This window comes from Streptacidiphilus carbonis (assembly GCF_000787775.1).
Classification (GTDB): domain Bacteria; phylum Actinomycetota; class Actinomycetes; order Streptomycetales; family Streptomycetaceae; genus Streptacidiphilus; species Streptacidiphilus carbonis.
The window spans coordinates 73614-128087 of record NZ_BBPM01000018.1 but is presented as its reverse complement, the minus strand read 5'-3'; the positions used below and the strand labels follow the sequence as shown (position 1 = coordinate 128087).

The 54474-nt window shown below is 70.7% G+C and carries 62 protein-coding genes and 1 pseudogene; 56 read left to right on the top strand and 7 right to left on the bottom strand.

The features are described 5' to 3' along the window. Positions 1–77: 77 nt before the first annotated feature. A complete protein-coding gene (locus tag TR46_RS16825; RefSeq protein ID WP_084718581.1) occupies positions 78–1688 on the bottom strand; it encodes a DUF2142 domain-containing protein in 1611 nt (536 codons plus the stop codon). A gap of 596 nt (positions 1689–2284) precedes the next feature. On the opposite strand from TR46_RS16825, the gene rpsJ reads away from it, so the two are divergent. From rpsJ to truA, 31 genes are all read left to right on the top strand, one after another. After that, the gene (gene rpsJ / locus TR46_RS16820; protein WP_020549238.1) at positions 2285–2593 is read left to right on the top strand and encodes a 30S ribosomal protein S10; all 309 of its coding nucleotides are present in this window, start codon (positions 2285–2287) and stop codon (positions 2591–2593) included. A 15-nt stretch (positions 2594–2608) separates the two neighbouring features. Continuing rightward, complete coding sequence (gene rplC, locus TR46_RS16815; protein ID WP_042401231.1) at positions 2609–3253, top strand: 50S ribosomal protein L3; 645 nt, start codon at positions 2609–2611, stop codon at positions 3251–3253. Positions 3254–3257: 4 nt separating this feature from the next. Next, positions 3258–3935 (top strand): 50S ribosomal protein L4, encoded by a 678-nt coding sequence (rplD, locus tag TR46_RS16810; RefSeq protein WP_042401229.1) that lies wholly within the window; start codon positions 3258–3260, stop codon positions 3933–3935. Continuing rightward, positions 3935–4264, top strand: coding sequence for a 50S ribosomal protein L23 (gene rplW / locus TR46_RS16805; protein WP_042401225.1), 330 nt, complete (start codon positions 3935–3937; stop codon positions 4262–4264). Before rplD ends, rplW begins: the two co-directional genes overlap by 1 nt. A gap of 42 nt (positions 4265–4306) precedes the next feature. Next, positions 4307–5143 carry a 50S ribosomal protein L2 gene (rplB, locus tag TR46_RS16800; protein ID WP_030251595.1) on the top strand — a complete coding sequence of 279 codons (837 nt, stop codon included), beginning with the start codon at positions 4307–4309 and terminating at the stop codon, positions 5141–5143. 11 nt (positions 5144–5154) lie between these two features. Then, positions 5155–5436, top strand: a complete 282-nt coding sequence (rpsS, locus tag TR46_RS16795) for a 30S ribosomal protein S19 (RefSeq protein WP_030251592.1) — start codon at positions 5155–5157, stop codon at positions 5434–5436. A gap of 44 nt (positions 5437–5480) precedes the next feature. Beyond that, a complete protein-coding gene (rplV, locus tag TR46_RS16790) occupies positions 5481–5828 on the top strand; it encodes a 50S ribosomal protein L22 (RefSeq protein ID WP_042401222.1) in 348 nt (115 codons plus the stop codon). Then, the gene (gene rpsC / locus TR46_RS16785) at positions 5828–6664 is read left to right on the top strand and encodes a 30S ribosomal protein S3 (protein ID WP_030251589.1); all 837 of its coding nucleotides are present in this window, start codon (positions 5828–5830) and stop codon (positions 6662–6664) included. The genes rplV and rpsC overlap by 1 nt, the downstream gene beginning before the upstream one ends. 4 nt (positions 6665–6668) lie before the next feature. Then, positions 6669–7088 carry a 50S ribosomal protein L16 gene (rplP, locus tag TR46_RS16780; protein WP_030251586.1) on the top strand — a complete coding sequence of 140 codons (420 nt, stop codon included), beginning with the start codon at positions 6669–6671 and terminating at the stop codon, positions 7086–7088. Next, on the top strand, positions 7085–7309 hold the full coding sequence (gene rpmC / locus TR46_RS16775) for a 50S ribosomal protein L29 (protein ID WP_042401218.1): 225 nt from the start codon (positions 7085–7087) through the stop codon (positions 7307–7309). The genes rplP and rpmC overlap by 4 nt, the downstream gene beginning before the upstream one ends. After that, positions 7309–7587: a 30S ribosomal protein S17 gene (rpsQ, locus tag TR46_RS16770; RefSeq protein WP_030251582.1), complete on the top strand. Its 279-nt coding sequence runs from the start codon at positions 7309–7311 to the stop codon at positions 7585–7587. The genes rpmC and rpsQ overlap by 1 nt, the downstream gene beginning before the upstream one ends. Positions 7588–7714: 127 nt before the next feature. Further along, positions 7715–8086 carry a 50S ribosomal protein L14 gene (gene rplN, locus TR46_RS16765; protein WP_030251577.1) on the top strand — a complete coding sequence of 124 codons (372 nt, stop codon included), beginning with the start codon at positions 7715–7717 and terminating at the stop codon, positions 8084–8086. Between the two features lie 14 nt (positions 8087–8100). Further along, the gene (rplX, locus tag TR46_RS16760; protein WP_030251573.1) at positions 8101–8424 is read left to right on the top strand and encodes a 50S ribosomal protein L24; all 324 of its coding nucleotides are present in this window, start codon (positions 8101–8103) and stop codon (positions 8422–8424) included. Continuing rightward, positions 8424–8993: a 50S ribosomal protein L5 gene (rplE, locus tag TR46_RS16755; protein WP_030251571.1), complete on the top strand. Its 570-nt coding sequence runs from the start codon at positions 8424–8426 to the stop codon at positions 8991–8993. The genes rplX and rplE overlap by 1 nt, the downstream gene beginning before the upstream one ends. Before the next feature lie 4 nt (positions 8994–8997). Next, a complete protein-coding gene (locus TR46_RS16750) occupies positions 8998–9183 on the top strand; it encodes a type Z 30S ribosomal protein S14 (RefSeq protein ID WP_030251570.1) in 186 nt (61 codons plus the stop codon). Between the two features lie 203 nt (positions 9184–9386). Further along, the gene (gene rpsH / locus TR46_RS16745; protein WP_030251568.1) at positions 9387–9794 is read left to right on the top strand and encodes a 30S ribosomal protein S8; all 408 of its coding nucleotides are present in this window, start codon (positions 9387–9389) and stop codon (positions 9792–9794) included. Positions 9795–9817: 23 nt separating this feature from the next. After that, a complete protein-coding gene (gene rplF / locus TR46_RS16740) occupies positions 9818–10357 on the top strand; it encodes a 50S ribosomal protein L6 (protein WP_042401213.1) in 540 nt (179 codons plus the stop codon). 3 nt (positions 10358–10360) lie between these two features. Continuing rightward, on the top strand, positions 10361–10744 hold the full coding sequence (gene rplR, locus TR46_RS16735; protein ID WP_042401209.1) for a 50S ribosomal protein L18: 384 nt from the start codon (positions 10361–10363) through the stop codon (positions 10742–10744). Positions 10745–10789: 45 nt separating this feature from the next. Further along, positions 10790–11416 (top strand): 30S ribosomal protein S5, encoded by a 627-nt coding sequence (gene rpsE, locus TR46_RS16730; RefSeq protein WP_042401206.1) that lies wholly within the window; start codon positions 10790–10792, stop codon positions 11414–11416. Beyond that, on the top strand, positions 11416–11598 hold the full coding sequence (rpmD, locus tag TR46_RS16725) for a 50S ribosomal protein L30 (protein ID WP_030251557.1): 183 nt from the start codon (positions 11416–11418) through the stop codon (positions 11596–11598). Before rpsE ends, rpmD begins: the two co-directional genes overlap by 1 nt. Beyond that, positions 11599–12054 carry a 50S ribosomal protein L15 gene (gene rplO, locus TR46_RS16720; RefSeq protein WP_042401203.1) on the top strand — a complete coding sequence of 152 codons (456 nt, stop codon included), beginning with the start codon at positions 11599–11601 and terminating at the stop codon, positions 12052–12054. Between the two features lie 293 nt (positions 12055–12347). Continuing rightward, positions 12348–13655 (top strand): preprotein translocase subunit SecY, encoded by a 1308-nt coding sequence (gene secY / locus TR46_RS16715; protein ID WP_042401202.1) that lies wholly within the window; start codon positions 12348–12350, stop codon positions 13653–13655. After that, on the top strand, positions 13655–14317 hold the full coding sequence (locus TR46_RS16710; protein ID WP_042401199.1) for an adenylate kinase: 663 nt from the start codon (positions 13655–13657) through the stop codon (positions 14315–14317). The genes secY and TR46_RS16710 overlap by 1 nt, the downstream gene beginning before the upstream one ends. A gap of 162 nt (positions 14318–14479) precedes the next feature. Further along, entirely contained in the window at positions 14480–15313 is an 834-nt protein-coding gene (map, locus tag TR46_RS16705) for a type I methionyl aminopeptidase (RefSeq protein ID WP_042401196.1), read from the top strand. A gap of 207 nt (positions 15314–15520) precedes the next feature. Further along, a complete protein-coding gene (infA, locus tag TR46_RS16700) occupies positions 15521–15742 on the top strand; it encodes a translation initiation factor IF-1 (RefSeq protein ID WP_003956442.1) in 222 nt (73 codons plus the stop codon). A gap of 63 nt (positions 15743–15805) precedes the next feature. After that, positions 15806–15919 (top strand): 50S ribosomal protein L36, encoded by a 114-nt coding sequence (rpmJ, locus tag TR46_RS16695; protein ID WP_009740505.1) that lies wholly within the window; start codon positions 15806–15808, stop codon positions 15917–15919. 201 nt (positions 15920–16120) lie between these two features. Continuing rightward, complete coding sequence (gene rpsM / locus TR46_RS16690; RefSeq protein ID WP_030251540.1) at positions 16121–16501, top strand: 30S ribosomal protein S13; 381 nt, start codon at positions 16121–16123, stop codon at positions 16499–16501. A gap of 74 nt (positions 16502–16575) precedes the next feature. After that, positions 16576–16983 (top strand): 30S ribosomal protein S11, encoded by a 408-nt coding sequence (gene rpsK, locus TR46_RS16685; protein ID WP_030251538.1) that lies wholly within the window; start codon positions 16576–16578, stop codon positions 16981–16983. A 128-nt stretch (positions 16984–17111) separates the two neighbouring features. Further along, the gene (locus tag TR46_RS16680) at positions 17112–18131 is read left to right on the top strand and encodes a DNA-directed RNA polymerase subunit alpha (RefSeq protein ID WP_030251536.1); all 1020 of its coding nucleotides are present in this window, start codon (positions 17112–17114) and stop codon (positions 18129–18131) included. A 161-nt stretch (positions 18132–18292) separates the two neighbouring features. After that, complete coding sequence (gene rplQ / locus TR46_RS16675) at positions 18293–18808, top strand: 50S ribosomal protein L17 (RefSeq protein ID WP_042401191.1); 516 nt, start codon at positions 18293–18295, stop codon at positions 18806–18808. A gap of 70 nt (positions 18809–18878) precedes the next feature. Continuing rightward, entirely contained in the window at positions 18879–19781 is a 903-nt protein-coding gene (gene truA, locus TR46_RS16670) for a tRNA pseudouridine(38-40) synthase TruA (protein WP_042401180.1), read from the top strand. An 82-nt stretch (positions 19782–19863) separates the two neighbouring features. Here the strand turns inward: truA and TR46_RS16665 are convergent, their stop codons facing one another. Then, positions 19864–20913, bottom strand: coding sequence for a hypothetical protein (locus TR46_RS16665; protein WP_052432867.1), 1050 nt, complete (start codon positions 20911–20913; stop codon positions 19864–19866). Between the two features lie 188 nt (positions 20914–21101). Here TR46_RS16665 and TR46_RS16660 point away from each other — a divergent pair, with 188 nt between their 5' ends. The 5 genes from TR46_RS16660 (at position 21102) to glmM (ending at position 26525) form a co-directional block, all read left to right on the top strand. Then, a complete protein-coding gene (locus tag TR46_RS16660) occupies positions 21102–22025 on the top strand; it encodes an SGNH/GDSL hydrolase family protein (protein ID WP_042401178.1) in 924 nt (307 codons plus the stop codon). 50 nt (positions 22026–22075) lie between these two features. Next, the gene (locus tag TR46_RS16655; RefSeq protein ID WP_042401176.1) at positions 22076–23749 is read left to right on the top strand and encodes an ABC-F family ATP-binding cassette domain-containing protein; all 1674 of its coding nucleotides are present in this window, start codon (positions 22076–22078) and stop codon (positions 23747–23749) included. A 274-nt stretch (positions 23750–24023) separates the two neighbouring features. After that, positions 24024–24467: a 50S ribosomal protein L13 gene (gene rplM, locus TR46_RS16650; protein ID WP_042401172.1), complete on the top strand. Its 444-nt coding sequence runs from the start codon at positions 24024–24026 to the stop codon at positions 24465–24467. 44 nt (positions 24468–24511) lie between these two features. After that, positions 24512–25012 (top strand): 30S ribosomal protein S9, encoded by a 501-nt coding sequence (rpsI, locus tag TR46_RS16645; RefSeq protein WP_042401170.1) that lies wholly within the window; start codon positions 24512–24514, stop codon positions 25010–25012. A 151-nt stretch (positions 25013–25163) separates the two neighbouring features. After that, positions 25164–26525 (top strand): phosphoglucosamine mutase, encoded by a 1362-nt coding sequence (gene glmM / locus TR46_RS16640; protein WP_042401168.1) that lies wholly within the window; start codon positions 25164–25166, stop codon positions 26523–26525. Between the two features lie 121 nt (positions 26526–26646). Here glmM and coaA read toward each other — a convergent pair whose 3' ends face one another. Both coaA and TR46_RS16630 read right to left on the bottom strand, forming a co-directional pair. After that, complete coding sequence (gene coaA / locus TR46_RS16635) at positions 26647–27627, bottom strand: type I pantothenate kinase (RefSeq protein WP_042401319.1); 981 nt, start codon at positions 27625–27627, stop codon at positions 26647–26649. Between the two features lie 113 nt (positions 27628–27740). Then, positions 27741–31091 carry an AfsR/SARP family transcriptional regulator gene (locus TR46_RS16630; protein ID WP_042401165.1) on the bottom strand — a complete coding sequence of 1117 codons (3351 nt, stop codon included), beginning with the start codon at positions 31089–31091 and terminating at the stop codon, positions 27741–27743. 183 nt (positions 31092–31274) lie between these two features. On the opposite strand from TR46_RS16630, the gene TR46_RS16625 reads away from it, so the two are divergent. The 7 genes and pseudogenes from TR46_RS16625 (at position 31275) to TR46_RS42360 (ending at position 37401) form a co-directional block, all read left to right on the top strand. Further along, complete coding sequence (locus TR46_RS16625) at positions 31275–31643, top strand: holo-ACP synthase (RefSeq protein ID WP_042401164.1); 369 nt, start codon at positions 31275–31277, stop codon at positions 31641–31643. Between the two features lie 35 nt (positions 31644–31678). Then, complete coding sequence (locus TR46_RS16620) at positions 31679–33178, top strand: bifunctional ADP-dependent NAD(P)H-hydrate dehydratase/NAD(P)H-hydrate epimerase (RefSeq protein ID WP_042401161.1); 1500 nt, start codon at positions 31679–31681, stop codon at positions 33176–33178. Positions 33179–33421: 243 nt separating this feature from the next. Next, positions 33422–33814 (top strand): annotated as a pseudogene (locus tag TR46_RS16615) (L,D-transpeptidase); the annotation flags it as partial. 70 nt (positions 33815–33884) lie between these two features. After that, complete coding sequence (gene alr / locus TR46_RS16610) at positions 33885–35075, top strand: alanine racemase (protein ID WP_042401158.1); 1191 nt, start codon at positions 33885–33887, stop codon at positions 35073–35075. Continuing rightward, a complete protein-coding gene (locus TR46_RS16605) occupies positions 35072–36508 on the top strand; it encodes an alpha/beta fold hydrolase (protein WP_084718577.1) in 1437 nt (478 codons plus the stop codon). Before alr ends, TR46_RS16605 begins: the two co-directional genes overlap by 4 nt. A 72-nt stretch (positions 36509–36580) precedes the next feature. After that, complete coding sequence (gene tsaE, locus TR46_RS16600) at positions 36581–37129, top strand: tRNA (adenosine(37)-N6)-threonylcarbamoyltransferase complex ATPase subunit type 1 TsaE (RefSeq protein WP_042401154.1); 549 nt, start codon at positions 36581–36583, stop codon at positions 37127–37129. A 95-nt stretch (positions 37130–37224) separates the two neighbouring features. Next, on the top strand, positions 37225–37401 hold the full coding sequence (locus tag TR46_RS42360) for a hypothetical protein (protein ID WP_161790146.1): 177 nt from the start codon (positions 37225–37227) through the stop codon (positions 37399–37401). Positions 37402–37405: 4 nt separating this feature from the next. Here the strand turns inward: TR46_RS42360 and TR46_RS16595 are convergent, their stop codons facing one another. After that, positions 37406–37975 carry a hypothetical protein gene (locus tag TR46_RS16595; RefSeq protein ID WP_042401151.1) on the bottom strand — a complete coding sequence of 190 codons (570 nt, stop codon included), beginning with the start codon at positions 37973–37975 and terminating at the stop codon, positions 37406–37408. Positions 37976–38069: 94 nt separating this feature from the next. On the opposite strand from TR46_RS16595, the gene tsaB reads away from it, so the two are divergent. The 4 genes from tsaB to TR46_RS16575 all read left to right on the top strand — a co-directional run bounded on the left by tsaB (position 38070) and on the right by TR46_RS16575 (position 41395). Continuing rightward, positions 38070–38744 carry a tRNA (adenosine(37)-N6)-threonylcarbamoyltransferase complex dimerization subunit type 1 TsaB gene (tsaB, locus tag TR46_RS16590; protein WP_042401148.1) on the top strand — a complete coding sequence of 225 codons (675 nt, stop codon included), beginning with the start codon at positions 38070–38072 and terminating at the stop codon, positions 38742–38744. Continuing rightward, entirely contained in the window at positions 38741–39277 is a 537-nt protein-coding gene (rimI, locus tag TR46_RS16585; protein ID WP_042401146.1) for a ribosomal protein S18-alanine N-acetyltransferase, read from the top strand. Before tsaB ends, rimI begins: the two co-directional genes overlap by 4 nt. Continuing rightward, positions 39270–40364 carry a tRNA (adenosine(37)-N6)-threonylcarbamoyltransferase complex transferase subunit TsaD gene (gene tsaD, locus TR46_RS16580; RefSeq protein ID WP_042401144.1) on the top strand — a complete coding sequence of 365 codons (1095 nt, stop codon included), beginning with the start codon at positions 39270–39272 and terminating at the stop codon, positions 40362–40364. The genes rimI and tsaD overlap by 8 nt, the downstream gene beginning before the upstream one ends. Positions 40365–40525: 161 nt before the next feature. Further along, positions 40526–41395 (top strand): polysaccharide deacetylase family protein, encoded by an 870-nt coding sequence (locus TR46_RS16575; protein ID WP_042401143.1) that lies wholly within the window; start codon positions 40526–40528, stop codon positions 41393–41395. A 25-nt stretch (positions 41396–41420) separates the two neighbouring features. Here the strand turns inward: TR46_RS16575 and TR46_RS16570 are convergent, their stop codons facing one another. Continuing rightward, positions 41421–42602 (bottom strand): class I SAM-dependent methyltransferase, encoded by a 1182-nt coding sequence (locus TR46_RS16570; RefSeq protein ID WP_042401141.1) that lies wholly within the window; start codon positions 42600–42602, stop codon positions 41421–41423. 219 nt (positions 42603–42821) lie between these two features. Between TR46_RS16570 and groES the strand changes: the two genes are divergently transcribed. The 3 genes from groES (at position 42822) to TR46_RS16555 (ending at position 46036) form a co-directional block, all read left to right on the top strand. Continuing rightward, positions 42822–43130, top strand: coding sequence for a co-chaperone GroES (groES, locus tag TR46_RS16565; protein WP_030251468.1), 309 nt, complete (start codon positions 42822–42824; stop codon positions 43128–43130). A gap of 130 nt (positions 43131–43260) precedes the next feature. Next, on the top strand, positions 43261–44889 hold the full coding sequence (gene groL / locus TR46_RS16560; RefSeq protein WP_042401139.1) for a chaperonin GroEL: 1629 nt from the start codon (positions 43261–43263) through the stop codon (positions 44887–44889). 148 nt (positions 44890–45037) lie between these two features. Beyond that, on the top strand, positions 45038–46036 hold the full coding sequence (locus TR46_RS16555; RefSeq protein WP_042401137.1) for a LysR family transcriptional regulator: 999 nt from the start codon (positions 45038–45040) through the stop codon (positions 46034–46036). A gap of 62 nt (positions 46037–46098) precedes the next feature. Here TR46_RS16555 and TR46_RS16550 read toward each other — a convergent pair whose 3' ends face one another. Continuing rightward, positions 46099–46455: a WhiB family transcriptional regulator gene (locus TR46_RS16550; RefSeq protein ID WP_042401133.1), complete on the bottom strand. Its 357-nt coding sequence runs from the start codon at positions 46453–46455 to the stop codon at positions 46099–46101. 507 nt (positions 46456–46962) lie between these two features. Here TR46_RS16550 and TR46_RS16545 point away from each other — a divergent pair. The 6 genes from TR46_RS16545 to TR46_RS16520 all read left to right on the top strand — a co-directional run. Further along, entirely contained in the window at positions 46963–47574 is a 612-nt protein-coding gene (locus TR46_RS16545; protein WP_030251459.1) for a response regulator transcription factor, read from the top strand. A gap of 204 nt (positions 47575–47778) precedes the next feature. Beyond that, positions 47779–48417, top strand: a complete 639-nt coding sequence (gene shbA, locus TR46_RS16540; RefSeq protein ID WP_439654365.1) for an RNA polymerase sigma factor ShbA — start codon at positions 47779–47781, stop codon at positions 48415–48417. Between the two features lie 203 nt (positions 48418–48620). Beyond that, a complete protein-coding gene (guaB, locus tag TR46_RS16535) occupies positions 48621–50123 on the top strand; it encodes an IMP dehydrogenase (RefSeq protein ID WP_042401131.1) in 1503 nt (500 codons plus the stop codon). A gap of 106 nt (positions 50124–50229) precedes the next feature. Then, the gene (locus TR46_RS16530; protein WP_042401127.1) at positions 50230–51354 is read left to right on the top strand and encodes a GuaB3 family IMP dehydrogenase-related protein; all 1125 of its coding nucleotides are present in this window, start codon (positions 50230–50232) and stop codon (positions 51352–51354) included. Positions 51355–51498: 144 nt separating this feature from the next. Beyond that, on the top strand, positions 51499–53208 hold the full coding sequence (locus TR46_RS16525; RefSeq protein ID WP_042401124.1) for a glycerol-3-phosphate dehydrogenase/oxidase: 1710 nt from the start codon (positions 51499–51501) through the stop codon (positions 53206–53208). A 47-nt stretch (positions 53209–53255) separates the two neighbouring features. Beyond that, on the top strand, positions 53256–54474 hold a 1219-nt coding region (locus TR46_RS16520), incomplete at its 3' end, for a protein kinase domain-containing protein (protein ID WP_152626532.1).

The following is a 54474-nucleotide window of genomic DNA, read 5'->3' as shown; positions in this document are numbered from 1 at the left end:
GGCGGGTGCTCCTCGGAGCACCCGCCAGTTCTGCGTTCGAAGGGGCGATGGACAGCAGGTCCGGGGGCGGACCCCCGTCACTCGGCCCGGCTGACCCTCAGGAGGCGGTGGTCGTCCCGGTCGGGGCCGGCCGTTTCCGGACCGGTCCGGCTGTCGCCGCGACCGCCGGCCCCGACCGTCGACCGGTTGCGGTCGAAGGCGATGACGATGGCGCCCTGGGCCACGACCGCCAGCAGGTAGACCGCGGTCAGCAGCGGCCAGGTGCCCGGCGGCTGCCAGTGCGCGTGCGTCGGGATCAGCGGGCCGCTGGTGCCGACCGTGTAGCGCCGCAGCGCCCAGAAGAACGCCATGAAGTCGGCGAACGCGAGCGCCGCCACGGTGAGGGCCACCATCCGGCGCCGCACCGTGGGGCCGAGCGGCTCGTACTTGGCGATGGTGAAGGCCGCGAGGATCGGCAGCCCGACCGCGAAGGGCAGCAGGTAGCGGCCCTGCCAGATCGGGCCGAGCTGGGCCTCCAGGGCCTGGGCGGCGATGGGCACCAGGAAGATCCCCAGGGTGACCGCCGCCAGCGCCAGGCCCACCCGCCGGGGCCCGCTGGCCAGGGCCAGCAGCAGCAGGCCGATGATCACCCCGGGCCAGATCAGCAGGGTGACCTCCGGCGACGGGGTGTCCAGCCAGCCGAAGTTGCCGATCATCTCCTCGATGAAGTGCGGGGTGTAGTGGTACGCCCAGTCCGCGACCTCACGCGCCGTCATCAGCTTTCCGGCGGTGGTGGAGTGGTCCGGGTGGGTCATGTTCCAGACCTCGCCGCCGAGGAAGGCCGCGCCGGCGATCCCGGTCCACAGCCAGCTGATCCGCCGCCGTACCACCGCCATGACGGTCGCGCGTTCGGACACCAGAAGCCCGCAGACGACCGCGGCGGCGACCCAGGCCAGCCCCAGCGGGCGGATGCAGAAGAGCGAGCCCGCGGCGACGCCGGCCCGCGCCATCCGGTGTTTCAGCAGCAGCGGGTCGGGGGCCATGAAGATCGACAGCACCGAGGCCCAGGCGAGGATGCCGGCCGCGCACTCGACCGCGTTGGGATTGACCGTCCCGCCCAGGAACAGCATCATCGGCACGGCCGCCGCGACGACGCCCAGCAGCGCCATGCCCGGCCGCCGCCACTCCGAGGCGGTGACCACCGCGCTCGCCAGCAGCACGGCGCAGATCAGCGCGCTGAGCACGCGCATCGCGTACAGCCCGTCGACCCCGTGCAGGAAGAGCGTCGGCCAGCCGACGGCGAGGTAGTACAGCGGGTTGTAGAGCCCTGCCGTCGTGATCATGTCGACGTCCTGGCTGCCGCCCTGGAAGGAGGACTGGCAGCCGGCCGGCGTGCTGGAGTGGTTGGAGTAGCAGCGATGCATCGCGTCGAGCGACAGATACCGCTCCGGGAGGTGGATGCCGGTGACGACCTCCGCGCGGAGTATCCCGGCGATCATGTTGTCGCGCTCCACCGGTGGGCCGTTGATCTCGCCGCGGGCCACGGACGCGGCCCGGGTGATGTGGTCCGGTTCGTCCGGTGCCGCCGTCATCGGCGTGGCGAAGGTCCAACAGGTCATCAGGGCGAAGAAGACGAGGAAACCCGCGAGCCAGATGCGCTTGCGGCCTGCGATCATCCCGGCCCTCGGAGCGCCGAGTAGCGAGGACATACTGGAGTCAACCCTTTGGTCAGTTCAGCGCGTGGGCCGATAGCACACCCGGACGCTGGCTCACGTTACCCCACACATTCCACACAGCAGACGGTGCCTCAGTGTGTGTCAGGTGAGGGATCTTCCGCCCCGCCGCGCCCGGAATTCACGGGTTCCGGGAGGCCGCTCTCCGGGGGATCGGAGTATGATCCGGCCGATTGGCGTGGGTCATGTCCGGTATGGCACACTGTCCAAGTTGCTCGGTTGAGCGCCGATGCTGCGCGCCTCCCATCGGGAGGACCGGAAGCGAGTCCCACAGTACTCGTCGTGCCCGTGATGGCCGTTGCCTAGTTGATGTTCGACGAAGCGCGGCAGCTGCGGCACGGACGTACGGGAATCTTCCGGGAAGTGCGGACAGGCCCTCAACCCGGCGTTCCGCCCCAGGTGTGAACCCCCCGGTTCCGCCGCCTGGGGCCTCTGAGTTCGACCAAGGCTTTCTTATGGCGGGCAGCGCGACACGCCCGACCGCGTGGGTCGAACGGAACGCCACTGGGGGCTCCACCCGGAGCCTTCGGCCGCAGAAGCAGCAATATCGACACGAAGGACTACAAGAAGCCATGGCGGGACAGAAGATCCGCATCCGGCTGAAGGCCTACGACCACGAGGTCATCGACTCCTCGGCGAAGAAGATCGTCGAGACGGTGACGCGTACTGGTGCGCAGGTCGCAGGCCCGGTGCCGCTGCCCACTGAGAAGAACGTGTACTGCGTCATCCGCTCGCCGCACAAGTACAAGGACTCGCGCGAGCACTTCGAGATGCGCACGCACAAGCGTCTGATCGACATCCTCGACCCGACCCCCAAGACCGTTGACTCTCTGATGCGACTCGACCTCCCGGCCGGCGTCGACATCGAGATCAAGCTCTGAAGGGGCTGAACGAAGATGGCTAAGCAGATGAAGGGGATCCTGGGCGAGAAGCTCGGCATGACCCAGGTCTGGGACGAGAACAACCGGATCGTTCCGGTGACCGTCGTCAAGGCCGGGCCCAATGTCGTGACCCAGGTCCACACCGCTGACGGCACCGGCTACGACGCCGTGCAGATCGGCTTCGGCGAGATCGACCCGCGCAAGGTGAACAAGCCCCTCGCGGGCCACTTCGCCAAGGCCGGTGTCACCCCCCGTCGCCACCTCGTCGAGCTGCGCACCAGCGACGCCGGCGAGTACACCCTGGGCCAGGAGATCACCGCTGAGGTGTTCGAGGCCGGTATCAAGGTCGACGTGACCGGTACCAGCAAGGGCAAGGGCTTCGCGGGTGTCATGAAGCGCCACAACTTCCACGGTCTGGGCGCCGGCCACGGCGTGCAGCGCAAGCACCGCTCGCCCGGCTCGATCGGTGGCTGCGCCACCCCGGGTCGTGTGTTCAAGGGCATGCGCATGGCGGGTCGTATGGGTCACGAGCGCGTGACCACCCAGAACCTGACCGTCCACGCCGTTGACGCGGAGAAGGGCCTGCTCCTCATCAAGGGAGCGATCCCCGGTCCGAACGGCGGCCTCATCCTGGTCCGCACTGCGGCAAAGGGGGCCTGAAGCAATGAGCACCATCAATGTTCTCTCCCCCGCGGGTGAGACTGTCGGCACCGTCGAGCTGCCGGCCGAGATCTTCGACGCGAAGGTCAGCATTCCGCTGATCCACCAGGTCGTCGTCGCCCAGCTGGCTGCGGCCCGCCAGGGCACGCACAAGACCAAGACCCGCGCCGAGGTCCGCGGTGGCGGCCGCAAGCCCTACCGCCAGAAGGGCACCGGCCGCGCCCGTCAGGGTTCGACCCGCGCTCCGCAGTTCGCCGGCGGTGGCGTCGTGCACGGCCCCGTACCGCGCGACTACTCGCAGCGGACCCCCAAGAAGATGAAGGCCGCCGCGCTCCGTGGCGCCCTCACCGACCGGGCCCGCAACGCCCGCATCCACGTCGTCACCGGCGTGACCGCGGGCGAGGCGCCGTCCACCAAGGCTGCCCGCACCCTGATCGGCAAGATCAGCGAACGCAAGAACGTCCTCCTCGTCGTCGAGCGCGACGACGAGCTGGCGATCAAGAGCGCCCGCAACCTGCCCGAGGTGCACATCCTGGACGCCGGTCAGCTGAACACCTACGACGTGCTCGTCTCCGACGATGTGGTCTTCACCCAGGCCGCCTTCGAGCGCTTTGTGGCCGGCCCTGCCGCGTCCGCGAAGGCCGTTGCCTCTTCGAGCGAGCTCGAAGGGAGCGACGCCTGATGAGCGACGCGACGATCACCAGCAAGACGTTCACGGACCCCCGTGACGTGCTGCTCAAGCCGGTCATCTCGGAGAAGAGCTACGCGCTCCTCGACGAGGGCAAGTACACGTTCATCGTGGCGCCGGGCTCGAACAAGACCCAGATCAAGCAGGCCGTCGAGACGGTCTTCGCGGTCAAGGTCGCCAATGTCAACACGATCAACCGGGTGGGCAAGCGCAAGCGCTCGCGCACCGGTTTCGGCAAGCGCAAGGACACCAAGCGCGCCATCGTGACGCTGGCAGAGGGCAGCAAGCCCATCGACATCTTCGGGGCTCCGACCTCCGCCTGACGGCGAGTCGGATAACCGAAACGGACGAGGACAGAAGAAGCCATGGGCATCCGCAAGTACAAGCCGACAACGCCGGGCCGTCGTGGCTCCAGCGTTGCCGACTTCGTCGAGATCACGCGGTCCGAGCCGGAAAAGTCGCTGGTCCGCCCGCTGCACAGCAAGGGCGGTCGTAACAACACCGGTCGCGTCACCGTCCGCCACCAGGGTGGCGGTCACAAGCGCGCGTACCGCGTCATCGACTTCCGTCGTCACGACAAGGACGGCGTTCCGGCCAAGGTCGCTCACATCGAGTACGACCCCAACCGCACCGCACGCATCGCGCTGCTGCACTACGCAGACGGCGAGAAGCGCTACATCATCGCCCCGGCCAAGCTGGGCCAGGGCGACCGGGTTGAGAACGGCCCCCAGGCCGACATCAAGCCCGGCAACAACCTGCCGCTGCGCAACATCCCGGTCGGTACGGTCATCCACGCCATCGAGCTCCGGCCCGGTGGCGGCGCGAAGATCGCCCGTTCCGCGGGTTCCTCCGTGCAGCTGCTCGCGAAGGAGGGCGTCTACGCCCACCTCCGCATGCCCTCGGGCGAGGTTCGCCTGGTCGACGCCCGCTGCCGCGCCACCATCGGTGAGGTCGGCAACGCCGAGCAGTCGAACATCAACTGGGGCAAGGCCGGCCGTATGCGCTGGAAGGGCGTTCGCCCGACCGTGCGTGGTGTCGCCATGAACCCGATCGACCACCCGCACGGTGGTGGTGAGGGCAAGACCTCCGGTGGTCGCCACCCGGTTTCGCCGTGGGGTCAGAAGGAGGGTCGTACTCGTTCGCCGAAGAAGGCGTCCAACAAGTACATCGTCCGCCGCCGCAAGACGAACAAGAAGCGCTAGGAGCAGTCTCGATGCCGCGCAGCCTCAAGAAGGGGCCCTTCGTCGACGACCACCTCATGAAGAAGGTGGATGTTCAGAACGAAGCAGGTACCCAGAACGTCATCAAGACCTGGTCCCGCCGCTCCATGATCGTGCCGGCGATGCTGGGCCACACCCTCGCGGTGCATGACGGTCGCAAGCACATCCCGGTGTTCGTCACCGAGTCGATGGTCGGCCACAAGCTCGGCGAGTTCGCGCCGACCCGCACCTTCCGCGGCCACGTCAAGGACGACCGCAAGTCGAAGCGCCGCTAAGGCGGGGTGCGAAGACCATGACAGACACCGACAAGGGGATTCCCATGGAAGCCAGGGCATCGGCGCGGTACATCCGCGTAACGCCCATGAAGGCCCGCCGCGTGGTGGACCTTGTCCGTGGCATGAATGCCACGGAGGCCCAGGCGGTCCTGCGTTTCGCTCCGCAGGCCGCGAGCGTGCCGGTCGGCAAGGTGCTGGACAGCGCCATCGCCAACGCCGTGCACAACTACAACCACAACAACGTGGAGTCGCTGTACGTCGCTGAGGCGTACGTCGACGAGGGCCCGACCCTGAAGCGTTTCCGTCCGCGGGCCCAGGGCCGCGCGTACCGGATTCGCAAGCGGACGAGCCACATCACCGTGGTTCTTGCCTCGAAGGAGGGCACCCGCTAATGGGTCAGAAGATCAACCCGAACGGGTTCCGACTCGGCATCACCACGGACTTCAAGTCCCGCTGGTACGCCGACAAGCTGTACAAGGACTACGTCAAGGAAGACGTCGCCATCCGCAGGATGATGACGTCCGGCATGGAGCGCGCCGGCATCTCGAAGGTTGAGATCGAGCGCACCCGTGACCGCGTGCGGGTGGACATCCACACCGCTCGTCCGGGCATCGTCATCGGCCGCCGCGGCACCGAGGCCGACCGCATCCGCGGCGACCTCGAGAAGCTCACGGGCAAGCAGGTCCAGCTGAACATCCTCGAGGTCAAGAACCCCGAGATGGACGCTCAGCTGGTCGCCCAGGGCGTTGCCGAGCAGCTGTCCTCCCGCGTCTCCTTCCGTCGCGCCATGCGTAAGAGCATGCAGGGCACGATGAAGTCGGGCGCCAAGGGCATCAAGATCCAGTGCTCCGGCCGTCTCGGCGGCGCCGAGATGTCCCGCTCGGAGTTCTACCGCGAGGGCCGCGTGCCCCTGCACACCCTGCGCGCCAACGTGGACTACGGCTTCTTCGAGGCCAAGACCACCTTCGGCCGCATCGGCGTCAAGGTCTGGATCTACAAGGGCGACGTCAAGAACATCGCCGAGGTCCGTGCCGACAACGCCGCCGCCAAGGCCGGCAACCGTCCGCCCCGTGCGGGCGGTCCGGGCGAGCGCCCCCGTCGGGGCGAGCGTCCCGCCGGCGGCGAGCGCGGTGGCCGTGGTCGTCGTCCCGCCACCGAGGCTCCGGCCGCGGTGACCGAGGCTCCGGCCGAGGCTTCCACCTCGAACGACACTGGAACGGAGGCCTGACCCCATGCTGATCCCTCGCAGGGTCAAGCACCGCAAGCAGCACCACCCCAAGCGGCGTGGCATGGCTAAGGGCGGTACCGAGCTGGCGTTCGGTGAGTACGGCCTGCAGGCCGTCTCCCCGGCGTACGTGACGAACCGGCAGATCGAGTCCGCTCGTATCTCCATCACCCGTCACATCAAGCGCGGTGGCAAGGTCTGGATCAACATCTACCCGGACCGTCCCCTCACCAAGAAGCCCGCCGAGACCCGCATGGGTTCCGGCAAGGGCTCGCCGGAGTGGTGGATCGCCAACGTGCACCCCGGACGCGTGATGTTCGAGTTGTCGTACCCGAACGAGAAGATTGCCCGCGAGGCGCTCACCCGCGCCGCGCACAAGCTTCCGATGAAGTGCCGGATTGTCCGGCGCGAGGCAGGTGAGAGCTGATGGCCACCACCACGGCTGCAGAGCTTCGCGAGCTGGACAACGAGGCCCTCGTTGCCAAGCTGCGTGAGGCCAAGGAGGAGCTGTTCAACCTCCGCTTCCAGGCGGCGACCGGGCAGCTCGACAACCACGGACGGCTCAAGCTCGTCCGCAAGGACATCGCGCGGATCTACACCCTGATGCGTGAGCGCGAGCTGGGCATCGAGACGGTGGAGAGCGCCTGATGACTGAGACTGAGAACACGACCGCAGCACGCGGCTTCCGCAAGACCCGTGAGGGTCTGGTCGTCAGCGACAAGATGGACAAGACCGTCGTCGTCGCCGTCGAGGACCGCGTCAAGCACGCGCTGTACGGCAAGGTCATCCGCCGTACGAACAAGCTGAAGGCGCACGACGAGGCCAACGCCGCGGGCGTCGGCGACCGCGTCCTCCTCATGGAGACCCGGCCGCTGTCCGCGACGAAGCGCTGGCGCGTCGTCGAGATCCTCGAGAAGGCCAAGTAGTAACGAACGCGATTGGGCGCGGCTCGTATGTGCCCGAGGTTCCCCCCGCTGCGAGAGCAGTGCGGGAGAGCGCTCGGGTGAGCAGCGGGCCGGCCCGGTCCCGATCGTTGACGATCAGGAGAAAGCTGTGATCCAGCAGGAGTCGCGACTGCGTGTCGCCGACAACACTGGTGCGAAGGAGATCCTTTGCATCCGTGTTCTCGGTGGCTCCGGCCGACGCTACGCGGGTATCGGTGACGTCATCGTCGCCACCGTCAAGGACGCGATCCCCGGTGGCAACGTGAAGAAGGGCGATGTGGTCAAGGCCGTCATCGTCCGCACCGTGAAGGAGCGCCGTCGTCCGGACGGTTCCTACATCCGTTTCGACGAGAACGCCGCCGTCATCCTCAAGAACACCGATGGTGACCCGCGCGGCACGCGCATCTTCGGCCCGGTGGGCCGCGAGCTGCGCGACAAGAAGTTCATGAAGATCATCTCGCTTGCGCCGGAGGTGCTCTGATCATGGCGAACAGCATGAAGATCAAGAAGGGTGACCTGGTCCAGGTCATCACCGGCAAGGACAAGGGCAAGCAGGGCAAGGTCATCCAGGCCATCCCCACTGAGAACCGCGTCCTGGTCGAGGGTGTCAACCGGGTCAAGAAGCACACCAAGGTCGGCCAGACCGCCCGTGGTGCCCAGACCGGCGGCATCGTGACCACTGAGGCCCCGATCCACGTGAGCAACGTTCAGCTCGTCGTGGAGAAGGACGGCAAGAAGGTCGTCACCCGCGTCGGTTACCGCTTCGATGACGAGGGCAACAAGATCCGCGTTGCCAAGCGAACCGGTGAGGACATCTGATGACCGACACCTCTGTTGAGAAGGTGACCCCCCGTCTCAAGGAGCGCTACCGCTCCGAGATCAAGGGTCAGCTGCAGGAGCAGTTCTCCTACGAGAACGTCATGCTGATCCCCGGCCTGGTCAAGGTCGTGGTCAACATGGGTGTGGGCGACGCCGCCCGCGACTCCAAGCTGATCGACGGCGCGGTCAAGGACCTCACCGCGATCACCGGCCAGAAGCCGACCGTGACCAAGGCCCGCAAGTCCATCGCGCAGTTCAAGCTGCGTGAGGGCCAGCCGATCGGTACCCACGTCACCCTTCGCGGGGACCGCATGTGGGAGTTCCTGGACCGCCTGGTGTCGCTCGCGCTCCCGCGCATCCGCGACTTCCGCGGTCTGTCGCCGAAGCAGTTCGACGGCAAGGGCAACTACACCTTCGGTCTGACCGAGCAGGTCATGTTCCACGAGATCGACCAGGACAAGGTCGACCGGCAGCGGGGCATGGACATCACGGTGGTCACCACTGCCCAGACCGACGACGAGGGCCGGGCGCTGCTGCGTGCCCTTGGCTTCCCGTTCAAGGAGAACTGAGCACATGGCGAAGAAGTCCCTCATCGCGAAGGCGGAGCGCAAGCCGAAGTTCGGCGTCCGGGGTTACACCCGGTGCCAGCGCTGCGGTCGCCCGCACTCCGTGTACCGCAAGTTCGGCCTCTGCCGCGTCTGCCTTCGTGAGATGGCTCACCGCGGCGAGCTGCCGGGCGTCACCAAGAGCTCCTGGTAATCCAGTAGTTCTGGGCATACAGAGGTCTCCGGCCTGGCCGCCGTTTTTGGAACTCCTCCGGGAGTCCCGTAGGGTGGCTAGGTCGGGGCCCTGTTGCCCCGAAAAAGTCTTACTACACCGTAGGTCCCCGCGCCGCGCCCGCTCTGGTTGAACCCCGGGCTGCGCGCTTCGGGAAACCGCGGTGAGAGAGGCCACAGGCCATCATGACCATGACCGACCCGATCGCAGACATGCTGACGCGTCTGCGAAACGCGAACTCGGCCTACCACGACACTGTCGTGATGCCCCACAGCAAGATCAAGACTCACATCGCCGAGATCCTCCAGCAGGAGGGCTACATCACGGGATGGAAGGTTGAGGAGCCCAAGGAGGGCGAGGTCGGCAAGAAGCTGACCGTCGACCTCAAGTTCGGCCCCAACCGCGAGCGCTCGATCGCGGGCATCAAGCGGATCTCCAAGCCGGGTCTGCGGGTCTACACCAAGTCCACCGCTATGCCGAAGGTGCTCGGCGGCCTGGGAGTGGCGATCATCTCCACTTCCGCGGGTCTGCTCACCGGACAGCAGGCAGCCAAGAAGGGCGTGGGTGGGGAAGTCCTCGCCTACGTCTGGTAACTCAGGGAAACGGAGGTACAGCAATGTCTCGCATTGGACGGCTGCCCATCCCGGTTCCCGCCGGCGTGGACGTCACCATCGATGGCCGCACGGTCTCGGTCAAGGGCCCGAAGGGTTCCCTTGCCCACACCGTTGCCGCGCCGATCGACATCGCCAAGGGTGAGGACGGCACTCTGCTCGTCACCCGCCCCAACGACGAGCGTCAGTCCAAGGCCCTGCACGGCCTGACTCGCACGCTGGTGGCGAACATGATCACCGGCGTGACCGCGGGCTACCGCAAGTCGCTCGAGATCAGCGGCGTCGGCTACCGAGTCGCAGCGAAGGGCTCCTCCATGGAGTTCGCGCTCGGCTACAGCCACCCCATCCTGATCGAGGCCCCCGAAGGCATCGCCTTCGTCGTCGAGTCGCCCACCAAGTTCCACGTGGACGGCATCGACAAGCAGCAGGTCGGTGAGGTCGCGGCCAAGATCCGCAAGCTGCGCAAGCCCGACCCGTACAAGGCCAAGGGTGTCAAGTACGCCGGCGAGGTCATCCGCCGCAAGGTCGGAAAGAGTGGTAAGTAACTCATGAGCCTCAGTGTGAAGATCGGCAAGGGCAACGCCTACAAGGCTGCCGCCCGCAAGCGCCGCGCCATCCGCGTCCGCAAGCGCGTCTCCGGTACGCCGGTGCGTCCGCGCCTGGTCGTGTCCCGGTCCAACCGCCACATTCTGGCGCAGGTGATCGACGACCTCGCGGGCCACACGCTGGCTTCGGCGTCCACCCTCGACGTGTCCATCAAGGGCGTCGACGGTGACAAGACCGAGCAGGCCAAGAAGGTCGGAGCCCTGGTCGCCGAGCGCGCCAAGGCCGCCGGCATCGAGTCGGTCGTCTTTGACCGCGCGGGCAACCAGTACGCCGGGCGCATCGCCGCCCTGGCGGACGCCGCCCGTGAGTCCGGGCTCGACTTCTGACCCGCTCGCCCAAGCTGGCGGACGTAAACGAGAGAGGTAAATCCAATGGCTGGACCCCAGCGCCGCGGTAGCGGCGCCGGCGGCGGCACCGGCGGTGGCGAGCGGCGTGACCGTAAGCGGGATGGTCGTGACGGCGCTCCCGTCGTCGAGAAGACCGCGTACGTCGAGCGTGTTGTCGCGATCAACCGTGTCGCCAAGGTTGTCAAGGGTGGTCGTCGCTTCAGCTTCACCGCGCTGGTCGTGGTTGGCGATGGCGACGGCACCGTAGGTGTCGGTTACGGCAAGGCCAAGGAAGTTCCCGCGGCCATTGCCAAGGGTGTCGAGGAAGCGAAGAAGAACTTCTTCAAGGTTCCCCGCATCCAGGGCACCATCCCCCACCCGATCCAGGGTGAGAAGGCCGCGGGCGTCGTCCTGCTCAAGCCGGCTTCGCCGGGTACCGGTGTCATCGCCGGTGGTCCCGTGCGCGCCGTGCTCGAGTGCGCGGGCGTCCACGACATCCTGTCGAAGTCCCTGGGCTCCGACAACGCCATCAACATCGTGCACGCCACGGTCGCCGCTCTGAAGGGCCTTCAGCGCCCGGAGGAGATCGCGGCCCGCCGTGGCCTGCCGCTCGAGGACGTCGCTCCCGCAGCCCTGCTGCGTGCGCGTGCGGCTGGGCAGGGGGCTGCGTAATGGCTCGCCTCAAGATCACCCAGACCAAGTCCTACATCGGCAGCAAGCAGAACCACCGTGACACCCTGCGTTCGCTTGGTCTCAAGCGCATGCATGACGTGGTCGTGAAGGAGGACCGTCCCGAGATCCGCGGGATGGCCCAGACCGTCCGCCACCTCGTCACGGTCGAGGAGGTGGACTAAATGGCGGAGCAGAACCCGCTGAAGATCCACAACCTGCGTCCCGCCCCGGGTGCCAAGACCAACAAGACCCGTGTGGGTCGTGGTGAGGCATCCAAGGGTAAGACCGCTGGTCGTGGTACCAAGGGCACCAAGGCCCGCTATCAGGTGCCGGCGCGTTTCGAGGGTGGCCAGATGCCCCTTCACATGCGCCTGCCGAAGCTCAAGGGCTTCAAGAACCCGTTCCGGGTGGAGTTCCAGGTCGTGAACCTGGACAAGCTCGGTGCGCTCTACCCCGAGGGTGGCGAGGTCACCGTCGAGGACCTGGTCGCCAAGGGCGCGGTTCGCAAGAACTCGCTCGTCAAGGTGCTCGGCACCGGTGAGATCACCGTCGCGCTGCAGGTTTCGGTTGACGCCGTCTCCGGCTCCGCCGCGGAGAAGATCACCGCTGCGGGCGGTTCGGTGACCGAGCTCATCTGAGCTCTCACCTGACAAGCCTTCAAGGCCCGGTTCCCCCCTGTTCGCAGGGGGGAACCGGGCCTTCTGGCGTGCCGGCCGCCGGGTGGGGCCAAGCTGTGCGGGCCACGCGCTTCATTCGAGTGGCCACGGACTGTTAGAGTCCGTGGAGTCCACTTGTAGGTTGGCCGCAGATTCTGTCCGCGTGCCGTCGCCGAACGGTGGCACACCCACCGTCTTCCGGCCCTGTTGCACTCGTAGCGGGCCCAGATCACCCGTCCCTCCCGCCGGCTCGGCAGGGAGCTGCAGGAGGCACCGTGCTCACCGCGTTCGCCCGGGCGTTCAAGACGCCCGACCTGCGCAAGAAGCTGCTGTTCACGCTGGGCATCATGGTCGTCTTCCGGATGGGTGCGCACATCCCCGTCCCGGGAGTGAACTTCAAGGCCGTCCAGGCGTGTGTGAACGCTTCCGCGAAGAGTGGGAACGGGCTGCTCGGCCTGGTCAACCTCTTCAGTGGCGGCGCTCTGCTGCAGATCACCGTCTTCGCGCTGGGCATCATGCCCTACATCACCTCCAGCATCATCCTTCAGCTGCTGACGGTGGTGATCCCGCGTCTGGACGCCCTGAAGAAGGAGGGCCAGGCCGGGCAGACCAAGATCACGCAGTACACCCGCTACCTGACCATCGCGCTGGCCATCCTGCAGGCGACCGGCATCGTGGCGACCGCCTCCAGCGGCGCCCTGTTCGGCAGCGTCAACTGCGACACCAGTCAGATCGTCCCGGACCAGAGCATCTTCCGGATCGCCACCATGGTGATCACGATGTCCGCGGGCACCGTGGTCATCATGTGGCTGGGTGAGCTGATCACCGACCGGGGCATCGGCAACGGCATGTCGATCCTGATCTTCACCTCGGTCGCGGCCGGCTTCCCGTCCTCGCTCTGGGCGATCAAGGTCCAGAAGGGCTGGGCCACCTTCGCCTTCGTGATCATCATGGGCCTGGCCATGGTCGCCCTGGTGGTCTTCGTGGAGCAGGCGCAGCGCCGGATCCCGGTGCAGTACGCGAAGCGCATGATCGGCCGGCGGGCCTACGGCGGGACCTCGACCTACATTCCGCTGAAGGTGAACCAGGCCGGTGTGATCCCGGTCATCTTCGCCAGCTCGCTGCTCTACATCCCGGGCCTGATCGTCCAGCTGAGCGGATCAACCGCCGGATGGGCCCAGTGGGTTGACTCAAACCTGGTCAAGAGCGACAAACCGCTCTACGGCGGGCTGTACTTCCTGTTGATCGTCTTCTTCGCCTTCTTCTACGTCGCCATCTCCTTCAACCCCGAAGAAGTTGCCGACAATATGAAGAAGTATGGTGGCTTCATCCCGGGCATCCGGGCGGGCCGCCCGACGGCCGAATACCTGAACTACGTGCTTACCAGGATCACCTGGCCCGGCTCGCTGTACCTGGGCCTGATCGCGATGGTGCCACTGGTGGCGCTCGGGTTGTTCGGAGCGTCTCAGAACTTCCCGTTCGGCGGTACGAGCATCCTCATCATTGTTGGTGTCGGCCTTGAAACTGTGAAGCAGATCGAGAGCCAGCTCCAGCAGCGCAACTACGAAGGGTTCCTCCGCTGATGCGTATTGTCCTCGTCGGGCCGCCTGGGGCCGGGAAGGGTACTCAGGCCGCGCTGCTGGCCAAGACCCTGTCCATTCCCCATGTGTCCACCGGTGACCTCTTCCGCGCCAACATCAGCCAGGGCACCGAGCTCGGTCTCGCTGCCAAGAGCATCATGGACTCGGGCAAGCTGGTGCCGGACGAGGTGACGATCGCCATGGCCAAGGACCGCCTTGCCCAGGCTGACGCCGCCGACGGCTTCCTGCTCGACGGGTTCCCGCGCAATGTGGCCCAGGCCGAGGCACTGGACGCGATCCTGGTCGAGTGGGGCATCGCGCTGGACGGCGTGCTGGACCTGGAGGTCCCGGAGGACGAGGTCGTCCGCCGGATCGCCGGTCGGCGGATCTGCCGTAACGAGGGCAACCACGTGTTCCACGTGGAGTACAACCCGCCGAAGGTCGACGGGGTCTGTGACGAGTGCGGTGGTGAGCTGTACCAGCGCTCGGACGACACCGAGGCGAGCGTCCGCGTCCGCCTGGACGTCTACCACACGCAGACCGAGCCGATCATCGAGTACTACCGGAAGCAGGGGCTGGTCACCACCATCTCTGCGCTGGGCAAGGTCGACGAGGTGACCCAGCGCGCGATCGAGGCGCTGCGGAAGAACGACGGCGAGGGCTGACCCCCTCGCACCAGCACGCCGGCCGTGACGCCCTGACGGGTGTCACGGCCGACGCGCGTTGAGCGACCGGGCCGTACCGTGGATGGCGGCGGCACCGGCTGCGACTTTCCGGGGGTGCCCCGGACCCCCCGATTACCCCGCGGTACTGGAAGGCGAGAGCGCATGGTTGAGATCAAGACCCCCGAGCAGATCAAGAAGATGCGGGAGGCGGGCCTGGTCGTCGCCGAGGCGCTGAAGGCCTGCCGGGAGGCGGTGGCACCGGGGATCAGCACCGGGGAGCTGAACTCCATCGCCGCCAAGGTGATCGCCGACCACGGCGCCACCTCCAACTTCCTCGGCTACCACGGCTTCACGGGTGTGATCTGCGCCTCCGTCAACGACGAGGTGGTTCACGGCATCCCGGGCGAGCGGGTGCTGGCCGACGGCGACATGATCTCCATCGACTGCGGCGCCATCGTCGACGGCTGGCACGGCGACGCGGCGATCACCTGCTTCGTTGGCGGCGGCCACGCCGAGGAACTGCTGCGGCTCAGCCAGGTCACCGAGGACTCGATGTGGGCCGGCATCGCCCAGGTGAAGAAGGGCAACCGGCTCTCGGATATCAGCCGGGCCATCGAGTCCTACATCCGCCGGCAGCCGCTGCCGCCCAAAGGCAAGTACGGCATCATCGAGGACTTCGGCGGCCACGGCATCGGCTCGGCCATGCACATGGACCCGCACCTGCTGAACTACGTGGACCGCAAGCGCGGGCGCGGTATGAAGCTGGTCCCCGGCTTCGCCATCGCCATCGAGCCGATGGTCAGCCTCGGCACCCCCAAGACGCACACCCTCGCCGACGAGTGGACCGTCAAGACCAACGACGGCACCTGGTCCTCGCACTGGGAGCACTCCATCGCCGTCACCGAGGAGGGGCCGCTGGTGCTCACCGCCTTCGACGGCGGCCGGGCCAAGCTGGCCGAGCTGGGCATCACCGCGGCGCCGGACCCGCTGGCCTGAGGCACGGGCTGAGGCGCGGACCGCGGCACGAGCCGACGCGGACAGAACGGATTTCGCGATCGCTTGTCCGCTGACGTAGACTGCTGTGTCGGCTCACTCGTAGCTTGCTCCCGCATGCCTTCGTCCGTTGCGGCGAGGTGGACTTAGCGGTCCCTGCGTGAGTGCCGACTACGGTAGTCGAACCCCGGAAGGCGATACCCGCAGGACATGGCCAAAAAGCAAGGCGCCATCGAGATCGAGGGCACCGTCATCGAGTCTCTGCCGAACGCCATGTTCAAGGTAGAGCTGCAGAACGGGCACAAAGTCCTCGCCCACATCAGCGGCAAGATGCGTATGCACTACATCCGCATCCTCCCGGACGACCGGGTCGTCGTCGAGCTCAGCCCGTACGACCTGACCCGTGGTCGAATTGTCTACCGGTACAAGTAAGCAAGAAGCAGATCTCGCGCCGCGTGCACTCGCGGCGCGCTCGACCCGGAGAACCTGAATCCCATGAAGGTCAAGCCGAGCGTCAAGAAGATCTGCGACAAGTGCAAGGTGATCCGCCGTCACGGCCGGGTCATGGTGATCTGCGAGAACCTGCGCCACAAGCAGCGTCAGGGCTGATCACTTCCCTTCACGGGTCGTAACTCTTCGCGCGACGCGAAAAACAACATGAAGCGGGATGCCCGATCCACTCGTTCCTGAGGCAGCACAGTCTCGGAATGAGCGGACTGCCACCCTCGGTCCGGAGGCCGGGGCTCCATCGACGAGAGTCGAAGGAGAGGCATCGCGTCAGACCTCCGAAGGAACACAGGAGCCACATTCATGGCACGCCTCGCCGGCGTTGATCTCCCCCGCGAAAAGCGGATCGAGATCGCCCTCACCTACGTGTACGGCATCGGCCGTACCCGCTCGAAGCTCGCCCTCGCCGAGACCGGTGTCAACCCGAACATCCGTGTTCGCGACATCACCGAGGACGACCTGGTCAAGCTGCGCGACTTCGTCGACGCCAACTTCAAGGTCGAGGGTGACCTCCGCCGTGAGGTCGCCGCTGACATCCGCCGCAAGGTCGAGATCGGCTGCTACCAGGGTCTGCGCCACCGTCGCGGCCTGCCGGTCCACGGTCAGCGCACCCACACCAACGCCCGTACCCGCAAGGGTCCGCGTCGCGCGATTGCCGGCAAGAAGAAGCCCGGCAAGAAGTAGTCCGCCCCAACACCGGACTTGAATCCGGCCCGCTGGGCTAGCGGACCGACCACCTCAGTAGGAGAAACAGACTTATGCCCCCCAAGGGTCGTCAGGCTGCCGGCGCGAAGAAGATCCGCCGCAAGGAAAAGAAGAACGTCGCTCACGGCCACGCGCACATCAAGAGCACGTTCAACAACACCATCGTCTCCATCACGGACCCCTCGGGCAACGTGATCGCGTGGGCGTCCTCGGGCCACGTCGGCTTCAAGGGCTCCCGCAAGTCGACTCCGTTCGCCGCGCAGATGGCCGCCGAGGCCGCCGCGCGTCGCGCCCAGGAGCACGGCATGCGCAAGGTGGACGTCTTCGTGAAGGGTCCGGGCTCCGGCCGCGAGACCGCGATCCGCTCCATCCAGGCCACCGGCCTGGAGGTCGGCTCGATCCAGGACGTCACCCCCACCCCGCACAACGGCTGCCGTCCCCCCAAGCGCCGTCGCGTCTGACGCACCGCGCTTGCTCTTCGGCAGGTATGTAGTACCGGGATACGGCCCCTGTTCGCTCAGGGGCCGTATCCTTGCTTTCGTCGGCATCAAATAGTGGGTGCCGAAGATCTATCTGGAGGAATCACCTCATGCTGATCGCTCAGCGTCCGTCGCTGACCGAAGAGGTCGTCGACGAGTTCCGCTCCCGGTTCGTGATCGAGCCGCTGGAGCCGGGCTTCGGCTACACCCTCGGCAACTCGCTCCGCCGCACGCTCCTCTCCTCGATCCCCGGCGCTGCTGTCACCAGCATCCGGATCGACGGTGTCCTGCACGAGTTCACCACCGTGCCGGGCGTCAAGGAGGACGTCACCGACCTCATCCTGAACATCAAGCAGCTGGTCGTCTCCTCGGAGCACGACGAGCCGGTCGTGATGTACCTGCGCAAGCAGGGCCCGGGTCTGGTCACCGCCGCCGACATCGCGCCCCCGGCCGGTGTCGAGGTGCACAACCCCGAGCTGGTCCTGGCCACGCTCAACGGCAAGGGCAAGCTGGAGATGGAGCTGACCGTCGAGCGCGGTCGCGGCTACGTCTCCGCCGTCCAGAACAAGCAGTCGGGCCAGGAGATCGGCCGGATCCCGGTCGACTCCATCTACAGCCCGGTGCTCAAGGTCACCTACAAGGTCGAGGCGACCCGAGTCGAGCAGCGTACCGACTTCGACAAGCTCATCGTCGACGTCGAGACCAAGCCCGCCATGCGTCCCCGTGACGCCATGGCCTCGGCCGGCAAGACCCTGGTGGAGCTGTTCGGTCTCGCCCGCGAGCTGAACATCGACGCCGAGGGCATCGACATGGGCCCGTCCCCCACGGACGCCGCCCTGGCCGCCGATCTCGCCCTGCCGATCGAGGAGCTCGAGCTCACCGTTCGGTCGTACAACTGCCTCAAGCGCGAGGGCATCCACACCGTGGGTGAGCTCGTCGCCCGCTCGGAGGCCGACCTGCTCGACATCCGCAACTTCGGTGCGAAGTCGATCGACGAGGTCAAGGCGAAGCTGGCCGGCATGGGCCTGGCCCTCAAGGACAGCCCGCCCGGATTCGACCCGACCGCCGCCGCCGACGCCTTCGGCGCCGACGACGACGACCCGGGTTTCGCCGAGACCGAGCAGTACTGATCCAGTTCTGATCCAGCACTGATCACCGTTCAGGTGGTACGGGACCGCTCCGGCGGTCCCGTACTCTTGATGGCTGTATGACCAAGCCGTAGCGGCAACAGTGCCGCTGCGCCCGCCCCGGTACCTGGTACGGCCGGGGGTCGGAGATCCAAGGAGACACCATGCCTCGCCCCGCGAAGGGTGCCCGCCTCGGTGGCGGTCCCTCCCACGAGCGTCTGCTGCTGGCCGGTCTGGCCCGCGAGCTGTTCCAGTACGGCCGGATCACCACCACCGAGGCCAAGGCTCGCCGCCTGCGCCCGGTGGCGGAGAAGCTGATCACCAAGGCCAAGAAGGGTGACATCCACAACCGCCGTGAGGTCCGCAAGACCATCACCGACGTGGCCGTGCTGCACACCCTCTTCACCGAGATCGCTCCTCGCTACGAGAACCGTCCCGGTGGCTACACCCGGATCACCAAGGTCGGCCCGCGTCGTGGCGACAACGCCCCGATGGCCGTCATCGAGCTGGTCGAGGCCCTGACCGTGGCGCAGACCGCGGTCGGCGAGGCCGAGGCCGCGACCAAGCGCTCCGTCAAGGAGACCGAGGCTGCCGCTCCGGTCGACGCCGCTCCGGCTGACGCTGCCCCGGTCGAGGACGCCGCTCCTGCGGACGCCGTCGAGGAGACCAAGGAGGGCTGACCGCCTTCCGCAGCGGGCCCGCTCTCCCCTCGGGGAGGGCGGGCCCGTTCTTGTACCTTCGGGAGAGTTCGTGACTGACTGTGTGGAAGAGCAGGAGCCCCGGCGGGACGGTCCGGCCGACGGGCTGGTCCGGGTGCGGCTGGACCTGTCGTACGACGGGACGGAGTTCTCCGGCTGGGCCAAGCAGAAGGGCGGCCGCCGGACGGTCCAGGGCGAGCTGGAGGACGCGATCCGGGTGGTGCTGCGGCAGCCCGAGGTCTTCCCGTTGACGGTGGCCGGCCGGACCGACGCGGGGGTGCACGCGCGGGGCCAGGTGGCCCATGTGGACCTGCCGGGGGACGTCTGGGTCGCGGAGGGCGAGAAGCTGCGCCGCAGGCTCGCCGGGCGGCTGCCCGGGGACATCCGGGTCTGGCGGGTGGCCGGGGCCCCGGCCGGCTTCGACGCCCGGTTCTCCGCGGTGTGGCGCCGCTACGCCTACCGGATCTGCGACCACCCGGCCGGGGTGGACCCGCTGCGGCGCGGGCATGTGCTCTGGCACGACCGGCCGCTGGACGTGGACGCGATGAACGAGGCGGCCCGGCTGCTGGTGGGGGAGCACGACTTCGCCGCGTACTGCAAGAAGCGCGAGGGTGCGACGACGATCAGGGAGCTGCTGGAGTTCTCCTGGGAGCGGCTGCCGGGGGACGCGCTGCTCGGTCCCGAGCTGCCCGGGCTGGTGGTCGGCACGGTGCGGGCCGACGCCTTCTGCCACAACATGGTGCGGGCCCTGGTCGGCTCGATGCTGCTGGTCGGAGGGGGGCAGCGGCCGGTCTCGTTCCCCGGCGAGGTGCTGGCCGCGGGGGCGCGGAACTCGGCGGTGAGTGTGGTGCGGCCGTACGGGCTGACGCTTGAGGAGGTCGGGTATCCGGCGGACGAGGACCTCGCGGCGCGGAGCCGTGCGGCGCGGAACCTGCGGGTGCTGGCGCCTCGGTAGGTGCTGCTGTTGGCTGCGGCGTGTGCGTGGCTTGTCGCGCCCCCCCGCGCCCCTGGGCGGGTGCAACTTGCTCTCGGAGGTTCTACTTCCTGGGGGCGGCCTCGGACTGGGCGCGGGACAGGAGGTTCTCGTAGACCATGCGGCCCATGTCGGCGCCTGCGGCGAGGGCCGCGGTGTCGGCTGCCGGGACGGGTTTGCCGGTGGTGTAGCCGGCGACGGTGAAGTACGCGTAGCGGCCGTAGGCGTTGATGCTCAGCCGGCAGGCCACGGCGTGGCAGAACGCCGGGAGGGTCCCGCCGGACAGCGGCTCCAGGTTGCCCGCGGTGTACTGCGCCTTGACCGCCGTCGCCTGGGCCGCGCTGTCGAAGACGCCGACGCCGACGGTCACCGCGGTCGTCCCGACGGCGTAGCTGGCCCGGAACATCTTCAGGCAGCCGTTCTTGGTGAGCACCGCGGCGAGGTTGGGGGTGACCGCCGGGGCGCACACGGAGGTCGTTGTCAGTGCCTGCGTGTAGGAATGGCTGTTGACGGTGACGCTCTTGCCGGGGAAGAGCGTCACCGCACTGAGCGGTGCGGTGTCGGTCGCCGCCGCCCCGAGCAGGGAGATCGGGTTCACTGCGGACGGGCTCGGCGCGAGGGTCGGCGGTGCGCTGGAGACCGCGGTCGACGGGGCGTCAGTCGGCGTCTGCTGCACCGGGACCGCCGGAGCGGAGGTTTTCGGCGCCGCGGCCCGGTGCTTGTCCGGGTGCGCCGCCAGCAGCGTGCCGCCGGCGCCGGCCAGGCCCAGCAGGGCCACCGTCGCCACGGCCAGCCGGAGCCGGCGGCGCCGCTTGGCCCCGGCTGCCTCCTGCTGGTCCAGCATGGCCTGGAAGGTGTCGTGGGCGGTCTCGTCGGGGGTGCCGGGACGGACCGCGTAGGACATCGGCCCGGCCTCGCCGTCGGGCTCCCCGACCCGTTGCGGCTCGGGGATGGGCAGGTTGGGGGCCCCGGGGCGGACCCGGAACTGGCCCTCCGACAGGGTCTCGGCGACGGGGTTCCCCGGTCCGTACTGCGTTGGGATGCGCCCAGGGGTGTCCGCTCCCCGGCGAGGGAGCGGCTTGGTGGCATTGTCCGGTGCGGGCCCATTGCTCATGGGCCGCGAGCATAACGGGATTCCCTGATTCCGGGACATCCCGCAGGTCGGGACGGTTCATCCAGCAGGGTGAAATCGGCCGCCGAGCGCCCCTTTCGCTGCGCTGTGCGCCGCCTGTGGGTCTATTCTCGCGCGGGTCGCGGGCGCGACAGGGTCACCGGAACTGATGGGGCAACACCTTGCTGAGCATGCTCTGCCGCAAAGCCCGGGCCGCGGCCCTCCTCGGCTGCCTGCTGCCGGCGCTGGTCGCGACGACGGCCGCGGCGGCGGCCTCGGCGGCCGTCCGGGCACCGGCCGACGGAGCGGTGCCGAGGTACCGCGAGTACGTGGCGCTGGGCGACTCCTACCAGGCCGACAGCGCGATCCTGCCGGGCGTCACCACCGACTCCGTCCCGGCCGGCTGCGCCCAGGTGTCCTACGACTACCCGCACCAGGTCGCGGCGGCGCTCGGGGTGGCCGACTTCAAGGACGCCACCTGCGGCGGCGCGGTGAGCGGCGACATGACCGGGCCGCAGCCGGTGCCGCTGGGCGCCAACCCTCCGCAGTTCTCCCGGCTGAGCCGGGACACCGACCTGGTGACGGTCGGCATCGGCGGCAACGACCTCGACCTGATCGGCCTGATCGGACGCTGCCTGGCACTGCTGCCGCTGCCCACCACCACCTGCCCGCACGACCCGTTCACGGCACGGATCGCCGCCGAGCAGCAGGTGGTCGGCGGTGTGCTGGCAGGAATCCACCAGCGGGCCCCGCACGCCAGGGTGCTGCTGGTGAACTACCTCGCCGTCTTCCCGGAGCGCGGCGGCTGCTGGCCGTACGTCCCGATCGGCGACCAGGACATGCCCTATCTGCACCGCACCCTGGTCGCGGTGGACGCGATGCTGGGCCGGGCCGCCGCGGCGGACCCGAGGGGGACCGAGCTGGTCGACACCTACACCCCGTCGATCGGGCACGACGTCTGCCAGGGCCCGAGGGTGCGCTGGGTCGAGGGCCTGCTGCCGCTGTCGCTGAACACCCCGGGCGTCGCCGTCCCCTTCCACCCCAACCGAGCGGGCGCCGACGCCCAGGCGCGGGCGGTGCTGGCACGGGTCGGCGCGGGTGCGCCGGTGCGCTGAAACCGAAACCCATTTGGGCCCGGCGTCCGCTCGGCAGAGAATTACCGACCATGGGACATGTCGAGATTTCACACCTTGAGTACTACCTGCCGGACGGGCGGGTGCTGTTCGACGACGTGTCCTTCCGGGTGGGGGAGGGCGCGGCGGTCGCCCTGGTCGGCGCCAACGGCGCCGGCAAGACCACCCTGCTGAAGATGATCGCCGGCGACCTGCAGCCGCACGGCGGCTCGGTCACCATCAGCGGCGGACTGGGCGTGATGCGCCAGTTCGTCGGCACCACCGGACGGGGCGGGCACGCCCCTGCCCGTGACGACGAGCACGAGACCAGCACCCTGCCGCCGGACGCCTCGGTCCGCGACCTGCTGGTGTCGGTGGCCCCGGCGCGGATCCGGGACGGGGCCAGGGCCGTGGACGCGGCCGAGCTGGCGATGATGGCGCAGGACGACGAGAAGGCCCAGCTCGCCTACGCCCAGGCGCTCTCCGACTGGGCCGACGTGGGCGGCTACGAGTACGAGACGGTCTGGGACGTCTGCACCACGGCCGCCCTGGGGATGCCGTACGACCGGGCCCAGTGGCGGGGCCTGAACACCCTCTCCGGCGGGGAGCAGAAGCGGCTGGTGCTGGAGGCGCTGCTGCGCGGCCCGGACGAGGTGCTGCTGCTGGACGAGCCGGACAACTACCTGGACGTGCCGGGCAAGCGCTGGCTGGAGGAGCAGATCCGGGCCACGTCCAAGACGGTGCTGTTCATCTCGCACGACCGGGAGCTGCTCGCGGCCAGCGCCGAGAAGATCGTCAGCGTGGAGGCCGGGGCGGGCGGCAGCGAGGTCTGGGTGCACGGCAGCGGCTTCGCCACCTTCCACGAGGCCAGGGAGGAGCGCTTCGCCCGCTTCGACGAGCTGCGCCGCCGCTGGGACGAGAAGCACGCCCAGCTGAAGCGGCTGGTGCTGGACATGCGGGACTACGCGGCCCGGAGCCATGAGATGGCCTCGCGGTACGCGGCGGCCGTCACCAGGCTGCGCAAGTTCGAGGAGATCGGCCCGCCGCCGGAGCCGCCGCGCAAGCAGAACATCGCGATGCGGCTGCGCGGCGGCCGCACCGGCGTGCGCGCGCTGACCTGTGAACGGCTGGAGCTCACCGGCCTCATGCAGCCGTTCGACCTGGAGGTCTTCTACGGCGAGCGGGTCGCGGTGCTGGGCTCCAACGGCTCCGGAAAGTCGCACTTCCTGCGGCTGCTGGCGGGTGAGGAGGTGGCCCACACCGGCAGTTGGAAGCTGGGCGCCAGAGTGGTCCCGGGCCACTTCGCGCAGACCCACGCCCACCCCGAGCTCTTCGGGCGGACCACCAGGGAGATCCTGGAGTCCGAGCACGCGATGGACCGCAAGGCGGCGATGAGCGTGCTGCGCCGCTATGAGTTGCATCACCAGGAGGAGATCCGTTTCCAGGACCTCTCCGGCGGCCAGCAGGCCAGGTTGATGATCCTTCGGCTGGAGCTCTCCGGAGCGACCGCGCTGCTGCTGGACGAGCCCACCGACAACCTGGACCTGGACAGCGCGGAGGCGCTGCAGGAGGGGCTGGAGAGCTTCGACGGGACGGTGGTCTCGGTGACCCACGACCGCTGGTTCGCCCGGAGCTTCGACCGCTATGTGGTCTTCGGCTCGGACGGCCGGGTCTACGAGGCCCCGGAGCCGGTCTGGGACGAGTCCCGCGTGACAAGGGACCGATGACCTTGGTAGAGGACGTAGACTGAACGACGGCTTGCGGGGTACCGCGGGTCCGAACGGGCTATTTTGACCCGTACGGCTCCGTCCCGGTATCCTGCGAGTTCGTTGTGCGTATTGGCTCGCTCCATCTCACGTGAGAGGTCGGTACGCCGGTCCACCGGGCCGATAAGCAGCGACGCGCCCATCCGATTGCGTCCGGGGAAGTGCGTCTCGGCTGCTTCCGATCGTCCGGGTGGTCCTGTCAGGACACACTCACTGAAAAGCGAAGGCTACGACCGTGCGTACGTACAGCCCCAAGCCCGGCGACGTCCAGCGTCAGTGGCTCGTTATCGACGCTCAAGACGTCGTTCTCGGCCGTCTGGCCTCTCAGGCCGCGAACCTCCTCCGGGGTAAGCACAAGCCGGTGTACGCGCCGCACGTTGACATGGGTGACTTCGTCATCATCATCAACGCGGACAAGGTGCACCTGTCCGGGAACAAGAAGACCCAGAAGCTGGCCTACCGCCACTCCGGTTACCCGGGCGGCCTGCGCGCCGTGCGCTACGACGACCTCCTGGAGAAGAACCCGGAGAAGGCCGTCGAGAAGGCCATCAAGGGCATGATCCCCAAGAACTCCCTGGGTCGCCAGATGCTCTCCAAGCTGAAGGTCTACTCGGGCGACCAGCACCCGCACGCTGCCCAGCGTCCGGTGCCGTTCGAGATCACCCAGGTCGCGCAGTAACACCGGCCACACCCCCGAAAACAGAAACGCAGCTGAGGAGAACCGTGGCCGAGACCACTGCCGAGACCCCGCTCGAGGTCGACGAGACCTTCGAGGTTGAGGTCGAGGAGCCCGCCGAGTACACCACCGAGTCCCTTGTGGGCCGCTTCGCCGAGGCCGTTCCGGCCGCCGGCCTGGGCCGTCGCAAGGAGGCGATCGCCCGCGTGCGCATCGTCCCCGGCACCGGTGTCTGGAAGATCAACGGTCGCACCCTGGAGGAGTACCTCCCCAACAAGGTGCACCAGCAGATCGTGAACGAGCCCTTCAAGCTCCTTGAGCTGGACGGCCGTTACGACATCATCGCCCGCATCAACGGCGGCGGCATCTCGGGTCAGGCCTACGCCCTGCGCCTGGGTGTCGCCCGTGCGCTGAACGAGGTCGACGTCGACGCGAACCGCCCGGCCCTGAAGAAGGCCGGCTTCCTGACCCGTGACCCGCGCGCCGTCGAGCGCAAGAAGGCCGGTCTGAAGAAGGCTCGCAAGGCGCCGCAGTACAGCAAGCGCTAAGCCTCCCCGCCTCGCGCCGCACACTCCTCCGGAAGTGGGGGCCTGCGGCCGAAGCTGGACTGTCACGCCCCGGGAGCACACCATGTGCTCCCGGGGCGTGCTGCGTTGATGGACCTCGAAACTGGTTGACCGAACGGCGGAGGATTGAGCAGTGGGACGACTGTTTGGCACGGACGGTGTGCGCGGGCTCGCGAACGTGGATCTCACCGCCGAGCTGGCGCTTGGCCTTTCGGTGGCAGCGGCGCACGTACTGGGGGACGCGGGCGCGTTCGAGGGGCACCGCCCGGTCGCCGTGGTCGGCCGCGACCCGCGGGCCTCGGGGGAGTTCCTGGAGGCCGCGGTCATCGCCGGCCTGGCCAGCTGCGGGGTGGACGTACTGAAGGTCGGCGTGCTGCCGACGCCGGCGGTGGCCTACCTCACCGATGTACTGGACGCGGACCTGGGCGTGATGCTCTCCGCGAGCCACAACCCGATGCCGGACAACGGCATCAAGTTCCTCGCCCGCGGCGGGCAGAAGATCGACGACGCGGTCGAGGACGCCATAGAGGCCGAGTACGAGCGCTTCGAGGGGCACGCCTGGACCCGCCCCACCGGCGAGGCCGTGGGCCGGGTCCGCAGCCATGAGGAGGGGTTCGAGCAGTACCTGCAGCATCTGCTGTCGGTGCTGCCGAACCGCCTGGACGGCCTGAAGGTCGTCATCGACGGTGCGCACGGCGCGGCCGCCCGGGTCTCCCCGGAGGTGTTCCGGCGGGCCGGGGCCGAGGTGGTGCACACCATCGGCGACGATCCGACCGGCCTCAACATCAACGACGGCATCGGCTCCACCCACCTCGCCCCCCTGCGGGCGGCGGTGGTCGAGCACGGGGCCGATCTGGGGATCGCCCACGACGGCGACGCGGACCGCTGTCTGGCGGTGGACGCCGAGGGCAACGAGATCGACGGCGACCAGATCCTGGCGGTGCTGGCCTGCGCGATGCGGGAGGCCGGGACGCTGACCAAGAACACGGTCGTGGCCACGGTGATGTCCAACCTCGGCTTCAAGCTGGCCATGGAGCGGGAGGGGATCGACCTGGTGCAGACCGCGGTCGGGGACCGCTATGTGCTGGAGTCGATGAAGCAGCACGGGTTCAACCTGGGCGGTGAGCAGTCCGGGCACGTGATCTTCCTGGACCACGCGACCACCGGCGACGGGACGCTGACCGGGCTGATGCTGGCGGCGAGGGTCGCCGCGACCAAGCAGCCGCTGAAGGACCTGGCGGGGGTGATGACCTGTCTGCCGCAGGTGCTGATCAACGTCAAGGGCGTGGACAAGGGGCGGGCCTCGACGGACGAGACGCTGCGTCGCGCTGTCGCGCAGGCCGAGGCCGAACTTGGCTCCACCGGCCGGGTGTTGCTGCGGCCTTCGGGGACTGAGCCGTTGGTTCGGGTGATGGTCGAGGCTGCGGACATCGAGCAGGTTCATGCCGTTGCGGAGCGGCTGGCTGAGGTCGTGCGGACTGCTCTGCCGTTGTAGACGGTTTCTGTTCGCGCACGCTGTCAATCGAGCACAGCCCCGCGCCCCCTAGCTAGTGCAACTGGCCCGCTCGCAGCCAGATGGGGGCGCGGGGAACTGCGCGACAAGCCACGGCAGACGGTCACAGTTTCCGCAGGCGGACCCTCTGCACCTTGTGGTCGGCGCCCTTGCGGAGGATGAGGCTGGCGCGGCCGCGGGTGGGGGCCACGTTCTCGACGAGGTTGGGGCGGTTGATGGTGCGCCAGAGTTGCCGGGCGTAGTCCATGGCCTCGTCCTCGGGGACCTCGGCGTAGCGGCGGAAATAGGAGGTGGGGTCCTGGAAGGCCGTCTCGCGGAGCTTGCGGAACCGTTCCAGGTACCACCGCTCGATGTCGTCCACGCGGGCGTCCACGTAGATCGAGAAGTCGAAGAAGTCGGCGAGCGCCACCCGGGTCCGGCCGTCCAGGCCGGGGAGGGCCGGCTGGAGCACGTTGAGGCCCTCGACGATGAGGATGTCGGGGCGGTGCACCGTCATCCGCTCGCCCTCGACGATGTCGTAGACCAGGTGCGAGTAGACCGGTGCGGTGACCTCCTCCTTGCCCGACTTCACGTCGGCCACGAAGCGGGTCAGCGCACGGCGGTCGTAGGACTCGGGGAACCCCTTGCGGGCCATCAGCCCGCGACTGCGCAGTTCGGCGTTGGGGAGCAGGAAGCCGTCGGTGGTGACCAGCTCGACCCTGGGGTGCTCGGGCCAGCGGGCCAGCATCGCCTGGAGCAGCCGGGCCGTCGTGGACTTGCCGACGGCCACGCTGCCGGCCACGCCGATCACGAACGGGGTGCCCGGCTGGGTGTGGGTGTGCTCGTTGCTGTCGAGGAAGTCGTTGAGCGACCCGCGCAGCCGCCCGGTCGCGGTGACGTACAGGTTGAGCAGGCGCGACAGCGGGAGGTAGACGTCCTGCACCTCCTGGAGGTCGATGACGTCGCCGAGGCCCCGGACCCGTTCCACCTCGTCGGCGGAGAGCGGGAGGGGCGTGCGCTCGTGCAGCGCGCTCCACTCCGATCGGACGAGGTCGACGAAGGGGGACGCGTCAGCGCGGCGTTGGGCTTCCAGCGTGGTCGGCACCTGTCCATTGTCGGTGCGGGTGGGGTTCACGTGCGTGTCAGCGGCCGGTCAGCGGCGAGACATTCGTCTCAGCGGATGGCGCCGCAGCTGAGGCCGCCGTCCGTCGGCCGCGGTCAGGCACCGGGCTGCGGGGCGGACGTCGAACCTTCCACGGCCACCCCGAACGAGGCGAACATGTCCTCCCTCGGGGTGGCGCGTCCGCGTTCGTAGGCCCGCGCGAAGGCCTCCTCGCCGAGCTGGGCCGAGGCCTCGCGGGTGATCCGGGCGACGTCGGGGGAGGAGTGGTCCGGCATGCCCCGCAGGGTGTGCGCGGCGCCCATCAGCTCCGCGGCGCGGGCCGCGTCGCCGCGCCGCAGGGCCAGCTCGGCCCAGCCCTGCACGGCCAGCGCCATGATCGGGCCGTCGTAGAAGCCGACGGTGGCGGCGACGGCGGTGCGCAGCTGTTCCTCGGCCAGGTCCAGGCTGCCGTCGGCGAGCTCGATCTGGGCCAGCGCCGTGCGGAGGATCGTGGTCATCTGCGGGACGGCATGGGGCCTGGCGCCGACCGCGTCCACCACCTGCGCCATCGTGTCCCGGGCCCGCTCGGCCCGGCCCAGCCTGCGGTAGGCGTCGGCCAGGGCCATCCGCGTGGTCAGCACCACCTGCCAGGAGCTGTCCCGCATGGCGGCCTCCGCCTCGCTCTCCATGGCGGCCAGGGTCCGGTCGTCCAGCGGCTGCCCCACCCGGCGGGCCGAGAGCAGCCGGGCCCGGTAGTCGGCGGAGTCGGCGCTGACGCCCATCTCCTCCTCCATGCTGATGGCCAGTTCCCAGAGCCGCACGGCCTCTGCGCCGTCGCCGCGCCACTGGGCCAGCTCGGCCCGGCCGGCGCTGGCGAAGGACTGCCCCCACAGGTCGCCGACCGCCTCGAAGCGCTCGGTGGCGTTCCGGAGGTGCTCGTCGGCCTCTTCCGGGCGGCCCTCGTTCTGCAGGGCGTAGCCCATGAAGAGGTGCGCGGTCGCCCGGACCCAGGGGTCCGGCGCCTCGAACAGCGCTTCGGTGAGGCCGATGATGCGCCAGTCCCGCTGGCTGAACATGGCGTCCATGATGTCCAGCAGCGGCAGCAGCGGATGGGCGAAGGGGTCGTCGAGCTCGGTGCGCAGGGCCATGGCCTGGCGCATCAGCGCGAGGGCCGGCTCCGGGTCCCAGTTGGTGTCCAGGCTGTAGAGGGCGGTGATGCCGTGGGCCACGGTGCGCGGCAGCAACGGCACTCCGTCCGCGGGCAGCGCGAGCGCGGCGTGCACCAGCGGCAGGTTCTCGCCGCGCTCGCCGCGCCGCCACAGGTACCAGCCCATCGCCGCGACCAGCCGCACCGCGGTCTCCGCGTCGCCCTGCTCCACCGACCAGCGCAGCGCCGAGACCAGGTTCTCGTGCTCCGCCAGGAAACGGGCCAGCCAGTCGACCTGCCCGGGGCCGTAGAGCCTGGGCTCGCCGGTCTCGGCGAGCTCGGTGAAGTGCGCGGCGTGCGCGGTCCGGGTCGCGGCGACCGCACCGTCCTCCTGGGCGAGCTTCTCCGCAGCGTAGGCCTTGATGGTCTCCAGCAGCCGGTAGCGGCCCGAGGAGGTGTGCACCACCAGCGACTTGTCGACCAGGGAGGCGAGTCCGTCCAGGACCTGATCCGCGGTCAGCTCGGCGGAGCTGCAGACCTGTTCGACGGTCTCCAGTTCGGCGCCGCCGGAGAAGACGGACATCCGGGCCAGCAGCGAGCGCTCGGGCTTCTCCAGCAGGTCCCAGCTCCAGTCCACCACCGCGCGCAGGGTGCGGTGGCGCGGCAGCGCGGTCCTGCTGCCGCCGGTGAGCAGTTGGAAGCGTCCGGCCAGCCGGTCGGAGATCTGGGTGGGGGAGAGGCTGCTGATCCGGGCGGCGGCCAGTTCCAGGGCCAGCGGCTGCCCGTCCAGGGCCTGGCAGACCGCGATGACCGGCGGCAGGTCGGCCGCGGTCAGCCGGAACCCGGCGCGGACGGCCGCGGCGCGCTCCTGGAACAGCCGCACGGCGGGGAAGGCCAATGCCTGTTCCACCGTCAGCACCGGTTCCGGCTGCGGGCCGGTGTGCAGAGGGCCGGTGTGCAGAGGGCCGGTGCGCTGCGGGCCGGTGTACTGCGGGCCGGTGTGCTGCGGCGCGGTGGGGAACGCCAGCGGCAGCACCGGGTACTGCTGCTCGCCGGTGATACCCAGCGGCTCCCGGCTGGTGGCGAGGATGCGCAGGCCCGGACAGCCGGCCAGCAGCCGGGCGGAGAGGTCGGCGGCGGCGTCGACCAGGTGCTCGCAGTTGTCCAGGACGATGAGCAGCTCCCGGGCCCCCAGCGAGTCGACGATCCGGTCGACCGCCTCGCCCAGCGGATGCGGGGCGTGCGGACCGGGCCGCTGGGCGCCCAGGGACTCGCGCAGCTGCAGCGCGGTGAGCAGGGTGGACGGCAGGTCGCCGGGGTGGGCGACGGGAGCGAGCTCCACCAGCCGGACCGGGGCGTGGTGCCGGGCGGCGGCTTCCAGCGAGAGCCGGGTCTTGCCGGCTCCGCCGGGGCCGGTGAGGGTGACCAGCCGGGTGTTCCGCAGCGCCTCCGCGACGGCGGCGAGATCGTCGTCGCGGCCGAGGAAGCTGGTGAGCTGGGCGGGCAGCCGCGGGGCGGCCGGTGGCGCGGCGGCGGCGTGGGACGGGTCCGGTGCCGGTGCAGGTGCCGGTGCCGCACTCACGGTCGGCTGCGGGTTCCGGCCGGAGGACGGCGGCGTCGGGTCCGGCTGCCCGGCGGTGAGCACGGCCTGATGGGCCTGCCTGAGCAGCGGGGAGGGGTCGGCGCCCAGTTCGTCGGCGAGCAGCGCGCGGCCCTGCTCGTAGACGGTGAGGGCTTCGGCGCTGCGGCCGGCCTGGTGCAGGGCGCGCATCAGCAGGGCCCGGGGGCGGTCCCGGAGCGGGGCCGCTGCGCTGAGGGCGGCCAGCTCGGCGCAGACCTCCGCACCCCGGCCTGCGGCGATGCGGGCCTCGAAGAGGTCCTCGCGGGCACTGTCGCGCAGCGACTCCAGCCGGGCGGCGGTGTCCTCGAAGCCCGGGACGTCGGCGAGCGCCGGGCCTCGCCAGAGGTCGAGGGCCGCGCTGAGCCGTTCGGCGGACGGACCGCCCCTGAGCAACTGCTGGAAGCGCAGCGCGTCGACCTGGCCGGGGTCCAGCGCCAGCCGGTAGCCCTGCGGGGCCGCGGCCACCAGGTCGCGGCCGAGGGTCGAGCGCAGCCGGGAGACCAGGGCCTGCAGTGCGTTGGCCGGGTTGGCCGGGGACGCGCCCGGCCAGAGCACCCCGGTCAGGGCCGCCGCCGACACGGCCCGTCCGGCCTCCAGCGCCAGCGCGGTGAGCAGGACCCGCGTCCGGGCGCCGACGAGCTCGACAGGGTCACCGGCCGGGCCGGTGACCTGGAAGGGTCCGAGCAGCTGTATCCGCACCCGCCCATTGTCCAGGCAACCGGACGGCGCCGCCCCCACCTTCCGGGGGGCGACCCCCTTGCCTCCCGCACCCCGCACCCCCGCACCCCGGCGTGACGCCGTGGCCGGCGGCGGGGACCTGCGCCGGGGCCGGGTGGTGCACCATGGGTTGACCCTGCCGCCGGCGGGGACGAGGAGCTGAGAATGATCATCGGGGTCGGCATCGACGTGGCGGAGATCGCCCGCTTCGAGGCGTCGCTGCTGCGGACGCCGAGCCTGGCCGAGCGGCTGTTCACCGAGGCCGAACTGCTGCTGCCGAGCGGGGAGCGGCGCGGCGGCGCCTCGCTGGCGGCGCGGTTCGCGGCCAAGGAGGCGCTGGCCAAGGCGCTCGGTGCGCCGGGCGGGATGTCCTGGACGGACGCGGAGGTGAGCACCGAGCCCTCCGGCCGTCCGACGCTGGCCGTGCGCGGCACGGTGGCGGCGCGGGCCGACGCACTGGGCGTGCGTTCGTGGCATCTCTCGCTGAGCCACGACGCGGGCGTAGCGTCGGCGGTGGTGATCGCCGAGGGCTAGGGCGGACGTGCCCCAGGGCTGCTGAGGAGTGGGTCATGCGTTGTGCGCACACGGTGGAGCGGGTACGGGCGGCGGAGGGCGCGCTGATGCGGCGGCTGCCCGAGGGCGCGCTGATGCAGCGGGCGGCGGCCGGACTGGCGGCCACCTGCGTGGAACTGCTGGTGGGGGGCTCGGACCGGGGGATGTCAGTGGGCCGTGCCAAGGTGTACGGCAGTCGGGTGGCGCTGCTGGTCGGCAGTGGTGACAACGGTGGTGACGCCCTGTTCGCCGGGGCGCGGCTGGCGGCGCGCGGAGCCCGGGTGACTGCGGTGCTGCTGGCGCCGGAGAAGGCCCACGGCGCCGGGCTGGCGGCCTTCCACTCGGCCGGGGGCGTGGTGACGGAGGATCAGGACGAGGGGTCGGCCGAGATCGGCCGGGCCGCCCTGGTGGTCGACGGAATCGTGGGGATCGGCGGCCGCGGCGGTCTGCGCGATGCCGCACTGCCGTATCTGCGGGCGGTGCGGCTGGCCGGGGTCCCGGTGGTGGCCGTGGACCTGCCCAGCGGGGTGGACGCGGACACCGGCGAGGTCGCGGGAGCGGCCGTGCGCGCCACGGTGACGGTGACCTTCGGCACGCACAAGCCGGGACTGCTGGTGGACCCGGGGGCGCAGTACGCGGGCGTGGTGCGGCTGGTGGAGATCGGGATCGAGCCGGGCCCGGCCGCGGTGCAGGCGCTGCAGCACGCGGATGTCGCCGCGCTGCTGCCGCGGCCCTCGGCCGAGAGCGACAAGTACCGGCGCGGTGTGGTCGGCGTCGCGGCCGGCTCGGAGCGCTACCCGGGCGCGGCCGTGCTCGCGGTCTCGTCCGCGTTGCACGGCGGCGCCGGGGCGGTGCGCTTCGCCGGCCCGGCGGCGGTGGCCGAGGAGGTGGTCCGGGCCCATCCGGAGACGCTGGTGAGCAGGGGCGGACCGAAGGACGCGGGCCGGGTGCAGGCCTGGGTGGTCGGCCCCGGTCTGTCGGACGGCGAGGAGGCGCAGCGGACCCTGGACGAGGCGCTGGAAGCGGGCGTGCCGGTGCTGGTGGACGCGGACGGGCTGCGGCTGCTGGCGCGCAGCGGCGCCGCGCCGCGCGCCGATCTGCTGCTGACCCCGCACGCGGGGGAGGCGGTGGCGCTGCTGGCCGGGGCCGGGGTCGAGGCGACCCGGGAACAGGTCGAGGCGGCGCGGATCGGCCATGCCCGCAGGATCGCGGAGCTGTACGGCTGCACGGTGCTGCTCAAGGGCTCGACCACGGTGGTGGCGGGACCGGACCCGGCGGCGCCGGTGCGGGTCAATCCGACCGGTACGCCCTGGCTGGCCACCGCGGGCAGCGGCGACGTCCTCTCCGGGCTGGCCGGGTCGCTGCTGGCGGCCGGACTGACGCCGCTCGACGCCGGCTCGGTGGCGGCCTATCTGCACGGCCTGGCGGCGCGCACCGTCGGCGCGGGGCCGGTCACCGCGACGGAGGTGGCCGCGGCGCTTACTGCGGCGTGGCGCGGGGTGTTCGAGACGGTTTGATCCGTACTGTCCGGAAGAGCTGTCCGGATCAGAACATCAGTGCCTCCGGCGGAGCATGACGGTTTGTCGGCTCCGGCGGACGGCGGGCCAGGGAAGGGTGAGGGCTTGCTGCAGCTGACCAGGGTGCTGCGGGCGGGAGTGCCGCGGGTTGGAGTGCTGCGGGCGGGAGTGCTGCTCGCGGCGGCGGCGGTGACCGCGGCCGGGATCGTGGCGACCGGCGGGGCGCCGGCGCAGGCCGCCGCTCCCGGTGCGTCCGGCCGGTGTCCCACCGCCATGGGCCGGATCGCCTGCGTGGACCTCACCCACCAGCGGATGTGGGTGCAGGACGGCAGGAAGCTGCTCTTCGGCCCGGTCCCGGTCAGGACCGGCCGCAGGGGCTATGCGACCCGTACCGGGTTGTGGCACGTGTACTGGCGCGACCGGCACCATCTGTCGTCGCTCTACGGCGGCGTGGCCATGCCGTACAGCCAGTTCTTCTCCGGCGGCGAGGCCTTCCACGCCGTCCAGGAGCCGATGTCCGCCCCGCCCGGCTCGCACGGCTGCGTCAATCTGAGCAGCTGGGACGCGCGCAGGCTGTGGGGCGTGCTCAGGCTGCACGACCCGGTCGAGGTCTTCGGCCGCAAGCCGGGCACCTGAGCCCGGCCGCGGCGGCCTCCCCGGGAACGGGAGTCCGGCCGCGCGCCCGGGTCTGGGACAATGTCCGGCAATGGACTCCAACCTTCCCGGGAGCGACGCCCCGGACCGCCGAGCCGCGACGCGTGCCGAGGCCCTGATCGACCTGGCCGCGCTGCGGGGGAACCTCGCTGCCCTCCGGGCCCGTACCGGGTCGGCCGCGGTCATGTCCGTGGTCAAGGCCGACGCCTACGGCCACGGGCTGGTGCCGTGCGCCCTGGCGGCGCTGGACGCCGGGGTGACCTGGCTGGGCACGGCCACCCCCGAGGAGGCCCTGGCGCTGCGCGCGGCCGGGATCACCGCCGACCGGGCCAGGGTGCTCTGCTGGCTGTGGACCCCCGACGGGCCCTGGGAGCAGGCCGTCGCCGCCGACGTCGACATCTCGGTCAGCGGCGAGTGGGCCCTGCGCGAGGTCGTGGCCGCGGTGCGGGCCGCCGGGCGGCCGGCCAGGATCCACCTCAAGGCCGACACCGGCCTGGGCCGCAACGGCGCCCAGCCGCACGACTGGCCGGCCCTGGTGGCCGCGGCCCGCGCCGCGGAGGCCGAGGGGCTGCTCACCGTCGCCGGGGTCTGGTCCCACTTCGCCTGCGCCGACGAGCCGGGCAACCCCGCCAACGAGGCCCAACTCGCGGCCTTCCGCGAGGCCCTGACGGTCGCCGAGGCCGCCGGGCTGCGCCCCGAGGTACGCCATCTCGCCAACTCCCCGGCCACCCTGCTGATGCCGGAGGCCCACTTCGACCTGGTCCGGGCCGGGCTGGCGCAGTACGGCCTGTCCCCGGTGCCCGAGGTGGGCGGGCCGGCCGACTTCGGGCTGCGTCCGGTGATGACCCTTCAGGCCCGGCTGGCGCAGGTGAAGACGGTCCCGGCCGGACACGGCGTCAGCTACGGCCACACCTACACCACCCCCGGCGAGACCACGCTCGCGCTGGTCCCGGTCGGCTACGCGGACGGCGTCCCCCGGCACGGCAGCGGAACCGGGCCGGTCTGGCTCGGCGGCAAGTGGCGCACCGTCGCCGGACGGGTCGCGATGGACCAGTTCGTGCTGGACCTGGGCGGCGACCGCGCCGAGGTCGGCGACCTGGCGGTGCTCTTCGGCCCCGGCGACCGGGGCGAGCCCACCGCCGAGGACTGGGCCGCGGCCTGCGGGACGATCTCCTACGAGATCGTCACCCGGATCGGGGCGCGGGTCCCGCGGCGGTACACCGGGGCGACGGAGGGCGGATGAGCACCGAGGAGACCGGGCTGTCCTCCGTCACCGGCGCGGCCGCCGGCGCCGCCGTCGAGGCCGTCCAGCAGGTGCGGGCGGCGGCGGGCTCGGTGGCGAGCGATGTCGCGGCCGGCCGCTGGCGCCGGGCCGGACTGGTCGGGCTCTCCCTGGGCGTGGTCGCCGCGGGCGCGGCCGCCGGCGTCGCGGTCGAGCGGCTCACCATAGGCCGGGACGTGCGCCGACGGGCCGGCGCCGAGCTGGAGGCCGCCGCACCGTTCGGCTCGCTGCGCGGCCGTCCGCGCACCGTCGCCGCCCCCGACGGCACCGAGCTGTACGTGGAGCTGGACGGCAGCGGCTGGCTGGACAGCCCGCAGCCCCCGCCCGACGCGGTGACCGCCGCGGCGGATACGGCGCCGGCCGCCGCGCCGGCGCGCAAGGGCTGGCTCGGCCGCTTCCGTCCGGGCGGCGGCGGCCCGCTCGGCGGGGTGCTGTCGGGTGTCGGCAGCATGCTCGGCATGGTGCCCACCCCGCCGCTGACCGTGGTCTTCTGCCACGGCTACTGCCTCAACCAGGACGTCTGGCACTTCCAGCGGGCCGCTCTCCGCGAGGGCCTGCGGCTGGTCTTCTGGGACCAGCGCAGCCACGGCCGCTCCGAGCGCAGCCGCAGCCATCTGGCCGGTGAGCCCGCCTCCATCGACCAGCTCGGCGGCGACCTCAAGGCCGTGATCGACGCGGTCGCCCCGACCGGGCCGCTGGTGCTGGTCGGCCACTCGATGGGCGGCATGACCGTGATGGCGCTGGCCGACCAGCACCCTCAGCTGTTCCGCGACCGGGTCGCCGCCGTCGCCCTGCTCGGCACCACGGCCGGCAGCTGGTCCGGAGTCACCCTGGGCCTGCCCGCGTACGGGGCGAAGATGCTGCACCGGGTCGCCCCCGGGGTGCTCAGGGCCCTCGGCCGGCAGCGCGACCTGGTGGAGCGGAGCCGCAGGCTGGGCAGCGACCTGACCTCGGCGGTCTACCGCAAGTTCTCCTTCGGCCGGGAGGACGTGGACCCGGCCGTGGAGCGCTTCGCGCAGCGGCTGCTGGAGGCCACCCCGATCGATGTCGTCGCCGAGTTCTTCCCCGCCTTCGACCTGCACGAGAAGACCGCCGCGCTGGCCGCCTTCCGGGACGTCCCCACGCTGGTCATGTGCGGCACCAAGGACCTGCTCACCCCGCCCCGGCACAGCCAGGCCATCGCCGCCGAACTCCCCGACGCCGAACTGGTGGTGGTCCCGGACGCCGGGCACCTGCTGATGCTGGAACTGCCCGACCTGGTCGACACCCAGCTGGCGCTGCTGCTGGAGCAGGCCGCCCGCGGCTCCGGCGCGCCGCTGCCGCAGCCGGTGCGCGACCTGGCACTGGGCACCGCCCCGGCCGCCCCGGCCGCCGTGGAGGAGTCCCCGGCCTGACCGCGTCCCGACCCGCGTTCCCGAACCGCGTTCCCAACCCGCCCCCTCACCACCGGAAGGATCCGACCGCAGATGGGCAGCACCGGCAGCACCCCGACCGTCACCGCCGTCACCGTGCCCGACGCCGCGGCCATGCAGGACCTCGGCCGCGGGCTGGCCCCGCTGCTGCGCCCGGGCGACCTGGTGCTGCTCTCCGGCGAGCTGGGCGCGGGCAAGACCACGCTCGCCCGCGGCCTCGGCGCCGGCCTGGGCGTGCGCGGCGCGGTCACCTCGCCGACCTTCGTGATCGCCCGGGTGCACCCCTCGCTGACCGGCGGCCCGGCCCTGGTCCATGTCGACGCCTACCGGCTGGGCGGCGGCCTGGACCAGATGGAGGACCTGGACCTGGACGTCTCGCTGCAGGACTCGGTGGTGGTCGTGGAGTGGGGCGAGGGCCGGGTCGAGGAGTTGTCCGACTCCCGGCTGGAGGTCCGCATCGAGCGTGCCCTCGGCGACGAGGCGCCGGGCGAGGGCGACGACGAGCGACGGGTCACCCTCACGGGTCTGGGCGACCGCTGGGCGGGTACCGACTGGGCGGTGCTGCTGCCCGCCGGGGCCGGCGAACCCGTCGACAGCGTCTGAACGCCGACAAGATCCCCGTCCTTGGTTGTTATTCCGACGCGCTGTCGGGAAGATGGTGGTTGTCAGCGCCTGGGAAGCCAGTCACGGGAGGCGACATGTCCGGTACGACGCCCCGCTGCGGGGACGCGCAGCCCGTCAGCATGGCCGTCCTGCTGGCCGCGACGCGAGCGGCCGCCGTTGTGAGCACCCCGCCCGCGGAGGCGGAGCCGGAGCGGGCGGCGGCCGGCGACGATCCCGAGCTGACCGGGCTGGAGCCGCGGGCAGCCGCCTGACCGGTCAGGCGACCACGACGACCTTGCTGCCGTCCACCGTGAAGTCGTAGAGCGCCTGCCCGTCGCCCAGGGTCTCCCGGATGCCGCCGGTCTTCTTGGCCGGATTCGGGGCCGCGGTGGTGCCGTCCGTCGCCGAGCTGAAACCGAAGACCGTCGAGCCGCGCTCGGCGAAGATCACCACGTTCTTGATCTGGACGCCGTCCGAGCCGGTCGTGGTCCCGGAGCTGTGCGAGTACACGTTGTAGGTGCCGGTGCTGGGGCTGACCGTGCTGGGCTGCACCGTGAAGGTCCGGCTCGCCGTGCCGGCCGCCTCCACCAGCCACACCCGCTTGGCGCCCAGCGAGTAGACCACCCGCTTGCCCGTCCCCGAGTGCGCCGGGACGGCGGCAGGCTTGGGGGAGGCGCCGGCCTTGGCCGAGCCCCCCGCCGCGGCGGAGGCCGAGGCCCCCGGCTTGCCGGAGGCCGCCGAGGTGACGTTGGCCGAGCTCTTGGCCTGCAGCGCCAGCACCGTGACAAGCGCGAGCGCCGAGGCCGTCAGCGTGGTGACGACAGCGCCCGTACCGAACCTTGCCACTCTCTCCTCCAGCGGTGGACTCCCTGTGCCCTCCCAGCTTCTCATCCCGGATCCTCTGAACGTCCAACCCGGCCTGAACGTCTAACCTGGTGCCGTGCTTCTGCTTGCGTTCGACACCGCGACCCCCGCCGTCACCGCCGCCCTCCTGGACACGGAGGACGGGGCGGTGCTGGCCTCCGCCGACCAGGTGGACGCCAGGCGCCACGGGGAGCTGCTGCTTCCCGTCGTCGACCGGGTGCTGCGCACCGCCGGCGTCGGCAAGGAGCAGCTCGGCGCGCTGGCGGTCGGGGTCGGCCCCGGCCCGTACACCGGGCTGCGGGTGGGACTGGCGACGGCGGCCGCGCTGGGCCACGCGCTGGGCATCCCGGTGCACGGCGTCTGCACCCTGGACGGGATCGCCCACGCGGCCCGCCAGGCGGGCCTGAGCGGCCCCTTCACCGTCGCCACGGACGCACGCCGCAAGGAGGTCTACTGGGCCCGCTACGACGCCGCCGCGGGCCGTGCGGAGGGCCCGCAGGTGGACCGCCCGGGCGAGCTGGCCGAGCGGCTCGGCGGGCTGCCCGCGGTGGGCGCGGGCGCGCTGCTCTACCCGGAGGTGTTCCGCAACGTCCCTGAAGGCATGCCGGAGCACCAGTCGGCCGCGGCGCTCGCGGCGTACGCGGCCGGGGAGCTCGCAGCCGGGCGCCCGCTGCTCCCGCCGACGCCGCTCTACCTGCGCCGTCCGGACGCCGAGGTGCCCAAGAACTACAAGACGGTGCTCCCGGCATGAAGGCCCGGTCCGCGAACGGCGGCCTGACGCTGCGGGAGATGCGCTGGTGGGACATCGCCCCGGTGCTGGAGCTGGAGCGCGAGCTGTTCCCCGAGGACGCCTGGTCGGCCGGGATGTTCTGGTCCGAGCTCGCCGACACCAGGCACCCGGGGGCAACCCGCTGGTACACCGTCGCCGAGGACGCCCGGGGATCGGTCGTCGGCTACGCGGGGCTGATGGCGGTGGCGGGCAGCGGGGACGTGCAGACCATCGCCTCGGCCCGGCCGCAGTGGGGCAGCGGCCTGGGCAGCCGGCTGCTGGGCCGGCTGGTCGACCAGGCCGCCGCGGCGGGCTGCGAGGAGTTGCTGCTGGAGGTCAGGGTGGACAACCCGCGCGCCCAGCGGCTCTACGAGCGCTTCGGATTCCAGCCCATCGGCATCCGCCCGAAGTACTACCAGCCCTCCGGGGTCGACGCCCTGGTGATGCGGCTGGACGACCCCGCCGGGAACCCGAAGAACCTTCACGACGTAGGAGCACTGAGCCACGATGGCTGACGAACCGCTGGTCCTCGGCATCGAGACCTCCTGCGACGAGACCGGCGTCGGCATCGTCCGGGGCACCACCCTGCTCGCCGACGCGGTCGCCACCAGCGTCGAGGAGCACGGCCGCTTCGGCGGGGTGGTCCCGGAGATCGCCAGCCGGGCGCATCTGGAGGCGATGGTCCCCACCGTCCAGCGCGCCCTGGACCAGGCCGGGATCAAGGCGAGCGACCTGGACGGCATCGCCGTCACCGCCGGGCCCGGCCTTGCCGGCGCGCTGCTGGTCGGCGTCTCGGCGGCGAAGGCCTACGCCTACGCCCTGGACAAGCCGCTGTACGGGGTGAACCACCTGGCCTCGCACATCTGCGTGGACCAGCTGGAGCACGGCCGGCTGCCCGAGCCGACGATGGCGCTGCTGGTCTCCGGCGGGCACTCCTCGCTGCTGCTCACCTCCGACATCACCAGCGACGTCCGCTCGCTGGGCGCGACCGTCGACGACGCGGCCGGCGAGGCCTTCGACAAGGTCGCCCGGGTACTGGGCCTGGGTTTCCCCGGCGGTCCGGTGATCGACCGCTACGCCGCTGAGGGCGACCCGGCCGCGATCGCCTTCCCGCGCGGGCTGAGCGGTCCGCGGGACCCCGCCTACGACTTCTCCTTCTCCGGCCTGAAGACCGCGGTGGCCCGCTGGATCGAGGCCAGGCGGCGGGCCGGCGAGGAGGTGCCGGTGCGGGACGTGGCGGCGTCCTTCCAGGAGGCGGTCACCGATGTGCTGACCCGCAAGGCGGTCCGGGCCTGCCTGGACCACGGGGTGGACCATCTGATGATCGGCGGCGGGGTGGCCGCCAACTCCCGGCTGCGGGCCATGGCGCAGGAGCGCTGCGAGCGGGCCGGCATCGAGCTCCGGGTCCCGCGGATGAAGCTCTGCACGGACAACGGCGCGATGGTGGCCGCACTGGGCTCGGAGATGGTCTGGCGCGACCGCGCCCCCTCCGCCTTCGACCTGTCCGCGGACTCCTCGCTGCCGGTGACCGAGACCCATGTGCCGGCCGCCGGCCCGGTCCTCCCGCTCTCCCACGACGAGCTGCACCGGATGTCCGAGTAATCCTTACCTGATTGATCACTGGGAACTGACAGGGAGTCGCTAACGTCCTGTTCGTGCGTATGCACATGCGTACGAACAGGCACGTGGAGCGGGAGCGGCAGACGGTGGAGCACGTACGGGGAAGCTGGAGCCCGGGAAGCCGGAGCGGACGGGCCCTTGGCATGGCGGCGGCGGCCGTGTCCCTGGCGGCGCTCGCGACGGGGTGCAGCGGGGGCGGCACCGCTCCGGCGGGCGGTCCCACGGCAGGGGCGGCGTCCGCGGGCGCCTCCTCCACGGCCGCTTCGGCGGCCGCGAGCGGATCCGCCGCGGCCGACCCGCTGGCGATGTCCACCGACGCCGCGCTCTGGGGCAAGTGGGGCCTCAAGCCGATGCGGCCCTCGCCGGTGCCGCCCGCCGACAAGCCGATCAAGCTGACGAGGACCGGCAAGGTCCCGGTGTTCCGCAGTGTGCCGACCGACCAGAAGGTCGTCTTCGTCACCCTGGACGACGGCGCCGAGAAGGACCCCCGCTTCGTCGCGATGATGCGGGACCTCAAGGTGCCTTTCACGATGTTCCTGATGAACGACACCATCAAGGACGACTACGGCTACTTCAAGCCGCTGCAGGCGCTCGGCAACAGCATCCAGAACCACACCCTGCACCACCCGCCGATGAGCACGGTGTCCGCGGCCCGGCAGCGCGAGGAGGTCTGCGGCGACCAGAAGATCCTCACCACCCAGTACGGCGTCGCGCCCTTCCTGTTCCGCCCGCCCTACGGTGACGGCGCCTACTCGTCCACCCTGAACGCCTCGGTCCAGGCCTGCGGCCCGCGCGCCATCGTCTACTGGAAGGAGACGATGCAGATCACCGGCATGCAGTACCAGACCGGTGACAAGAAGCTCCAGGACGGCGACATCATCCTGGCCCACTTCCGCGGCCCCTCGGAGCTCAAGGGCGAGACCATGACCGCGATGTTCACCAACCTGCTGAAGCGGATCCAGGAGCAGGGCTTCACCGTGGCGCGGCTGGACGACTACATCCAGAAGCCCTGATACACCACCCAGAAGCCCCGAGCGGTCACCTGTCGGCGGGCTGCCCCAGCAGCATGGCCGGGGCGCCGTCCACCCGGGTCAGGAACACCGTGCAGGAGTTCGGCCCCTCCGGCTTGACCTTGCGGCGCAGCTCCTCCGGCTCGACCGCGGAGCCGCGCTTCTTCACGACCAGGGTGCCGACCCGCCGCTCCCGCAGCAGCGCCTTGAGCTTCTTCAGGCCGAAGGGGAGCACATCGGTGATCTCGTAGCCGGTGGCGAAGGGCGTGGGGCGCAGCTCATCGGCCGTCAGATAGGCGATGGTGGGGTCGATCAGGCCCGCGCCCAGCTGTTCGGCGACCTCGGCGACCAGGTGAGCCCGGATGACCGCGCCGTCCGGCTCGTAGAGGTAGCGGCGGACCGGTCCCGGCTCCGGGTCCGGCAGCAGGCCACCCGTGAGGGTGACGCCGGCCGGCAGCAGGGTCGCCCGATGGGGTTGTCCGGGCGCGGGGTGGGTGCCGAACCACAGCACCGCCTCCTTGACGTCCCCGCCGTCCGACACCCACTCCGCCTCGGCGCCCTCGGGCACCGCCTCGTGGGGGATGCCGGGGGCCACCTTGAGCGCGGCGAAGGGGGCCTGCCGCGCGGCGGCGACGGCCCAGCTGAGCGGAGGTGAGTAGGCCTCAGGATCGAAGATCCTGCCCCGGCCCCCGCGTCGCGCCGGATCGACGAACACGGCGTCAAATCCCGTCAGCGGCACGTCGGCGACGTCACCGCAGCGCTGCTCGATCAGCCCGTCCAGGCCCAGCGCCGCGGCATTCGCCTCGGCCACCGCGCAGGTCAGCGGGGAGCGGTCGACGGCCAGCACCTCGATACCGGCCCGGGCCAGGGCGATCGCGTCGCCGCCGACGCCGGAGCAGAGGTCGGCGAGGCGGCGCACCCCCAGCGCCTCGAAGCGCTGCGCGCGCCGTTCGGCGACGCTGGTGCGGGTGGCCTGTTCGACCCCGTCCGGGGTGAAGTACATCCGGGCCGCGTCCGCGGCGCCGAACTTCGCCGCGGCCCGCCGCCGCAGCGCGGCCTGGCCGATCGCCGCAGAGACCAGTGCCGCGTCGTGGTCGCGCCGCAGCCGGGTCGCCACCGCGAGCTCCTGCCCCGGGGCGAAGTCCGCCAGCTCGGCCAGCAGGGACTGGCCCTCGTCGGTCAGCAGGGCACGGAACGCTTCGATCTCCACGCCACCATCATCCACGCACCGTCATCCATCGAATAAGCGCGTCGTTGGCACTCTGGTTGACTGAGTGCTAACCGCGGCCTAGTGTCGTCGTTGGCACTCTCCCCCGGAGAGCGCTAAACGCGAGAGGGCAGGTCCGGCACCGCGACGACGGGCTTGCGCCACACCTCTGGCACCCAAGACATGTATCACCCCGTGATCTCCGAAGGGGGAGGTCGGAACGTGACGACCACCAGCTCCAAGGTTGCCATCAAGCCGCTCGAGGACCGCATCGTGGTCCAGCCGCTCGAGGCCGAGCAGACCACGGCCTCTGGCCTGGTCATCCCGGACACTGCCAAGGAGAAGCCCCAGGAGGGCGTTGTCCTGGCCGTGGGCCCGGGTCGCTTCGAGGACGGCCAGCGTCTGCCGCTCGACGTCGCTGTCGGCGACATCGTGCTGTACAGCAAGTACGGCGGCACCGAGGTCAAGTACAACGGCCAGGAGTACCTGGTCCTCTCGGCCCGCGACGTGCTCGCGATCGTCGAGAAGTAAGCAGCAAGCACCGCACTACTGCTCCACCAGCTGACGCTGACCGCAGAGTCGTGACCCCGCCCGGGCCCCCAGTCTTCACTGTGTGAGACCGGGTGTCCGGGCTCGGTTGTTTGAGAGGGAAACCCTAAGCATGGCGAAGATCCTGAAGTTCGACGAGGACGCCCGCCGCTCGCTCGAGCGTGGCGTCAACAAGCTGGCCGACACCGTGAAGGTGACGCTCGGCCCCAAGGGCCGCAACGTCGTCATCGACAAGAAGTTCGGCGCCCCGACCATCACCAACGACGGTGTCACCATCGCCCGTGAGGTCGAGCTCGACGACCCGTACGAGAACCTTGGCGCGCAGCTCGTCAAGGAGGTCGCCACCAAGACCAACGACATCGCGGGTGACGGCACCACCACCGCGACCGTCCTGGCCCAGGCCCTGGTCAACGAGGGTCTGCGCAACGTCGCCGCCGGCGCGGGCCCCTCGGGCCTGAAGAAGGGCATCGACGCCGCCGTCAAGGCCGTGTCGGACCACCTGCTCTCGGTCGCCCGTGAGATCGACGGCAAGGAGGACATCGCCGCCGTCGCCGCGCTCTCCGCGCAGGACCAGCAGGTCGGCGACCTGATCGCCGAGGCGATGGACAAGGTCGGCAAGGACGGTGTGATCACCGTCGAGGAGTCGAACACCTTCGGCCTGGAGCTCGAGTTCACCGAGGGCATGCAGTTCGACAAGGGCTACCTGTCGCCCTACATGGTCACCGACCAGGAGCGGATGGAGGCCGTCCTGGAGGACCCGTACATCCTGATCCACCAGGGCAAGATCTCCTCGATCCAGGACCTGCTCCCGCTGCTTGAGAAGATCCTGCAGGGCGGCTCCAGCAAGCCGCTGCTGATCATCGCCGAGGACGTCGACGGTGAGGCGCTGTCCACCCTCGTGGTGAACAAGATCCGCGGCACCTTCAACGCCGTCGCGGTGAAGGCCCCCGGCTTCGGCGACCGCCGCAAGGCCATGCTCGGTGACCTGGCCACTCTGACCGGTGCCACCGTCATCGCCGAGGAGGTCGGCCTCAAGCTCGACCAGGCCGGTCTGGAGTCCCTGGGCTCCGCCCGCCGGGTCACCGTCTCCAAGGACAACACCACCGTCGTCGACGGCGCCGGTGACTCGTCCGAGGTGGCCGGCCGCGTTGCGCAGATCAAGGCCGAGATCGAGAACACCGACTCGGACTGGGACCGCGAGAAGCTGCAGGAGCGCCTGGCCAAGCTGGCCGGCGGGGTCTGCGTGATCAAGGTCGGCGCTGCCACCGAGGTCGAGCTCAAGGAGAAGAAGCACCGCCTCGAGGACGCCATCTCGGCGACCCGCGCGGCGGTCGAGGAGGGCATCGTCGCCGGTGGCGGTGCCTCGCTCGTCCACTCGCAGAAGGTGCTCGACGGCGGGCTGGGCCTGTCCGGCGACGAGGCCGTCGGTGTCGCGGTGGTCCGCCGCGCACTGGTCGAGCCGCTGCGCTGGATCTCCCAGAACGCGGGCCTCGAGGGCTACGTCATCACCACGAAGGTGGCGGAGCTGGACGAGGGCCAGGGCTACAACGCCGCGACCGGCGAGTACGGCGACCTCATCAAGGCGGGCGTCATCGACCCCGTCAAGGTGACGCGCTCCGCGCTGCAGAACGCGGCGTCGATCGCCTCGCTGCTGCTCACGACCGAGACCCTGGTCGTAGAGAAGCCGGCCGAGGACGAGGGCGACGCCGGGCACGGCCACGGCCACGGGCACAGCCACTAGGTAGGACCCACTCGGGGCGCGGGGAGCTGTCTGCGGCGAGTTCATCCTTCTGGGGTGGCTGGTCGCGCAGTTCCTCGCGCCCCTTGCTGTTGCATAAGTCCGTGCACATGTTTCGGTCTGATGTCATAGACGCGCTTATGCTGGGGGGATGATCGAGGCCCGTCATCTTCGTGTGCTGCGCGCTGTCGCGCGGACCGGTTCGTTCTCCGCTGCCGCGCGGGAGCTCGGGTACACCCAGCCTGCGGTGAGCCAGCAGATGAAGGCGCTGGAGAAGTCGGTGGGGACGCCGCTGGTGGTGCGGGTCGGCCGGGGGGTGCGGCTCAGCGAAGCCGGCGAGGTGCTGGTGCGGCACGCCGCCGGGATCCTGGCCGGGCTCACCGCGGCCGAGGAGGAGTTGGCGGCGATCGCCGGGCTGCGGGCCGGCCGGGTGCGGCTGGTGTCCTTCCCGACGGCGAGTTCGACGCTGGTGCCGGCGGCCGTGGCCGGGGTGCGCGAGGCGCAGCCGGGCATCAGGGTGTCGCTGACCGAGGCTGAGCCGCCCGAGTCGCTGGCGATGCTGCGCGGCGGGGACTGCGAGGTGGCGTTGGCCTTCCGCTATCCGGGACGCGTCACCGAGCTCCATCTGCCGTTGGACGACGGGGGCGGGTCGCGGCGGCAGGCGCGGGCCGAGGCCGTGGTGGAGGCCTCCGTCTCGGCGGCCGCCTGCGACTGGTCCGACCTGGTGGTCCGGCCGCTGCTGGAGGACCGGCTGGTGGGCGTGGTCGCCGCCGGGCACCGGCTGGCCGGGCGCGGCGAGGACGACCCGGTGTTCCTGGCCGAGCTGGCCGACGAGCAGTGGATCGCGGGCTGCCCGCAGTGCCGGGGCCATCTCGTGGACATGTGCGCCGAGGAGGGGTTCGCGCCCCGGATCGACTTCGCAACCGATGACTACCCGGCGGTGCTTGGCCTGGTCGGCGCGGGTCTGGGCGTCGCGGTGCTGCCGGAGCTGGCGCTGGCGTCGGTGCGGTCGGCCGGGGTGGCCGTGGTGCCGCTGGCCTCGGGGGTGTTCCGCGAGGTCGTCGCGCTGACGCTGCCGGACCTGGCGCAGGTGCCGGCGGTGGAGCTGATGCTGGCCCGGCTGGCCCGGGTGCCCGTCCCGGCCCGCTGAGTTGCCCCGGCGCGCTGTGCGCACCGGGGGTGAAGAAACGATTCTTCTGACGTTTCCCCTGGTCAGTGACGGCTGGGCGCCAGGTCTGCCTCTGCCTCTGTCTCTGTCTCTGTGTCGAGGTCGCTGCTCGCGCCTGGACGGTGCCGGGTGCGGCCCAGCAGTTCCTCGCGGTCGTCCTCGGTCAGCCCGCCCCAGACGCCGTACGGCTCGCGTACGGCCAGAGCGTGCGTGGCGCACTCGGTGCGCACCGGGCAACGGGAGCAGACCTCCTTGGCGGACTGCTCGCGGGAGCTGCGTGCTGCCCCTCGCTCGCCCTCGGGGTGGAAGAAGAGGGAGCTGTCGACACCGCGGCAGGCGGCGGAGAGCTGCCAGTCCCAGAGATCGGCGTTGGGGCCGGGGAGGCGGGAGAAGTCTGCCATTGCTGCTCATTCCCTCAGGTCGTGGTGCGGTCCGGTCCTAGTAGATGAAAATATGACTCACATAGATTTAATCGGACAAGAGGCCATCAGCGTTGCATATGTGTCCTACGTTCTGAAAATCTCATAAACCAGACGAAAGGAGCGGTGGCGTGTCCTGCGACTGGGGGTACTCGTTGGGGCTGGAGGTAGGCCGAATGCGGTCGCCACGCCGGGTTCGGCCGTCGGCTGCGGAGCCCTGTGCGACGTGTGCGCGCTGTGTGCGCGGCGCCTGTGCGCCGGAGTGCACTGCGCGGTGGATGATCCGTAACGGGTCGACCACATAGAGTGGTGGAGGCGATCGTCGGGCCCGTAACTCATTCGGGTGACGGTCGTTGGTTGTGCGGAGGCGGTCAGCGGCTCGGACGTCGGGGAAGACGTCTGTCGCCACGGCCGTGCCGGTGACGCTTTGTACCAGCTCGTACCAGCCAGGAGGCTCAACGTGACGCGGATCAGCTGCGGAGGACGGTCATGACTTCCGTTCTCGTCTGTGACGATTCACCGCTTGCCCGGGAGGCGCTCCGCCGTGCGGTCGCGACCGTGCCCGGCGTCGACCGGGTGACCACCGCTACCAACGGTGAGGAGGTGCTCCGCCGCTGGGTGGCCGACCGGTCCGACCTGGTCCTGATGGATGTGCGGATGCCCGGCCTCGGCGGTGTCGAGACCGTGCGGCGGCTGCTCTCCGCCGACCCCGGCGCCCGCATCATCATGCTCACCGTCGCCGAGGACCTCGACGGTGTGGCACTCGCGGTGGCCGCCGGCGCGCGGGGCTACCTGCACAAGGACGCCTCACGGGCGGAGCTGCGCGCCACGGTCACCCAGGCGCTCGCCGACCCGACCTGGCGGCTCGCGCCCAGGCGGCTGCGGTGCGCCGAGATGGGTGCCGCGCCGACGCTGACGGCGCGTGAGATCCAGGTGCTGGAGGGGATGAGCCACGGGCGCAGCAACGCCGAGATCGGCCGCGAGCTGTTCCTGTCCGAGGACACCGTCAAGACCCACGCCCGGCGACTGTTCAAGAAGCTCGGCGCCTCCGACCGGGCCCACGCCGTGGCCCTCGGTTTCCGTTGGGGCCTGGTGCGCTGACGGTGCTGTGCTGCCCCCGCCCGATGGGCGGGGGAGGGGAGGGTTGCGGGGAATCCCGGCCGAGGGCGCACCATGGAGTACATGGACCGAATGCGGAGTCCGGCGGCCGGTGGGCGGGAGGGGTCAGTGGTGGCGCATAACGTTCCGATGCACAAGTCGGGGTGCGGTGCCGCGTTTTCCTCTGCGACCAGGCACCATGGACCGGTGCATGACGACGAAGTGACCACCGCGGCGGGCGGCGGCCGGAGCAGCGGTGGGGCCCCTGTGCCCATCGGTGCGCTCGTGGTCCGTGCGGTCGGCGGCGACGCCGAGGCCACCGACGAACTGCTGGCCCGGGTCCATCCGCTGGTGCTCCGCTACTGCAGGGCCCGGCTGGTCCGGCTGCCCGGGGGCGCCCGGCACCATGTGGACGACGTGGCGCAGGAGGTGTGCCTCGCGGTGCTGTGCGCGTTGCCGCGCTACCGCGACCAGGGGCGTCCGTTCGAGGCCTTCGTGTACGGGATCGCCGCGCACAAGGTGGCCGATCTGCAGCGGGCGGCGATGAAGGGGCCGGGGCAGTCCGTCTTCCTGGCCGAGGACCTGCCGGAGACCCCTGACGACGCGCTCGGTCCGGAGGAGCGGGCCTTGCTGAGCAGCGAGGCCGCGTGGGCGCGGGAGCTGCTCGCCTGCCTGCCGGCTCGGCAGCGGGAGCTGGTGCTGTTGCGGGTGGCCGCGGGGCTCACTGCCGAGGAGACGGGCGAGGTTCTGGGGATGTCGGCGGGGGCGGTGCGGGTCGCCCAGCACCGGGCGTTGAGTCGGCTTCGTGCGTTGGCTCTGGGTGGGCCTGAGGGGCTGTCCGCGTAACGGTTCGCGTGGGTGCGCGGCTGGGCGCGCAGTTCCCCGCGCCCCTGGTGGGTGTGGCGCTAAGCACATGGGGTGGTTGTGGCGCAAGAGGGCTTTCTGTGTACCGGTAGACTCAAGTATCGGTGCCTAAGCTGCCTTGCTGGAAGGCCCCCGGTGGCGCCGACGTCGAGTGGTTGATCGGGTCGGTACGGGAAGGTGCCCCAATGTCTTTGAATGCCGCAGGTGTCCCCGAGAAGTTTGCGATGCTCGGGCTCACCTACGACGACGTCCTGCTGCTCCCCGGAGCCTCCGAGGTGCTGCCGAACATGGTGGACACCTCGTCACGGGTGTCGCGCAACGTGCGGGTGAACATCCCTCTGCTGTCCGCCGCGATGGACAAGGTCACCGAGGCGCGGATGGCGATCGCGATGGCCCGCCAGGGCGGCGTCGGCGTGCTGCACCGCAACCTCTCCATCGAGGACCAGGTCAACCAGGTCGACCTGGTGAAGCGGTCCGAGTCCGGCATGGTCACCGATCCGATCACGGTCAGCCCCGAGGCCACGCTGGCCGAGGCCGACGCGCTCTGCGCCAAGTTCCGGATCAGCGGCGTGCCGGTGACCGACCCCGCCGGGCGGCTGCTGGGCATCGTCACCAACCGCGACATGGCCTTCGAGTCGGACCGCAGCCGCCAGGTGCGGGAGGTGATGACCCCGATGCCGCTGATCACCGGCGAGGTCGGGATAAGCGGTGAGGACGCCATCGCGCGACTGCGCCGGCACAAGATCGAGAAGCTGCCGCTGGTGGACGCCGAGGGCGTGCTCAAGGGCCTGATCACGGTCAAGGACTTCGTCAAGGCCGAGAAGTACCCGCTGGCCGCCAAGGACGGCGAGGGGCGGCTGCTGGTCGGCGCCGCCGTCGGCGCCAGCGCGGAGTCGCTGGAGCGGGCCCAGGCGCTGGCCGCGGTGGGTGTGGACTTCCTGGTGGTGGACACCTCGCACGGCCACAACAGCAATGCGCTGAGCTGGATGGCCAAGATCAAGTCCGCCGTGGACGTCGACGTGGTCGGCGGCAACGTCGCCACCCGCGACGGCGCCCAGGCGCTGATCGACGCCGGGGTGGACGGGGTCAAGGTGGGCGTGGGCCCCGGCTCGATCTGCACCACCCGGGTGGTCGCCGGTATCGGCGTTCCGCAGGTCACCGCGATCTACGAGGCCGCACTGGCCTGTCGTGAGGCCGGCGTGCCGGTCATCGGCGACGGCGGCCTGCAGTACTCGGGCGACATCGGCAAGGCCCTCGCGGCCGGCGCCGACACGGTGATGCTGGGCAGCCTGCTCGCGGGCTGCGAGGAGTCCCCCGGTGAGCTGCTGTTCATCAACGGCAAGCAGTTCAAGTCCTACCGCGGCATGGGTTCGCTGGGCGCCATGCAGTCCCGCGGCCAGGCCAGGTCCTTCTCCAAGGACCGCTACTTCCAGGGCGACGTCACTTCCGACGAGAAGCTGATCGCCGAGGGCATCGAGGGCCAGGTGCCCTACCGCGGCCCGCTGTCGGCGGTGCTGTACCAGCTGGTCGGCGGCCTGCGGCAGACCATGGGCTATGTCGGCGCGGCCACCGTCGCCGAGATGGAGTCCAAGGGCCGCTTCGTCCGGATCACCTCGGCGGGGCTCAAGGAGAGCCACCCGCACGACATCCAGATGACCGTCGAGGCGCCGAACTACCACGGCAAGTAGGCCGGAGCAGGCCGCAACGTCTCACAGAGGGGCCGCCTCGGCGGCCCTTCTGCCGTTGTACGGGATACTGGGGCCCGGCAGTAACAGGTTGAGCGAAGGGCTGGACGTGACCGAGATCGAGATCGGGCGGGGCAAGCGGGGCCGACGGGCGTACGCCTTCGACGACATCGCCGTCGTACCGAGCCGGCGGACCCGGGACCCGAAGGAGGTCTCGATCGCCTGGCAGATCGACGCCTACCGCTTCGAGCTCCCGTTCCTGGCCGCGCCGATGGACAGCGTGGTCTCGCCGGAGCAGGCCATCGTCTTCGGGCAGATGGGCGGCCTGGGCGTGCTCAACCTGGAAGGGTTGTGGACCCGCTACGAGGACCCGCAGCCGCTGCTGGACGAGATCACCGAGGTCAAGGACGAGGCCGTGGCCACCCGCCGCCTCCAGGAGATCTACCGCGAGCCGATCAAGGCCGAGCTGATCGGCCGCCGGCTCAAGGAGATCCGCGACTCCGGCGTGGTCACCGCCGCCGCGCTGTCGCCGCAGCGGACCGCCGAGTTCTCCAAGGCCGTGGTCGACGCCGGGGTGGACATCTTCGTGATCCGCGGCACCACGGTCTCCGCCGAGCACGTCTCCGGCGCGGCCGAGCCGCTCAACCTCAAGCAGTTCATCTACGAGCTGGACGTCCCGGTCATCGTCGGCGGCTGCGCCACCTACACCGCGGCGCTGCACCTGATGCGCACCGGCGCGGCCGGCGTACTGGTCGGCTTCGGCGGCGGCGCCGCGCACACCACCAGGACCGTGCTCGGCATCCAGGTGCCGATGGCGACCGCGGTCGCCGATGTGGCGGCGGCCCGGCGGGACTACATGGACGAGTCCGGCGGCCGCTACGTCCACGTGATCGCGGACGGCGGCGTCGGCTACAGCGGGGACCTGGCCAAGGCCGTGGCCTGCGGCGCCGACGCGGTGATGATCGGGGCGGCGCTGGCCCGGGCCAACGACGCGCCCGGCAGGGGCTTCCACTGGGGCATGGAGGCGGTGCACGAGGAGCTCCCGCGCGGGAAGCGGGTGGACCTGGGCACGGTCGGCAGCACCGCGGAGATCCTGCACGGCCCCTCGCACACCCCGGACGGCACCATGAACCTGTTCGGCGCGCTGCGCCGGGCGATGGCCACCACCGGGTACTCGGAGCTCAAGGAGTTCCAGCGGGTCGAGGTCACCGTGGCGCCCACCGCGCACCACTGACCCACGACTGACCCACCACCGTTGTCCTTCCGTCCACGCCCCCGGCACGTTCCCGTGCCGGGGGCGTGGACGTTTGCCTGCGATTCTGGAGCGAAGCGGCAGACTTGCCGTCAGTAGGTCCTGTCGGAGCACACGGAGGCAGCCTTGCGTAGCGCGAAACTGGGACCGGTCGAGCGGGCGGAGTCGCTGGCCCGCATGGCCGAGCAGGAACTCGACGTGCTGGTGGTCGGCGGCGGGGTGGTCGGGGCGGGGACGGCGCTGGACGCCGTGACCCGCGGTCTCGCGACCGGGCTGGTCGAGGCCAGGGACTGGGCGTCGGGGACGTCCAGCCGTTCCAGCAAGCTGATCCACGGGGGGCTGCGCTACCTGGAGATGCTGGACTTCGCCCTGGTCAAGGAGGCGCTGAAGGAGCGCGGCCTGCTGCTGGGGACGCTGGCGCCGCACCTGGTGAAGCCGGTGCCGTTCCTCTACCCGCTGCAGCACCGGGGCTGGGAGCGGCCCTATGTCGGCTCCGGGATCGCGCTGTACGACGCCATGTCGGTCTCCAGCGGCCACGGCCGGGGGCTGCCGGTGCACCGCCACCTCAGCCGCCGCCAGGCCCTGCGGCAGGCGCCCTGCCTGCGCAAGGACGCCCTGGTGGGCGCGGTGCAGTACTACGACGCGCAGATGGACGACGCCCGCTTCGTCACCGCCCTGGTGCGCACCGCCGCCTCCTACGGGGCGCTGGCAGCCAACCGGGCCCGGGTGGTCGGTTTCCTGCGCGAGGGCGAGCGGGTGGTCGGCGTCCGGGTGCACGACCTGGAGCAGGGCGGCGAGTTCGAGGTGCGCGCCCGGCAGGTGGTCAACGCCACCGGGGTGTGGACGGACGAGACCCAGGCGCTGGTGGGCGAGCGCGGACAGTTCCACGTGCGGGCGTCCAAGGGCATCCACCTGGTGGTGCCGCGGGACCGGATCCACTCCTCGACCGGGCTGATCCTGCGCACCGAGAAGAGCGTGCTGTTCGTCATCCCCTGGGGCAGGCACTGGATCGTCGGGACCACCGACACCGAGTGGACCCTGGGCAAGGACCACCCGGCGGCCAGCAGCGCCGACATCGAGTACCTGCTCGACCATGTGAACTCGGTCCTGTCCGTGCCGCTGACCAGGGAGGACGTCGAGGGCGTCTACGCCGGTCTGCGTCCGCTGCTGGCCGGGGAGTCGGACGCGACCTCCAAGCTCAGCCGTGAGCACGTGGTGCAGCACGCGGTGCCGGGGCTGGTGGTGGTGGCCGGGGGCAAGTACACCACCTACCGGGTGATGGCGGCGGACGCGGTGGACGAGGTGGTGCACGGCCTGGACCAGCGTGTTCCGCCGTCCTGCACCGAGCGTGTGCCGCTGGTCGGCGCCGAGGGCTACCAGGCGCTGTGGAACGGCCGGGGCGAGCTGGCCCGGCGCAGCGGGCTGCACGTCGCCAGGATCGAGCACCTGCTGAACCGCTACGGCTCGCTGGCCGAGGAGGTGCTGGCGCTGATCGCCGAGGATCCCACGCTGGCTGACGCACTGTCGGGTTCGGACGACTACCTGCGGGCCGAGGTCGTCTACGCGGCGCGGTTCGAGGGCGCCCGGCATCTCGACGACGTGCTGGCCCGGCGGACCAGGATCTCCATCGAGACCTTCGACCGCGGCACCGCCTCGATGGTGGAGACGGCCGAGCTGATGGCGGGTGAACTCGGTTGGGACAAGGGGCAGGTGGACCGCGAGGTGGAGCACTACCGGAAGCGGGTGGAGGCGGAGCGGGAGTCGCAGACCCAGCCCGACGACCTGACCGCGGACGCGGCCCGGCTGGGGGCGCAGGACATCGTGCCGTTGGGGTAGGGGAGGATTGGTACGTACGTACCGAAGGTGGAGGGGACCTCATCCGGATGACCAACGAGCGTGCCGGTGCCCAGGAGGCCGTGGCCCAGGAGGCCGGGGCCGAGAAGTTCGGCGCCGAGGAGTCGGGCGCTGAGAAGTCGGGCGCTGAGAAGTCGGACGCCGAGAAGTCCGGGGCCAAGGAGCCTGCGGCGCAGGAGCCTGCCGCCCAGAAGCCGACGGCCCAGAAGTCGACGGCCCAGAAGTCGACGGTCCAGAAGCCCGCGGCGGTGCGGACGGCCGGGGCCGGGAGCATCGGCGCCCGGAGGGCCGGGGAGCAGGCCGGCGAGAAGCCCGGGGAGGGCGACGGGGCGGCCGGGCGGCTGCTCGCGCGCCGCTACCGGCTGGCGTCCGTGCTCGGGCAGGGCGGCATGGGCACGGTCTGGCGGGCCAAGGACGAGATGCTGGGCCGCGACGTCGCGGTGAAGCAGCTGCGGTTCGCGGCCGGTGTGGACGAGGACGAGCGGCGCCGGCTGGTGGCCCGCGCCCTCACCGAGGCCAAGGCGATCGCCCGGATCCGGCACACCGCCGCCGTCACCGTCTACGACGTGGTCGAGGAGGACGACCGGCCGTGGATCGTGATGGAGCTGGTCGAGTCCCGTTCGCTGAGCCAGGTGATCCGCGAGGACGGGGTGCTGACCCCGCGCCGGGCCGCGGAGATCGGCCTGGACCTGCTGGGCGTCCTGACCGAGGCGCACCGCTCGGGCATCCTGCACCGCGACGTCAAGCCGTCCAATGTGCTGATCGGCCACGACGGAAGAGTGGTGCTGACCGACTTCGGCATCGCCCGGGTGGAGGGCGACCCCTCGGTGACCTCCACCGGGATGCTGGTCGGCGCGCCCTCGTACATCTCGCCGGAGCGGGCCCGGGGCCGGGTCCCCGGTGCCCCGTCGGACCTGTGGTCGCTCGGCGCGACGTTGTACGCGATGGTCGAGGGGCATCCGCCCTACGACAAGGGCTCGGCGCTGTCGACGCTGACCGCGGTGATGACCGAGGAGCTGACGCCGCCGAAGAACGGCGGGGCGCTGGTCCCGGTGATCGAGGGGCTGCTGCGCAAGGACCCGGACGACCGGCTGACCGAGGCCGGGGCCCGGCGGATGCTGCGGGCCGTGCTGGACGCGCCGGACGAACCCGCGGCGGCCCCGGAGCCGGACCCCGCGCCCACCCGGGTCGAGGCGGCGCCGCCGGTGTCCGCGCCGGCGCCGCCGACCGCGCGATGCAGTCCGTCCC

Excerpts from the sequence above, each read along its gene's own strand:
- TR46_RS16825 (WP_084718581.1), bottom strand. The coding sequence starts at position 1,688 with ATGTCCTCGCTACTCGGCGCTCCGAGGGCCGGGATGATCGCAGGCCGC.
- rpsJ (WP_020549238.1), top strand. The coding sequence starts at position 2,285 with ATGGCGGGACAGAAGATCCGCATCCGGCTGAAGGCCTACGACCACGAG.
- rplC (WP_042401231.1), top strand. The coding sequence starts at position 2,609 with ATGGCTAAGCAGATGAAGGGGATCCTGGGCGAGAAGCTCGGCATGACC.
- rplD (WP_042401229.1), top strand. The coding sequence starts at position 3,258 with ATGAGCACCATCAATGTTCTCTCCCCCGCGGGTGAGACTGTCGGCACC.
- rplW (WP_042401225.1), top strand. The coding sequence starts at position 3,935 with ATGAGCGACGCGACGATCACCAGCAAGACGTTCACGGACCCCCGTGAC.
- rplB (WP_030251595.1), top strand. The coding sequence starts at position 4,307 with ATGGGCATCCGCAAGTACAAGCCGACAACGCCGGGCCGTCGTGGCTCC.
- rpsS (WP_030251592.1), top strand. The coding sequence starts at position 5,155 with ATGCCGCGCAGCCTCAAGAAGGGGCCCTTCGTCGACGACCACCTCATG.
- rplV (WP_042401222.1), top strand. The coding sequence starts at position 5,481 with ATGGAAGCCAGGGCATCGGCGCGGTACATCCGCGTAACGCCCATGAAG.
- rpsC (WP_030251589.1), top strand. The coding sequence starts at position 5,828 with ATGGGTCAGAAGATCAACCCGAACGGGTTCCGACTCGGCATCACCACG.
- rplP (WP_030251586.1), top strand. The coding sequence starts at position 6,669 with ATGCTGATCCCTCGCAGGGTCAAGCACCGCAAGCAGCACCACCCCAAG.
- rpsQ (WP_030251582.1), top strand. The coding sequence starts at position 7,309 with ATGACTGAGACTGAGAACACGACCGCAGCACGCGGCTTCCGCAAGACC.
- rplX (WP_030251573.1), top strand. The coding sequence starts at position 8,101 with ATGAAGATCAAGAAGGGTGACCTGGTCCAGGTCATCACCGGCAAGGAC.
- rplE (WP_030251571.1), top strand. The coding sequence starts at position 8,424 with ATGACCGACACCTCTGTTGAGAAGGTGACCCCCCGTCTCAAGGAGCGC.
- TR46_RS16750 (WP_030251570.1), top strand. The coding sequence starts at position 8,998 with ATGGCGAAGAAGTCCCTCATCGCGAAGGCGGAGCGCAAGCCGAAGTTC.
- rpsH (WP_030251568.1), top strand. The coding sequence starts at position 9,387 with ATGACCATGACCGACCCGATCGCAGACATGCTGACGCGTCTGCGAAAC.
- rplF (WP_042401213.1), top strand. The coding sequence starts at position 9,818 with ATGTCTCGCATTGGACGGCTGCCCATCCCGGTTCCCGCCGGCGTGGAC.
- rplR (WP_042401209.1), top strand. The coding sequence starts at position 10,361 with ATGAGCCTCAGTGTGAAGATCGGCAAGGGCAACGCCTACAAGGCTGCC.
- rpsE (WP_042401206.1), top strand. The coding sequence starts at position 10,790 with ATGGCTGGACCCCAGCGCCGCGGTAGCGGCGCCGGCGGCGGCACCGGC.
- rpmD (WP_030251557.1), top strand. The coding sequence starts at position 11,416 with ATGGCTCGCCTCAAGATCACCCAGACCAAGTCCTACATCGGCAGCAAG.
- rplO (WP_042401203.1), top strand. The coding sequence starts at position 11,599 with ATGGCGGAGCAGAACCCGCTGAAGATCCACAACCTGCGTCCCGCCCCG.
- TR46_RS16710 (WP_042401199.1), top strand. The coding sequence starts at position 13,655 with ATGCGTATTGTCCTCGTCGGGCCGCCTGGGGCCGGGAAGGGTACTCAG.
- map (WP_042401196.1), top strand. The coding sequence starts at position 14,480 with ATGGTTGAGATCAAGACCCCCGAGCAGATCAAGAAGATGCGGGAGGCG.
- infA (WP_003956442.1), top strand. The coding sequence starts at position 15,521 with ATGGCCAAAAAGCAAGGCGCCATCGAGATCGAGGGCACCGTCATCGAG.
- rpmJ (WP_009740505.1), top strand. The coding sequence starts at position 15,806 with ATGAAGGTCAAGCCGAGCGTCAAGAAGATCTGCGACAAGTGCAAGGTG.
- rpsM (WP_030251540.1), top strand. The coding sequence starts at position 16,121 with ATGGCACGCCTCGCCGGCGTTGATCTCCCCCGCGAAAAGCGGATCGAG.
- rpsK (WP_030251538.1), top strand. The coding sequence starts at position 16,576 with ATGCCCCCCAAGGGTCGTCAGGCTGCCGGCGCGAAGAAGATCCGCCGC.
- TR46_RS16680 (WP_030251536.1), top strand. The coding sequence starts at position 17,112 with ATGCTGATCGCTCAGCGTCCGTCGCTGACCGAAGAGGTCGTCGACGAG.
- rplQ (WP_042401191.1), top strand. The coding sequence starts at position 18,293 with ATGCCTCGCCCCGCGAAGGGTGCCCGCCTCGGTGGCGGTCCCTCCCAC.
- TR46_RS16665 (WP_052432867.1), bottom strand. The coding sequence starts at position 20,913 with ATGAGCAATGGGCCCGCACCGGACAATGCCACCAAGCCGCTCCCTCGC.
- TR46_RS16660 (WP_042401178.1), top strand. The coding sequence starts at position 21,102 with ATGCTCTGCCGCAAAGCCCGGGCCGCGGCCCTCCTCGGCTGCCTGCTG.
- TR46_RS16655 (WP_042401176.1), top strand. The coding sequence starts at position 22,076 with ATGGGACATGTCGAGATTTCACACCTTGAGTACTACCTGCCGGACGGG.
- TR46_RS16625 (WP_042401164.1), top strand. The coding sequence starts at position 31,275 with ATGATCATCGGGGTCGGCATCGACGTGGCGGAGATCGCCCGCTTCGAG.
- TR46_RS16620 (WP_042401161.1), top strand. The coding sequence starts at position 31,679 with ATGCGTTGTGCGCACACGGTGGAGCGGGTACGGGCGGCGGAGGGCGCG.
- alr (WP_042401158.1), top strand. The coding sequence starts at position 33,885 with ATGGACTCCAACCTTCCCGGGAGCGACGCCCCGGACCGCCGAGCCGCG.
- TR46_RS16605 (WP_084718577.1), top strand. The coding sequence starts at position 35,072 with ATGAGCACCGAGGAGACCGGGCTGTCCTCCGTCACCGGCGCGGCCGCC.
- tsaE (WP_042401154.1), top strand. The coding sequence starts at position 36,581 with ATGGGCAGCACCGGCAGCACCCCGACCGTCACCGCCGTCACCGTGCCC.
- TR46_RS42360 (WP_161790146.1), top strand. The coding sequence starts at position 37,225 with ATGTCCGGTACGACGCCCCGCTGCGGGGACGCGCAGCCCGTCAGCATG.
- rimI (WP_042401146.1), top strand. The coding sequence starts at position 38,741 with ATGAAGGCCCGGTCCGCGAACGGCGGCCTGACGCTGCGGGAGATGCGC.
- tsaD (WP_042401144.1), top strand. The coding sequence starts at position 39,270 with ATGGCTGACGAACCGCTGGTCCTCGGCATCGAGACCTCCTGCGACGAG.
- TR46_RS16575 (WP_042401143.1), top strand. The coding sequence starts at position 40,526 with ATGGCGGCGGCGGCCGTGTCCCTGGCGGCGCTCGCGACGGGGTGCAGC.
- groL (WP_042401139.1), top strand. The coding sequence starts at position 43,261 with ATGGCGAAGATCCTGAAGTTCGACGAGGACGCCCGCCGCTCGCTCGAG.
- TR46_RS16555 (WP_042401137.1), top strand. The coding sequence starts at position 45,038 with ATGATCGAGGCCCGTCATCTTCGTGTGCTGCGCGCTGTCGCGCGGACC.
- TR46_RS16550 (WP_042401133.1), bottom strand. The coding sequence starts at position 46,455 with ATGGCAGACTTCTCCCGCCTCCCCGGCCCCAACGCCGATCTCTGGGAC.
- TR46_RS16545 (WP_030251459.1), top strand. The coding sequence starts at position 46,963 with ATGACTTCCGTTCTCGTCTGTGACGATTCACCGCTTGCCCGGGAGGCG.
- guaB (WP_042401131.1), top strand. The coding sequence starts at position 48,621 with ATGTCTTTGAATGCCGCAGGTGTCCCCGAGAAGTTTGCGATGCTCGGG.